52 protein-coding genes (2 of these 52 running past the window's edge) are annotated in these 57,671 nt (G+C 41.4%); 24 read left to right on the top strand and 28 right to left on the bottom strand.

Annotation, left to right across the window (positions count from 1 at the left end; genetic code table 11):
* On the bottom strand, positions 1-482 hold the 5' portion of the coding sequence (locus tag FD725_RS07710; RefSeq protein ID WP_179047579.1) for a DUF11 domain-containing protein. The gene continues 61 nt to the left of window position 1, outside the view; 482 of the gene's 543 nt are visible here — the first part of the coding sequence; it begins with the start codon at positions 480-482; its stop codon lies beyond the left edge, outside the window.
* 95 nt (positions 483-577) lie between these two features.
* Positions 578-3,184, bottom strand: coding sequence for a hypothetical protein (locus FD725_RS07705; protein ID WP_179047578.1), 2,607 nt, complete (start codon positions 3,182-3,184; stop codon positions 578-580).
* Positions 3,185-3,792: 608 nt separating this feature from the next.
* Between FD725_RS07705 and thrC the strand changes: the two genes are divergently transcribed.
* Entirely contained in the window at positions 3,793-5,097 is a 1,305-nt protein-coding gene (gene thrC / locus FD725_RS07700) for a threonine synthase (RefSeq protein WP_179047577.1), read from the top strand.
* A 79-nt stretch (positions 5,098-5,176) separates the two neighbouring features.
* The gene (locus FD725_RS07695) at positions 5,177-5,452 is read left to right on the top strand and encodes a MoaD/ThiS family protein (RefSeq protein ID WP_179047576.1); all 276 of its coding nucleotides are present in this window, start codon (positions 5,177-5,179) and stop codon (positions 5,450-5,452) included.
* A gap of 136 nt (positions 5,453-5,588) precedes the next feature.
* On the opposite strand, the gene FD725_RS07690 is transcribed toward FD725_RS07695, so the two are convergent.
* Positions 5,589-5,939, bottom strand: coding sequence for a hypothetical protein (locus FD725_RS07690; protein ID WP_179047575.1), 351 nt, complete (start codon positions 5,937-5,939; stop codon positions 5,589-5,591).
* 132 nt (positions 5,940-6,071) lie between these two features.
* Here FD725_RS07690 and FD725_RS07685 point away from each other — a divergent pair, with 132 nt between their 5' ends.
* On the top strand, positions 6,072-7,109 hold the full coding sequence (locus FD725_RS07685; protein ID WP_179047574.1) for a low specificity L-threonine aldolase: 1,038 nt from the start codon (positions 6,072-6,074) through the stop codon (positions 7,107-7,109).
* A gap of 292 nt (positions 7,110-7,401) precedes the next feature.
* Positions 7,402-7,902, top strand: coding sequence for a DUF2996 domain-containing protein (locus FD725_RS07680; protein ID WP_179047573.1), 501 nt, complete (start codon positions 7,402-7,404; stop codon positions 7,900-7,902).
* Position 7,903: 1 nt separating this feature from the next.
* Here the strand turns inward: FD725_RS07680 and FD725_RS07675 are convergent, their stop codons facing one another.
* On the bottom strand, positions 7,904-8,398 hold the full coding sequence (locus FD725_RS07675) for a TM2 domain-containing protein (RefSeq protein WP_179047572.1): 495 nt from the start codon (positions 8,396-8,398) through the stop codon (positions 7,904-7,906).
* Between the two features lie 278 nt (positions 8,399-8,676).
* Here FD725_RS07675 and acsF point away from each other — a divergent pair, with 278 nt between their 5' ends.
* Both acsF and FD725_RS07665 read left to right on the top strand, forming a co-directional pair.
* Complete coding sequence (acsF, locus tag FD725_RS07670; RefSeq protein WP_179047571.1) at positions 8,677-9,753, top strand: magnesium-protoporphyrin IX monomethyl ester (oxidative) cyclase; 1,077 nt, start codon at positions 8,677-8,679, stop codon at positions 9,751-9,753.
* A 131-nt stretch (positions 9,754-9,884) separates the two neighbouring features.
* Positions 9,885-11,267, top strand: a complete 1,383-nt coding sequence (locus tag FD725_RS07665; RefSeq protein ID WP_179047570.1) for a collagen-like protein — start codon at positions 9,885-9,887, stop codon at positions 11,265-11,267.
* A gap of 119 nt (positions 11,268-11,386) precedes the next feature.
* On the opposite strand, the gene FD725_RS07660 is transcribed toward FD725_RS07665, so the two are convergent.
* Together FD725_RS07660 and queA are read right to left on the bottom strand one after the other, a co-directional pair.
* Complete coding sequence (locus FD725_RS07660) at positions 11,387-12,538, bottom strand: lipopolysaccharide assembly protein LapB (protein ID WP_179047569.1); 1,152 nt, start codon at positions 12,536-12,538, stop codon at positions 11,387-11,389.
* Positions 12,539-12,876: 338 nt separating this feature from the next.
* Positions 12,877-14,085, bottom strand: coding sequence for a tRNA preQ1(34) S-adenosylmethionine ribosyltransferase-isomerase QueA (queA, locus tag FD725_RS07655; RefSeq protein WP_179047568.1), 1,209 nt, complete (start codon positions 14,083-14,085; stop codon positions 12,877-12,879).
* 222 nt (positions 14,086-14,307) lie between these two features.
* On the opposite strand from queA, the gene FD725_RS07650 reads away from it, so the two are divergent.
* A complete protein-coding gene (locus FD725_RS07650) occupies positions 14,308-14,697 on the top strand; it encodes a hypothetical protein (RefSeq protein ID WP_179051469.1) in 390 nt (129 codons plus the stop codon).
* Between the two features lie 82 nt (positions 14,698-14,779).
* On the opposite strand, the gene FD725_RS07645 is transcribed toward FD725_RS07650, so the two are convergent.
* On the bottom strand, positions 14,780-15,241 hold the full coding sequence (locus tag FD725_RS07645; protein WP_179047567.1) for a YraN family protein: 462 nt from the start codon (positions 15,239-15,241) through the stop codon (positions 14,780-14,782).
* Positions 15,242-15,255: 14 nt separating this feature from the next.
* Here FD725_RS07645 and FD725_RS07640 point away from each other — a divergent pair, with 14 nt between their 5' ends.
* Entirely contained in the window at positions 15,256-15,831 is a 576-nt protein-coding gene (locus tag FD725_RS07640) for a pentapeptide repeat-containing protein (protein WP_179047566.1), read from the top strand.
* A gap of 92 nt (positions 15,832-15,923) precedes the next feature.
* Here FD725_RS07640 and FD725_RS07635 read toward each other — a convergent pair whose 3' ends face one another.
* Together FD725_RS07635 and FD725_RS07630 are read right to left on the bottom strand one after the other, a co-directional pair.
* On the bottom strand, positions 15,924-18,092 hold the full coding sequence (locus tag FD725_RS07635; RefSeq protein WP_179047565.1) for a DEAD/DEAH box helicase: 2,169 nt from the start codon (positions 18,090-18,092) through the stop codon (positions 15,924-15,926).
* A 172-nt stretch (positions 18,093-18,264) separates the two neighbouring features.
* Positions 18,265-18,639: a hypothetical protein gene (locus FD725_RS07630; protein WP_179047564.1), complete on the bottom strand. Its 375-nt coding sequence runs from the start codon at positions 18,637-18,639 to the stop codon at positions 18,265-18,267.
* Between the two features lie 702 nt (positions 18,640-19,341).
* Between FD725_RS07630 and FD725_RS07625 the strand changes: the two genes are divergently transcribed.
* Positions 19,342-20,619, top strand: a complete 1,278-nt coding sequence (locus tag FD725_RS07625; protein WP_179047563.1) for a type IV pilus twitching motility protein PilT — start codon at positions 19,342-19,344, stop codon at positions 20,617-20,619.
* Between the two features lie 240 nt (positions 20,620-20,859).
* Here FD725_RS07625 and FD725_RS07620 read toward each other — a convergent pair whose 3' ends face one another.
* On the bottom strand, positions 20,860-21,900 hold the full coding sequence (locus tag FD725_RS07620) for an adenosine deaminase (RefSeq protein WP_179047562.1): 1,041 nt from the start codon (positions 21,898-21,900) through the stop codon (positions 20,860-20,862).
* A gap of 194 nt (positions 21,901-22,094) precedes the next feature.
* Entirely contained in the window at positions 22,095-24,560 is a 2,466-nt protein-coding gene (locus tag FD725_RS07615; RefSeq protein ID WP_179051468.1) for a PAS domain S-box protein, read from the bottom strand.
* Positions 24,561-25,096: 536 nt separating this feature from the next.
* On the opposite strand from FD725_RS07615, the gene FD725_RS07610 reads away from it, so the two are divergent.
* A complete protein-coding gene (locus FD725_RS07610; RefSeq protein WP_179047561.1) occupies positions 25,097-26,440 on the top strand; it encodes an adenylosuccinate synthase in 1,344 nt (447 codons plus the stop codon).
* 120 nt (positions 26,441-26,560) lie between these two features.
* On the top strand, positions 26,561-26,860 hold the full coding sequence (gene rplY, locus FD725_RS07605; protein ID WP_179047560.1) for a 50S ribosomal protein L25: 300 nt from the start codon (positions 26,561-26,563) through the stop codon (positions 26,858-26,860).
* Positions 26,861-26,973: 113 nt separating this feature from the next.
* On the opposite strand, the gene FD725_RS07600 is transcribed toward rplY, so the two are convergent.
* From FD725_RS07600 to FD725_RS07585, 4 genes are all read right to left on the bottom strand, one after another.
* Positions 26,974-28,545, bottom strand: coding sequence for a metallophosphoesterase (locus FD725_RS07600; RefSeq protein ID WP_179047559.1), 1,572 nt, complete (start codon positions 28,543-28,545; stop codon positions 26,974-26,976).
* A 93-nt stretch (positions 28,546-28,638) separates the two neighbouring features.
* On the bottom strand, positions 28,639-29,076 hold the full coding sequence (locus FD725_RS07595; RefSeq protein ID WP_179047558.1) for a response regulator: 438 nt from the start codon (positions 29,074-29,076) through the stop codon (positions 28,639-28,641).
* Positions 29,077-29,168: 92 nt separating this feature from the next.
* Positions 29,169-29,789, bottom strand: a complete 621-nt coding sequence (locus FD725_RS07590) for a Uma2 family endonuclease (RefSeq protein ID WP_179047557.1) — start codon at positions 29,787-29,789, stop codon at positions 29,169-29,171.
* A 166-nt stretch (positions 29,790-29,955) separates the two neighbouring features.
* Positions 29,956-31,266: a hypothetical protein gene (locus FD725_RS07585; protein ID WP_179047556.1), complete on the bottom strand. Its 1,311-nt coding sequence runs from the start codon at positions 31,264-31,266 to the stop codon at positions 29,956-29,958.
* A 207-nt stretch (positions 31,267-31,473) separates the two neighbouring features.
* Here FD725_RS07585 and FD725_RS07580 point away from each other — a divergent pair, with 207 nt between their 5' ends.
* From FD725_RS07580 to FD725_RS07570, 3 genes are all read left to right on the top strand, one after another.
* A complete protein-coding gene (locus FD725_RS07580; protein WP_179047555.1) occupies positions 31,474-32,772 on the top strand; it encodes an acetyl ornithine aminotransferase family protein in 1,299 nt (432 codons plus the stop codon).
* An 8-nt stretch (positions 32,773-32,780) separates the two neighbouring features.
* A complete protein-coding gene (locus tag FD725_RS07575) occupies positions 32,781-33,695 on the top strand; it encodes a DUF1338 domain-containing protein (protein ID WP_179047554.1) in 915 nt (304 codons plus the stop codon).
* Positions 33,696-34,062: 367 nt separating this feature from the next.
* The gene (locus FD725_RS07570; RefSeq protein WP_179047553.1) at positions 34,063-35,919 is read left to right on the top strand and encodes an aspartate kinase; all 1,857 of its coding nucleotides are present in this window, start codon (positions 34,063-34,065) and stop codon (positions 35,917-35,919) included.
* Positions 35,920-36,005: 86 nt separating this feature from the next.
* On the opposite strand, the gene FD725_RS07565 is transcribed toward FD725_RS07570, so the two are convergent.
* Positions 36,006-36,248 carry a hypothetical protein gene (locus FD725_RS07565; RefSeq protein ID WP_179047552.1) on the bottom strand — a complete coding sequence of 81 codons (243 nt, stop codon included), beginning with the start codon at positions 36,246-36,248 and terminating at the stop codon, positions 36,006-36,008.
* A 469-nt stretch (positions 36,249-36,717) separates the two neighbouring features.
* Here FD725_RS07565 and FD725_RS07560 point away from each other — a divergent pair, with 469 nt between their 5' ends.
* The 7 genes from FD725_RS07560 (at position 36,718) to FD725_RS07530 (ending at position 41,875) form a co-directional block, all read left to right on the top strand.
* Entirely contained in the window at positions 36,718-36,855 is a 138-nt protein-coding gene (locus tag FD725_RS07560) for an element excision factor XisH family protein (protein ID WP_256871869.1), read from the top strand.
* The gene (locus FD725_RS07555) at positions 36,843-37,187 is read left to right on the top strand and encodes a XisI protein (protein WP_179047551.1); all 345 of its coding nucleotides are present in this window, start codon (positions 36,843-36,845) and stop codon (positions 37,185-37,187) included. The genes FD725_RS07560 and FD725_RS07555 overlap by 13 nt, the downstream gene beginning before the upstream one ends.
* A 214-nt stretch (positions 37,188-37,401) precedes the next feature.
* Positions 37,402-38,001, top strand: a complete 600-nt coding sequence (locus tag FD725_RS07550; protein WP_179047550.1) for a TetR/AcrR family transcriptional regulator — start codon at positions 37,402-37,404, stop codon at positions 37,999-38,001.
* A gap of 81 nt (positions 38,002-38,082) precedes the next feature.
* On the top strand, positions 38,083-39,378 hold the full coding sequence (locus tag FD725_RS07545) for an ABC exporter membrane fusion protein (RefSeq protein WP_179047549.1): 1,296 nt from the start codon (positions 38,083-38,085) through the stop codon (positions 39,376-39,378).
* A gap of 7 nt (positions 39,379-39,385) precedes the next feature.
* Positions 39,386-39,721 (top strand): DUF2834 domain-containing protein, encoded by a 336-nt coding sequence (locus FD725_RS07540; protein ID WP_179047548.1) that lies wholly within the window; start codon positions 39,386-39,388, stop codon positions 39,719-39,721.
* A gap of 139 nt (positions 39,722-39,860) precedes the next feature.
* Positions 39,861-41,027, top strand: coding sequence for an ABC transporter permease DevC (devC, locus tag FD725_RS07535; protein WP_179047547.1), 1,167 nt, complete (start codon positions 39,861-39,863; stop codon positions 41,025-41,027).
* Between the two features lie 98 nt (positions 41,028-41,125).
* Positions 41,126-41,875, top strand: coding sequence for a DevA family ABC transporter ATP-binding protein (locus FD725_RS07530; RefSeq protein WP_179047546.1), 750 nt, complete (start codon positions 41,126-41,128; stop codon positions 41,873-41,875).
* A gap of 21 nt (positions 41,876-41,896) precedes the next feature.
* Here FD725_RS07530 and FD725_RS07525 read toward each other — a convergent pair whose 3' ends face one another.
* The 9 genes from FD725_RS07525 to FD725_RS07485 form a co-directional block, all read right to left on the bottom strand.
* Positions 41,897-42,463 (bottom strand): Uma2 family endonuclease, encoded by a 567-nt coding sequence (locus FD725_RS07525; protein ID WP_179047545.1) that lies wholly within the window; start codon positions 42,461-42,463, stop codon positions 41,897-41,899.
* 134 nt (positions 42,464-42,597) lie between these two features.
* Positions 42,598-44,097: an amidophosphoribosyltransferase gene (gene purF / locus FD725_RS07520; RefSeq protein WP_179047544.1), complete on the bottom strand. Its 1,500-nt coding sequence runs from the start codon at positions 44,095-44,097 to the stop codon at positions 42,598-42,600.
* Between the two features lie 361 nt (positions 44,098-44,458).
* Positions 44,459-46,807, bottom strand: a complete 2,349-nt coding sequence (gene purL, locus FD725_RS07515; RefSeq protein ID WP_179047543.1) for a phosphoribosylformylglycinamidine synthase subunit PurL — start codon at positions 46,805-46,807, stop codon at positions 44,459-44,461.
* 623 nt (positions 46,808-47,430) lie between these two features.
* On the bottom strand, positions 47,431-48,108 hold the full coding sequence (locus FD725_RS07510; RefSeq protein ID WP_179047542.1) for a hypothetical protein: 678 nt from the start codon (positions 48,106-48,108) through the stop codon (positions 47,431-47,433).
* Between the two features lie 184 nt (positions 48,109-48,292).
* Entirely contained in the window at positions 48,293-48,583 is a 291-nt protein-coding gene (locus FD725_RS07505) for a hypothetical protein (protein WP_179047541.1), read from the bottom strand.
* Between the two features lie 78 nt (positions 48,584-48,661).
* Positions 48,662-49,318: a hypothetical protein gene (locus FD725_RS07500; RefSeq protein ID WP_179047540.1), complete on the bottom strand. Its 657-nt coding sequence runs from the start codon at positions 49,316-49,318 to the stop codon at positions 48,662-48,664.
* 754 nt (positions 49,319-50,072) lie between these two features.
* On the bottom strand, positions 50,073-50,558 hold the full coding sequence (locus FD725_RS07495) for an allophycocyanin subunit alpha-B (protein WP_179047539.1): 486 nt from the start codon (positions 50,556-50,558) through the stop codon (positions 50,073-50,075).
* A gap of 98 nt (positions 50,559-50,656) precedes the next feature.
* Entirely contained in the window at positions 50,657-52,042 is a 1,386-nt protein-coding gene (locus FD725_RS07490) for an MlaD family protein (protein ID WP_179047538.1), read from the bottom strand.
* 211 nt (positions 52,043-52,253) lie between these two features.
* Positions 52,254-53,036, bottom strand: coding sequence for an ABC transporter ATP-binding protein (locus tag FD725_RS07485; RefSeq protein ID WP_179047537.1), 783 nt, complete (start codon positions 53,034-53,036; stop codon positions 52,254-52,256).
* A gap of 55 nt (positions 53,037-53,091) precedes the next feature.
* Here FD725_RS07485 and FD725_RS07480 point away from each other — a divergent pair, with 55 nt between their 5' ends.
* Positions 53,092-54,660 (top strand): NAD(P)/FAD-dependent oxidoreductase, encoded by a 1,569-nt coding sequence (locus FD725_RS07480; RefSeq protein ID WP_179047536.1) that lies wholly within the window; start codon positions 53,092-53,094, stop codon positions 54,658-54,660.
* Positions 54,661-54,664: 4 nt separating this feature from the next.
* On the opposite strand, the gene FD725_RS07475 is transcribed toward FD725_RS07480, so the two are convergent.
* The gene (locus FD725_RS07475) at positions 54,665-55,300 is read right to left on the bottom strand and encodes a restriction endonuclease subunit R (RefSeq protein WP_179047535.1); all 636 of its coding nucleotides are present in this window, start codon (positions 55,298-55,300) and stop codon (positions 54,665-54,667) included.
* 367 nt (positions 55,301-55,667) lie between these two features.
* Here FD725_RS07475 and FD725_RS07470 point away from each other — a divergent pair, with 367 nt between their 5' ends.
* A complete protein-coding gene (locus tag FD725_RS07470) occupies positions 55,668-55,940 on the top strand; it encodes a GlsB/YeaQ/YmgE family stress response membrane protein (RefSeq protein ID WP_179047534.1) in 273 nt (90 codons plus the stop codon).
* A 119-nt stretch (positions 55,941-56,059) separates the two neighbouring features.
* Here FD725_RS07470 and FD725_RS07465 read toward each other — a convergent pair whose 3' ends face one another.
* Positions 56,060-56,557 (bottom strand): gluconokinase, encoded by a 498-nt coding sequence (locus FD725_RS07465; protein WP_179047533.1) that lies wholly within the window; start codon positions 56,555-56,557, stop codon positions 56,060-56,062.
* A gap of 115 nt (positions 56,558-56,672) precedes the next feature.
* The gene (gene sfsA, locus FD725_RS07460) at positions 56,673-57,398 is read right to left on the bottom strand and encodes a DNA/RNA nuclease SfsA (RefSeq protein WP_179047532.1); all 726 of its coding nucleotides are present in this window, start codon (positions 57,396-57,398) and stop codon (positions 56,673-56,675) included.
* Positions 57,399-57,574: 176 nt separating this feature from the next.
* On the opposite strand from sfsA, the gene FD725_RS07455 reads away from it, so the two are divergent.
* Positions 57,575-57,671, top strand: partial view of a 2OG-Fe dioxygenase family protein gene (locus tag FD725_RS07455; protein ID WP_179047531.1) — the 5' portion only. 572 nt of this gene lie beyond the right edge of the window; 97 of the gene's 669 nt are visible here — the first part of the coding sequence; it begins with the start codon at positions 57,575-57,577; its stop codon lies off the right edge, out of view.

The following is a 57,671-nucleotide window of genomic DNA, read 5'->3' as shown; positions in this document are numbered from 1 at the left end:
TGTAAGCGAATGTGAGTATAAGCGTTAGCTGGTGCTGGTTTAATATCAACTGTGCCATTGGGGAGAGTAACTTTAACGGTGGGATTTTCTGCAAAACTACGTCCGCCGTCGATGCTATAAGTAATCTTACTGTTTTGGTTTGTAGTGTTGGCAGATTTCAATACATAAACCATTCCTTTGGGGATGGGTTGATTGAGTACGAGATTATTAATTGGGCGATCGCTCTTATTTTCTCCATTCAATGTATACCTTAATACATCACCTGGTTTGACTACTGCTTTACCTGTCAGTGCTTGCCATGAAACCTTTTGCTTACCCTGATTATCTTTTTGTAAGACTTGTTTTTCCGCTTCTAGACGCAATTGCAATTGTGGTTGACTACGATTATTCTGAGCAACAGCCCTGCCAGAAACAACCCCTGGTACATAACTAGTAGCAGCGATCGCCAAGACTCCTACGGTAACAATAACAACACTCTTCATTTCTTAATCACCTCAAATTTTGAATTGATATGACTTATCTTTCCCCGTTTAGAGAAACTAATACCCCCTCCAACAATGGAGAGGGTAAAAAAGTTTTAGTTAACTTTGCGCTTAAAGGTAAAGGTTCTCTGCACACCCGGCGCAACTTGACCAGTAACAGTGTCTATATATTTAGTGACATCAGTACTCACTGTAGTACCAGTCTGCTCACCACTAAGAAGAGTATTAGCCGGATTACCACTAAAGAATGTAATTGTTGAACTGCCAGAATCCACAGATGAACCGCTAACATGACTGGTATCAATCACATTATTACCATCATTATCTTTCGCCCAGTTGCTAGGACTAGCAGTCCCGTCTTCCGTAATCACCACATTAGCCGCGTTCAAAATTACGTTACCTGTACCCACAGATGGTTCAGAAATATTCTTGTAGCGGATTTGATAAACAATAATATTTCCCGGTGCAGGTTTTCTATCCACATCAGGAGTATTAGGATCAGGGTCAACACCACCTGGAGCAGCAGGTGTACTGGCAAAATTCTCTTGACCTGTACCAACGGCTGGCCCTGTTCCTTGTTCAATAGCTGAGAATTTGACTAATTTCAAGAACCCAGTATATACACGATCTATAGTTGTATTCCTCACAGTTTCTGTACCCAATCCAGGCGTAGCATCATCCACAAAAGCGGTAACTGGTACTGGGAAGCCTCTATTGATATCTGTAGATAAAGGTGTAGTGCCTGGTAAATTAACAGCTACGGTGTATGACACATCTGTACCTGCTGCAATATTGGGGATAGTAATGTATTTTGTTACCTGATCTATGGCGCTGAGAGCATTAGTACCAGGGTCTTTGTATTGGAAAACTGTCCCATTCCAAACGTAAGTTATGGACTGAGCATTATAAGTGATTGTCACCTCTGTACCATTGGGTAAATCACCAGTGGGAGCAGGTGGTGTGGGTACTAGAGAAATATTGCTCGCTTGAGTACTATCATTTCTAACGGTGTTGGTAAACGTGACTACTCCTGGGTCAAATGTGGAACCAGGAGTCGTGCCAGCCGGTACAGCAGTAGACTTATTAGTAAAGTCATCATTATTATTTGTCGGCCCCACGGCATTCGGTACACCATTTGGCCCGTTCAATACTGAGGCTGTATTGATTGTAAAGGTGTTAGCCTCACCACCTGTGCCTGCACCAGTGTTGTCACCATTAGTATCAACACCTGTTTCTGGTGTTCCTGGGTTGTTGATAAAACCATCATCCACAGTAGTAGGTAATTGATCAGGTACATTATCCCCATTGGTGTCTGTTGTTGGGGGAGGTGTCATATTTCCTGTATTCCCATCAAAGTTGCTGGGATTTTGATCACCTGATTCATCAATTACAGGAGCGTTTGTCGTTGGTGTTTTACCAAATACTTGAGCGATGTTGGCGATGGTGAGAGGCGCGGTTTGTCCTGTTTTAACTTTTAACTGGATAGCGAATTGGGTCGGTTGGACTGCACCAGTAGTTAAAGGTAGATAAGTACTAGTATCACCGTCAGTTGTGAGTTTAACAAAACCAATCCGCGTAACTGTAGTTAAGTCTCCTGGTTGGCTAGTTGTCCAAGTGGCAGCGTTAGCAGTTGTGGTGACAGCAGTTGTGGAGTAAACTACTGTCCAACCGCTAGGTGCAGTCGGTGCTGCTGCTAGTTGGGTTCCTGTAGGAATGGCATCAGATACTAAAATATACGAGCCAGTAAGCCCAGGTACGGTAGAGCCGGCTAGAGGTGCGGGAACGATACCTTTTCCTGTGACATCGGTGGGTTCAACTCGTAAACTCAAATTGTAGGATACAGTATCATCTGTAATATCCCCGGCTGTATTGTTATTGTTGTAAACACCACGAGTTTTCAGTAAGGTGGCTAGAGAATAGGACTTTGGATCAACGGTTTTTGTCGCTGTTGCACTACCTTCTACCACTAGGTTAGCAGGTGTACCATCAACTTCATTTGGTGAGCCATTAATGTTGTCAACAGTGTAGACATCAAGATTATCATTGCTTGATGCAGCATCGTTGCGGGGAGAGTTGCTGGCAGTGTTAGCCGGAGTTGTTTGACCCAAGGTAACTGAGATATTATCACCACTGGCAGCACCAGAATTAACAGTAACTCTGACTCGCACAGGTACAACACCATTGACAGGGACAGAGTTTGTCGTTACCCCGCCACTGGGAACTGGTAACCAAGTAGTAGTACCAGGTTGTTGATATTCTAAGCTGTTAGCAACTAAGGTTCCGTTACCTGTGATAGTGACTGCTTCCGGTATTTTGAAGCGTGTAGGATCGTTCCCTATGTTGGTGACAGTGAAGTTATATTCCAGTGCATCACCGACTTGGACTGTACCACCATTAACATCGTTCACTGTCCCAGCTTGTACCAAGATACCCGCTACTTCAGCGATTGTGACGGTAACTGTGTTGGAAGTAGTCGTGATTCTTTTAGGATCATTTGGATTATTTGGATCTGCGGGATTGTTTGGATCTTCGTAAGTGGCTGTTGCTTGGTTATTTATAGGTGTATTAGCAGCAGTTGGTGCAGTTTGAGCTAATACAGGAGTGATGAATGGGAAAAGACCGTTAGTTAAAAATGCTGTTGTGATTAAAGCACCATACAGTCTAGACTTACGAGTTTTGTTGGTTTTAATCTGAAAATTCATTCTAGAGATGTAGTTTTTTAGTAGGGTACTGCTGAGTATCTCCGGTAAAAATAAATGCACAATATATCTATAATTTTTTAAAAATATCGATTTATCTGGCAATTATTTTTCAGACAACAAAATTATTCCAAAACAATCTAAATCAGTTTGGAATAACGCTTGCGAACAATATAAAAACAGTATTTTGTGTAATCAGTTTTTGAGATATTCAGTTTTATTTACTGATGTCAAATTGATTACAAGAAATAATATGATGTCTCAACACTAGAACCTTAAATCAAAGACATGGCATCTCGAAACAGTTGAAATACGAGTATTAAGATTTTTAGCAAAAAATTATTTGCGTAATTTTATTTAAGTAAGTACGGACAATAAAAGTCTGTTATTACACAAGAGTATATTTTGTCTAGTTAATTTCCGAAAATTAATGCCGACTAATCCGTATATCTAGTTTTAATTACACAATTAATAGTATTTATATATACTCTAGCTGCAAGCAAATAACTTATGGATTTAAAGCCGACAATTTTAGTCGGGTATGTTTGACTAGTGTTTTTACCCGTGCTACTATCATTCGCAGTTGACGGACAAACAGGGAAAGCTAGTTTATGACTCAGGCCACATCCACACCAACCCAAGCAAACACCAACATTCTCAAATCTTTGCAGTGTAAAGAATGTGGTGCAGAATACGAACTCAAAGCCTCTCATGTGTGTGAGTTCTGTTTTGGCCCATTGGAAGTGAAGTATGACTATAGTGCCTTGCGTCTGTCTGTCACCCGTGAAAAAATTCAAGCTGGCCCTAATTCAATTTGGCGTTACCGTCCCTTTTTGCCCGTCGCAACTGACAATGTTATAGATGTGGGAACAGGTATGACTCCCCTGGTACGTTCCCATCGTCTTGCCCGTCGCCTGGGTCTAAACAAGCTTTATATTAAAAATGATGCCGTCAATATGCCCACCCTGAGTTTCAAGGATCGGGTGGTGTCCGTTGCTCTTTCTCGTGCGCGTGAGTTGGGTTTCACTACAGTATCTTGTGCTAGCACCGGTAACTTGGCAAACTCCACAGCAGCGATCGCAGCTAATGCCGGTCTAGACTGTTGTGTGTTCATCCCGGCTGACTTAGAAGCTGGAAAAATCCTGGGTAGCTTAATCTACAGTCCTACACTCATGGCGGTGAAAGGCAACTACGATCAAGTCAATCGCCTGTGTTCGGAAGTCGCCAATACATACGGCTGGGGTTTTGTCAATATCAACTTGCGGCCTTACTACTCGGAAGGTTCCAAGACTTTAGGGTTTGAAGTGGCAGAACAACTGGGATGGGAACTACCAGATCATATAGTTGCCCCCTTGGCTTCTGGCTCACTGTTTACCAAGATATATAAAGGTTTTAAAGAATTTACGGAAGTTGGCTTAGTAGAAGGTAAAAACGTCCGCTTTAGTGGCGCACAAGCTGAAGGCTGTTCCCCCATTGCCCAAGCCTTTAGAGAAGACCGCGACTTTATTAAACCAGTAAAACCGAATACAATTGCTAAATCAATTGCGATCGGCAATCCGGCAGATGGTGTCTACGCTGTCGAAATAGCGAAGAAAACAGGCGGTAATATTGAATCAGTCAATGATGCTGAAATTATTGAAGGCATCAAACTGTTGGCAGAAACCGAAGGCATCTTCACTGAAACAGCTGGTGGTACAACTGTCGCTGTCCTGAAGAAACTGGTAGAAGCTGGCAAAATTGACCCAGATGAAACTACTGTGGTTTACATCACGGGAAATGGTTTGAAAACCCAAGAAGCAGTACAAGGCTACATTGGTGAACCTTTGACCATTGATGCTAAACTTGATAGTTTTGAGCGTGCATTAGAGCGATCGCGTACTTTAGACCGCTTGGAATGGCAACAAGTCCTTGTTTAGTCAACAGTCAATAGTCAATGGTCATTAGCAACCGACCATTAACAACTGACAACTCACCACTGACCAATATTATTTAATTATGGCTGTAAAAGTTTTAGTCCCTACTGCTCTGCAAAATTTCACCAACAATCAAGCCGCACTCGATTCTAGTGGTACGACTATTGCAGAACTCTTAGATTCTCTAGAAAAAACCTTTCCTGGTATCAAGTCACGATTATGTGATGATAAAGGAGAACCAAGGCGCTTTCTGAATTTGTATGTCAATAGCGAAGACATCCGCTTTTTAGATGGTACAGCTACATCTCTAAAAGACGGTGATGAAGTGAGTATTGTCCCGGCTGTGGCTGGTGGTTAAAACTGGCAAATCTCAGTTAGATTAGTCTAAATCAAAAAATCTATCGGCACTTTTTCCCCTCATTACAGGGGAGAAAGTTATTAAACAGAATTCAGGAGTCAGGAGCCAGAATTCAGTATAAATTCTGTGCGACTAATTAATTAACTTGAGTCATCAGTTGTTCTTGCCAGTAAATATTATTATCAGTAGTCAAAATAATTCTTTTATAAACTTCATTTTCTAACTCAATAGTTAAATAATTATCATCCTGATTGACATACCAAAACTCTTTGCCTCTGTCAGTGTAGTAAGTTCCAGCTTTAATCACACCAGGAATAAAACTACCAGGAGAGCGTAATTCTTTCCAGTTGCTTTGAGGTTTGGTTGTAGTTGCTTGTTTAATATTTGCTAATGGTATTTGCCAAAGTTTTTGGAAGCAAACAGCCAGAAATTGTTCTTGCCATGTAAACTCTATTTGTAATTTGTTGTCAGTTATCGTCAACTGCATTACCAACCTCTCTATCAAGAGTATTTTATCTAGGTTTACCTAAAACACTTTTTGCGTTACGAGATTTTGCACTAGCTTTTAAACAGTTGAAAATATTACCCTATTGTAGCAAATTACATTCAAGTAGAAGTCATGATTAACAATTTAGAACAGTTTGCCAGTGATAACTATTCTGGTATTTGTCCCGAAGCAATGGATTACATGATTAAAGCTAATCAAGGTAGTGCGCCAGCTTACGGAAATGATGAATGGACACAAAAAGCAACAGATTATTTTCGAGAACTGTTTGAAATTGATTGCGAAGTTTTTTTTACTTTTAATGGTACAGCTGCTAATTCACTATCTTTAGCGGCTCTTTGTCAGTCATATCATAGCGTTATTTGTCATGAAACAGCACATATTGAAACAGATGAATGTGGCGCGCCAGAATTTGCTTCAAATGGTTCTAAGTTGTTATTAGCTCCAGGAAAAAATGGGAAGTTAACAGCACAAGTGATAGCAGAGATGGTCACAAAACGGGCTGATATTCATTATCCTAAACCTAAAGTTATTAGTATTACCCAAGCAACTGAATTAGGAACTTTATATTCCATAGCAGAACTATTAGATATTCAAGAAGTTGCTCAAAAATATAATCTCAAAATTCACATGGACGGCGCACGTTTTGCTAATGCAGTTGCAGCTATGAATAAAACCCCAGCAGAAATGACTTGGAAAAGCGGCGTAGATGTGTTGTGTTTTTGTGGGACAAAAAACGGTATGGCGTTAGGGGAAGCTATTATTTTCTTTAATAAATCATTGGCAGAAGATTTTGATTATCGCTGTAAACAAGCAGGACAGTTAGCATCAAAAATGCGCTTTATATCTGCACCTTGGTTAGGTTTATTAGAAACTGGTGCATGGTTAAAAAATGCTCGCCATGCTAACCAATATGCGGCTTATTTAGAAAATGAGTTACTCAATATAGAAAATGCAGAAATCATGTTTCCTCGTGAAGCTAATGCGGTGTTTGTCAAACTACCGGAGCAAGTTATTCAACATTTAAAATCTAGAGATTGGCAATTTTACACATTTATTGGTGTCGGGGGAGTCCGTTTTATGTGTTCTTGGAATACCACTAAACAGAGAATTGATGAATTACTTAGGGATATTAAAGGAGCGATCGCCTAGATTATCCTAGTATTAATCAAGCCTCTTAGCTCAATAAATAATACTCAGTGAACCAGAGATTAGATTTTTCACTATTGACCATTGATTTTTATCTATTTTACTAATGACTATTGACCAGCTCTCCTATGTCAAAATGAAGGTAACTTATTACTAAAAAGTGAGCGATCGCTCTACAAGCTAAAACCCTAAGAGCAAAAGCTGACAATGAGAGCAGCAAAACTCTCTTGCCTAGCCTTAAGCTTCCTAGTCTCTAGCCTCTATTTTCCAGATAGACAAAGGATTAACCTGAGCAATGGCAGACCAAACCAATCAAGATCAAGCTAGCGAACCAGTAGTGACAAGTACCCCTGCTACCAACGCTGCAACCCAAACAGAAAAACCAGCCGCAGCGCCAGCAGCCAAAAAAGAGAAAGCCCCCACGGTGGAAAGCAAGCCATTTGTCGAGTTCATGGAACAAGACTACTTGCCGGCTTTGCAAAAGGCAATTGCGGCGGAAGGTGTGCAAGATTTACAGCTGGCTTTCGCCAAACAGAAGTTTCCTATCTCCGGCTTGACATCTTCATCTGAGGAATGCTGGCAAGTAATTGGTAGTTGGCGCAACGGTCAGCGTCGATTTAACGTATATTTTCCCGATGAGGATATCCAGGGGAAAAAAGGTTTTTCCTGTAACGAAGGTGGAAAACCCAGCACTCTAGAATCGTTTTTGATCGATGAGCGCAAAATTACCCTAGAAATGTTGGTATCACGGCTAGTGTATCGCTTGAACGGTCAAAAATGGCTAGGCAGAAATTAATTTAGTCAAGTTCGTGAAAATGATAGGTGACGGCTCCTGTAACGGGGTCGTTGTCTATCTTGACATAACCTGACTTCAGCATTTCTTTGAGTGTGCTTTCCACTTGGGCAAAGTCTGCACCTGTAGCTTTAACACCTTGAGTTACCGTTAAGTAACCACCTTTACTTTCTGCGGCTTCCAGCAGTTTTATCATCAATTGATTACCTGTCGGGCGGTGAACTTGGGCATTTGTCACAGGTTGATTTAAAGGTACACCCAAAGGTGAGACACCAGCTTTAATTCTCAGTTGCTGTTCATATTCATCTACCATCCCCGGCATCAAGAACAAATCCACAAATTGTCCTACACCAAAAACACCTCCGGTGAATAGCCAGAGCAACCCAGTGCCAATTTTGCCGTTATATAGCCGATGCAGTCCTCCTAGACCTAAAAACCACGCCGCACTTAAAATGTAAGAGACAAGCAGACGGTCTTTTTGCTGATTATTAACAGTCATGTTGTGGTCTATCCCTTGGATTTACATAAGTGAGGAGTGCTGAGTTGTCATCTAGCCTCTAGCCTCTTCATGCTAGCTACAGATTCCCCAGTCTCAATTCTTTAAATGTTGCAGTATTGTTGCAACTCTTAACGTTTCACTTACCAGTTTACCTCTGCACCTTGGTAGACTGAATTTTATACAAATTAATTATTGTCGGTTGTTGCGCCTGATGAGAGGATAAACTTCCGTTCTCCAGGTGTACTCAAGATAGTAAAAACACTCATTGCAGTTAGGACATGGTAGATTCCCTAAAAAAGCCAGGCTTTGAAGAAATACGGCCAGGAATTAAAGTCCCGGCAAAAGAAACTCTGTTATCACCCCGGTTTTACACCACTGATTTCGATGAAATGGCACGGATGGACATCTCCGTCAATGAAGACGAGTTGAGAGCCATTCTAGAAGAATTTCGTGCTGACTATAACCGTCATCATTTTGTCCGGGATGCTGAGTTTGAACAATCCTGGGATCACATTGACGGGGAAACTCGCCGCTTGTTTGTAGAATTTCTCGAACGGTCTTGTACGGCTGAATTCTCCGGCTTTTTGCTTTACAAAGAACTTGGTCGCCGTTTGAAAGATAAAAGCCCAGTTTTGGCAGAGTGCTTTAACCTAATGTCACGGGATGAAGCGCGCCATGCAGGCTTCTTGAACAAAGCGATGTCAGACTTTAACCTGTCTCTGGACTTAGGATTTTTAACCAAGAGTCGTAATTACACCTTCTTTAAACCAAAATTCATTTTCTACGCTACATACCTTTCTGAAAAGATTGGCTACTGGCGCTACATCACTATTTATCGTCATTTAGCAGCACATCCCGAAGACCGGATTTACCCAATTTTCCGGTTCTTTGAAAACTGGTGTCAGGATGAAAACCGTCACGGTGATTTCTTTGATGCCATCATGAAATCTCAGCCACAAATGCTGAATGATTGGAAGGCAAAACTATGGAGTCGCTTCTTCTTGTTGTCGGTGTTTGTCACCATGTATCTCAACGACATCCAGCGTAAAGATTTCTACGCCTCCATTGGTCTAGATGCACGGGAATACGACATCTATGTGATTAAGGAGACCAATGCAACCGCAGGTAGAGTTTTCCCTGTAATTCTGGATGTAGATAACCCAGAATTTTATGAACGCTTGGATATATGTGTTCAGAATAACGAAAAACTGAGTGCGATCGCTAACTCCAACACTCCTAAATTCTTGCAAATCTTCCAAAAACTGCCTGTGTTAGTTTCTACTGGTTGGCAGTTAGTCAAACTATACTTAATGAAACCAATTGACGCTGCTACTGCTCAAGGCGCGGCTCGTTAATTAGTTTAAGTTTTGTAAAACTGGAGTGGTTCTGTATTCAACAGAACCACTTTTTTTTGTAAATTTACACTTAATTTAAAGTCTTGATCTTGTGGCTATTAATTACGAATTACTAATTACTAATTAAAAAAATGCACCAAAGCTTGAGGAGTAAATTACCACTACTGTTAACTTTTTGCCTATTCACTAGCCTTTTACCTGCTTCTGGTTCAGTTATATGTTCCGCAGTTGCTAGTGAGAGATATGGTACATCAGGTAGCAATGGTATTAGTGGAAGAAGTGGTAGAAACGGCCGTGACGGCGAAAACCAAACAATTGTTGTCAAAGATTCACCAGTCAATCTTGATTTATCGGGTGAAAATGGCGAAGATGGTGAAGATGGCGATCGCGGTGAAAGACCTTATTGTGGCAATCAACCTCGTAATCCAAACTACGACATTCACGCACCTAATGGTGGTGCAGGCGGAAATGGTGGTAGAGGTGGCAATGGTGGCAATGGTGGTTCCTTGACTGTTTACTATACAAATTTGGCTGACTTGCGGAAAATTTTTGTCCGTGCAACCCCAGGAGACTTTGGCCGAGGAGGAAGGGGTGGTAGTGGCGCAGTCGGTTGTAATTGTCGGCGGCGCAACTGGGAGATAGAAACTTGTAAGGGAACTCCCGGAAACTCTGATTATAAGTGTACAAAAAAACGCTACAGATGTTATGACGGCGAAGATGGGCGTGACGGGAGTGATGGCGGGAATGGTAAAGAAGGACGTTTAGGTGTTTTGAGTATTGTTAACGGGAAGGAACCTTTAGCACCAGAGACTCCAAATGTGACGATAAATTTGGCTGAAATTGCAGGTAAAAAGTTAAATCTCTCAAAAAACAAATGGCATATTCGTCAAGGTGCAGTTTCTTTAGTTGCTCCTGGTTCTATTGTTGCTGACGAGTATCGAGAATTTGCCGCACGACTAGAGAAAACTTGGCAAATAGTCTGGCAGGAAAAGCAACCTATTACCAGTTTTACTAATCAACCTGTCACAGTGAGTTTAAATGATAATCAGCAAGTAGATGTGACTTTTGCTGATGATTTATGGGTGGGTGGTAGTAGCAGTAGTGAAGGTAACTTGACAACTTTCACTGTGAATTACGCGATCGCTAAAAAAGATGTTACACGATTAGCAGTGTCAGAATTTGCTGATGCTGGAGAAAATCTGAACTTAAAAATAGTCGATTTAGCAGCGAAATCTGATGCTATTCAAACTCAATTTCGAGCTAAGTTGCGTGCAAGAGATAACTTTAGTGGTTTCTCTGATTATAAAACTGTATTTGAAGGAGATATCCCTGGCGAATTTATCACCCGTGACTATAACCGTTTTATCCTAGCATTAGGTAAGCTAAAAATTCCTTCAGAAGCTCTTAAACCCGGTGTCAATGTTGAGATAGAAATTGTAGCTACACGTTCTCTAGAAGGACGTTCTGCTCAACAAACTATTAGTTGGCAAGGGACAATTCGGAAACAGAAATGAATTCCTCTGTGTCTTCTCTGCGAGACGCTTTGCGAACGTGTCTCTGTGGTGAAAAATAATTTATTTAACCACAAAGCCACAGAGGCACAGAGAGAAAAGCCAAAAGGGCTAATCAATTTTTAGCTTTTTCCGTTACCTTCAACTTTATCTGGTGTTGAGCCAGGAAATACTGGTTGAAATAATGGTTTTTCGGCTGAGATAGGCACACCTTCTGTAGTAGTGCTGGCTTGTGGGTTATTCGTAGGGTTTGGTGTAGGCTTGGGAGTGGATGCTTGCCTTTGTTGAAGTTTTTGTTCAGCAATTTTTTGATCAGACTGCTGCATTAATTGCTCAATCTTGGCAATGGGTTCGAGATTTCCTTGTGCTTTGTATTCTTCATGGGCGCGTTTGAATGCTGCACTCGCTTTTTTCCAGTCACCTTGGTTATATAAGGTTACTCCTAAGTTATAGTAGGCTGTAGCATTTTTGGGATTTTGACGGACAGCTTGGATATAAACAGCAATAGCCTCAGAAGTTTGTCCTTGTATTGCCATGAGGCTACCCAAGTTACTGTAAGCTGTAGTATTTTTTGGGTCTAATTTTAATACTTGCTGATAAGCAGCGATCGCTTCTTCTAGTTTTCCTGATTCTTGCAGGGCGATCGCTAGATTATAATAGGCGTTGGTATTGCCAGAGTCATAATTGATTGCTTGTTGATAAGCAGCGATCGCTTCGGGAATCTGTCCTTGTTGGTATAATGCTAAACCTAAGTTATAGTTAGCAGCCACCCTTGTCGGATCTAAAACCAAGGCTTGACGATAAGCTGTGATTGCCGCTTCTGTTTGTTCTTGTTTGTGCAGTGCTAACCCTAAGTTGTAATAAGCATCACCAATATTAGGATTAAGTTTTATTGCTTGGTTGTATTCTTGCACTGCCAAATCTAAGCGGTTTTGCATCAAGAAGACATTACCCAGATAATTTCTCGCCATCGCCAATCTAGGTTCACGCTGTAGTGCTTGGCGAAAAGCATATTCTGCACCTTCCCAATCACCACGATTATAGCGTGTGACTCCCTGTTGATAAAAGCTAGCTGTTGTCAAATCCTGAGAAATGGGACTTTGCACTAGTACTTTTGCATCTGGTGAATGCACATTTGTCGGTGCAGCCAACACCAAAAACGCAGAGGCTGCACATACAAGCCGCAAATACGGCTTTTGCCAATCCAGAACTTGCCGGGATGTGATTGACGACAAACCGTAAAACCACTGTTTAATTTGATGTTGTTTATACATGGTGAAATATCTATATTAATTGTTAGACCCCTATAAGTCAGAGTACCCAATACAGAATTCAAAATTCACAATTAAAAAGTTTATACCGAGGACTTGTTGGTCAATGGTCAATGGTCAATGGTCAATAGTCAATAGTCAATAGTCAATAGTCATTGGTCATTAGCATTTCTTCTTCTCCCGTGCTTCCCCTACCAAATCAGTTACCAGTTAACAGTTATCAGTTACCAGTTAATAAACGTTCACTGTTCACACTTCTGCACCCCTGCACCTTTCACTCCCTCACTCCCTCACTCCCTCACTCAGCACTCAGCACTCAGCACTCCCTCACTCAGCACTCACTACTCCTTGGGCAAAATCAACATAGCATCACCAAAAGAATAGAAACGATATTGAGCAGCGATTGCTTCTTGGTATATATCTAACAGTTGTTTTCTACCAATCAATGCACTGACTAACATCAGTAAACTGGAACGTGGTAGGTGAAAATTGGTAATTAACCCCTCTACAACTCGCCATTGGTAGCCAGGATAGATAAATAGGTTAGTTTTCCCACAAAAAGCTTGTAATTCTCCCGATTGGGCTGCTCCTTCCAAGGCGCGGACTACTGTGGTTCCCACGGCGATAATTCTGCCCCCAGCTGCTTTGGTAGCGCGGATTTGTTCTACTGTGGCAGAGGGAACTTCAATCCATTCCTCGTGCATTTGGTGACTGGTGACATTTTCCACTTCCACCGGGCGAAAGGTTCCCACACCCACGTGAAGTGTAACATGAGCTTGATTAATGTCGCGATCGCGCAATTTATCTAGCAACTCTGGAGTAAAGTGTAACCCAGCCGTGGGTGCGGCGATCGCTCCTGGTTGTTCAGCGTACACAGTTTGATACTGTTCGTCCGCCGCTTGGGATGCAGTGATGTATGGTGGTAAGGGTATTTCCCCAAATTTATCTAAAAGTTGTACTAAAGACTGCCCCTCTGGTAAATCAAACTCCAGCAAACGCCCTCCTGTGGCTGCGTCTGTTTCTAAGACGGTGGCGGTTAGGTGGGTACTGGGTAATGGGTAATGGGTAATGGGTAATCGGTTATTTTCTTCCTCTTCAATCCCCAATCCCCAATTCCTAATTCCCAATTTCCCACCTGAAAAAATAATCTTTGTACCTTTTTTAAACCGTTTCCCCGGCTTTACTAAAGCTAACCAACAGTTAAACTTGCGCTCTTCTAATAATAAAATTTCGACTTCTGCACCAGATGATTTACGTCCATAAAGGCGTGCCGGGATGACTTTTGTATTATTCATAATTAACAAGTCCCCAGGACGGAGAATATCAGGTAAATCATGAAAAATGTGATGTAGGGGCGGTGTTTCATTCCCAGTATTTTGAGAATTAACTACCAACAAGCGAGAACTATCTCTGGGAACTACGGGATTTTGAGCAATCAGTTCTGGAGGTAATTGGTAATCATACCCAGCTAATGAACAATCTAAATTTGTATCGGTTGCTGCCTGACTAGAGGTTTGGTTGAGTTCTAATGATGATATCTGTTGCTCCATTGAAATTTCCAATGCTGAGAATAAGTTTGTTTGAGTTTTTTTGGCAAAAGCACCAAATTTTTCATCCAGATTATAAGATTGACACTATTAGGTAACACGTAAACAAATAGATAAAAAATGGGTAAACTTCCCCATCCAAAAACGGGGGCTTTTACCCTACCGGGATCACAATCTATTGAGGAAGATAGAAATGTAAGATTGGCTTTGATCCCTAGCACCATCATGGAATACTTGTACTACCTGGCAAATGCCAGTCTCACTTTGAGAGTTGTGCAATATTTGCACGCTAGTCCCCACATACCCGTTTCGTTTGTCACCGTGATTCATCAAATTGATGGTTGGGTGGTTAGGATCAAACTCAGAAGTCATGTCTCACCACAAACAGATGGTGACTTTCGAGCTTTTCTCAATGAATTAGGTATTAGCTATGAGCCACCGATGCGGGTGCAAATGGCATTGTGGAGTCTAGAAGCAGGACAATGTCCTGTGGATGTGATGCGTCGCTATCAAGTGGCGATCGTTTCACATGGTAGCCCAGAAAGGGAAGAAATAGAAGCTTTCCGTCAACAGTTTGTTCGAGGACTGGGTTACTGTCCCGAAACACTGGCGTAAAATCCATGATACTGAATACTGGAATTGGTAATTGGTAATTGAAGATAGGGACATCCCATTCATAGCCAGTTACCAATCAGCTTTACTCCATAGCCCAGTCAAAAGCTGCCGGGATATATTCTTGTAAATGTAATTGGTATCCGGCAACTGAGGAGCTAGCCATAGGCTTCTGGATAGCTGAAAGCTTTTGCGACTGTTGAGAAATTATCTGACAAGAGACAATAGCCACATCAAAACGGCAAGGGTACTCAGCTTTTTTTGGGTATTTAGCTAAAAATATTCCTGCTGTTTTGCCAATTTTGGCTTGTTTGATTTGAGTAATTGCGTTTCTCCCGCCGTCATCCCAACTACCAGGGCTACGGGTTTTTACCTCCACAAATGCCAGTATAGGTTCACTAGATTGGGCGATGATATCGATTTCTCCCCAACGGCAACCAAAACGACGGTGTAAAATTATCCAGCCTGTAGATTGTAACCATTGGGCTACGAGGTCTTCACCTAAATCACCAATATCGGGATAATGTGATGGAGGAGGGTTCGCCATTGGCTAAAAATAGCATGAATTCTAAATTAAGCGATCGCTTGTTCGGTTCTCTGCTCAAACCTATCAAAACTCTGTTTGGGTTAGAGCATCAAAAATCTCAGCGAATTTGGGTTAATTTACTCAGTCTATTGCTTTGGGTAGTATTGGGCATCACGACAATTGCCGGTTTTACTCCCCCAGCTTTAGCACTTGAGTACAACAAAGAAATTTTAGTAGAAGCTGATTTTTCAGGACGTGATTTAACAGACTCTAGCTTTACTAAAGCCAACCTCCGCCAGAGTAACTTTAGTAAATCTAATTTACAGGGTGTGAGTTTCTTTGCTGCCAACTTAGAATCAGCAAATCTAGAAGGTGCAAATTTGACAAACTCCACTTTAGACTCTGCTCGTCTCATCAAAAGCAATTTAACAAATGCCATCTTGGAAGGTGCTTTTGCAGCCAATGCTAAGTTTGATGGTGCAATTATTGACGGTGCAGATTTTACCGATGTCCTGTTACGTCCAGATGAGCAGAAAAAATTGTGTAAAGTTGCCCAAGGTACAAATCCGACTACAGGACGAGATACCCGTGACACTCTATTTTGTCCCTAATCTATTGACTTAAACTTTGTGTCTCTGTGCTTTTGTGGTTAAATAAATTTTCTCACCACAGAGACACAAAGACACAAAAGAATCTGTAATAACTACCACTGGCTGACTATCTGCCTCAGTTCATCCATATCCAAGTAATCATAAGCAAACGCCCTTCTTAAAAGCGAGTGGGGAATAAATTCGTCATACTTCTGCATTTGGGGTGCTTCCGCAGAACTGACTAAATCTTCCGGCATAATTCTCTGCTCACATAAAGAAACAATTTCTTTCTGAAGATAAGTAAATTTATCTTTACCTAACTTAATATGAAAATAATAAGGATTGACACCACCAATACTACTAATTGCCAACGATTCACGACAAAAGGTATTGAGTAACCTTTCTAGGGTACGATAGGCGATCGTCCCCATCCAAGGGAAAATACAACATCTACCCTGCTCTAATTGCACAATATTTTGCTCATGTAATCCTGCTTGCTGTGCAAGTTCACGAACAAGTTTTAAACGTCGTTGAGCATTTTTTTGCAAGTAACTATACTCCACGTCTTCCCATAAAACCCGGCGCATTCTTTGCAAAACTTTAGTGTGAATCTGACCACTACCACCACGCCAATAACTAGTGGCTTTACCTTCTACCTGTTTGACAAAAATAACTCTTTTTTTAAAGTCAACTTCCACCACTTCCCAAGTTATACCCGCCAAAGCAAATTGATTACCCACAGTAGGTAAGGTAATCACACTGCCAATTTCTTTTGTACCTTGCTTCACACTATATTCTTGATGATCAGCAAAGACAGCATAAAACTGAAACTTACCAACGATTCGTTCTCCCGCCAAACCTAAAATTAATTTATTTTGTTCAGTATGTTGAATATGACCAATATCAATTAAATAACGCAGTAATAACTTAAAATCTGCTTGAGTAATAGCCGCAAATGGAGGTAAACTTAAAACCTGTCTAGCTAGAGCAGCAGGAGAAATCTCTGCATTTGCTACTAAAATACTCATTGTCTGGTGATATAGCAAGCTAAACGGATATTTAATTGGCTGAATGGGTTCAATCCAACGTTCTTCTAAATAAAGTTGAATAATAGCTATACATTGTAGAAGCTGCCAAGGAATTTGTTCTGGTAACGATGCTTCAGTTGCAAGTTCATCTTCAGCACAAACAAAGCGCATATCCGCAGCTTCACCTCTTCTTCCTGCCCGTCCCAAACGTTGTAAAAAACTCGCTACAGATAAAGGTGATTCTAACTGAATGACTCGCTCTAAATGCCCAATATCAATACCTAATTCTAGTGTCAGTGTTGCCGCAGTCACTGCCGGAGTATTTGGTTCTCGCATAGCATTTTCAGCCGCTTGTCGCAAACTAGCTGATATACTGCCATGATGGACGTGATAGATATCTGGTAAGGCTTTTTGAGTGGCAATTTTTCGCAAAGAGGCAATTATTGATTCAGTTTGTGTGCGATTATTAGCAAAGATTAAACATTTACGAGATACGCTCAAATTAAAAATATATTGTTCGTAAGCTGTTATCTCTGACTCATCAACATCATCAGCAATATAAAAGTGTTCTACAGCTAATTTAATTTGGCGTTTTCCAGCTTCGACTTGAGGTGTCACTACTTGTTTATCTGTTCCTGAACGCAGCCAATCTTCCGCCATTGAGTAATCACCTAAAGTTGCTGATAAACCAATGCGGCGGGGTTGTGTTTGTGTCAAGTTTGCTAAACGCTGCAATTGACAAATAATTTGACAACCGCGTTCCGAACCCATAAAGGCGTGAATCTCATCAATGATGACAAATTTTAAATCTCCAAATAAACGCAATATTTCTTTATGTCTATTCACCAATAAACTTTCTAAGGATTCTGGTGTAATTTGCAGAATGCCTTGAGGATTTTGTAAAAGTTTCTTTTTCCGACTTTGAGCAACATCACCATGCCAATGGTAAACAGGAATATTGGCTGATTTGAGTATGTCGTTAAGGCGTGCAAATTGGTCATTAATTAAGGCTTTGATGGGGCTGATATATAACGCACCAATACTAGTAGTTGGGTTTTGGTGCAATAGTGTCAAAACAGGTAAAAATGCTGCTTCTGTTTTCCCCGCAGCCGTGGCGGCAGCAATTAATAAATGAGCATCGCTGTCAAATATCACTTGACAAGCTGCTGTTTGCACTGGTCTTAATTCAGTCCATTGATGATGATAAATATATTCTTGAATAAATGGTGCAAGTTTATTGAAGGTATTGGTCATTGGTCATTAGTCAATAGTCAATAGTCATTGGTCATTAGTCATTAGTCAATGGTCATTAGTCATTAGTCATTGGTAAAACTCTTACCCATTACCCATTACCCCTCTCATTTAGCCATGAAAAAACCCGGCTTGACCGGGCAGATGTACTGTTGTCGAATTTTGCGGTTAGTAACTATAGCTTGATGTCGCAAGTTAGAGGACAAGAGGCATAGACGGTTTTTTGCATTTGGTCTTCTTCACCGTGCAACCAGCTTAACCATTGCATATCTGTAGGGTGTACACCTTTAGCAGTTAACACACCAGCACCGATTAAAACGGCCATGACATTGAACATAATTAAGCCACCTGCTACTAGCAAAACTGCACTAACAGGCATGACAGATTGCAACACAATCGACAATAGACATCCAACCGTAGCCATCAATACAACTAGTGGAAAACCGACAACTAACAAGCACACTGCCAACGTAAAAGTCCATATTAAAAAGCTTTTGATAACCAACCAGGAGTAGGTCTTTCCGAGATTAGAGCTTTGAGCCGAAACCATGACTTTTCCTCCTAAAATACACAGCAATTTACTAATTCAGTAATGTTTCGCTTTTTGCTTACAAACTGAATACTTTAATGAAGTTTCAGTATATAAAACTCATCTGTGAAAATGAGCATTTATTTATTAAACTTTACAATTAATTTTTTTCAATGATGAATGTAAAGTTGAATTTACGTTTCCACCTGAATCTAGCTTTTGTTATCTGTCTAGAGGAGTAGAAGACAAAAGCCCTTCTACTAAAAGTTCATGGCAAGCCTTTTGTTTAGCCTCTGCTTAACATTTCTTATCTGAAATGCCTGAGTCTCTCATAATTCTCTAACTAAGCTCAACAAAATATCTAGAGATGATTTTGCTGTTAGTTGCTAGCCAGTTGAGGGTGAGTCAGTAGAAATCCTCTCATTTAAATGAATAGAAACTTCTTATAAAGAGTTTATTGCATAAAAAAATACTGTTAATTGACTATATATTTACTGATGTTAATTCTGAAGCGTTGAGTTAAACCAGTTTATATGAGGATGAGTTTTTTGGAATTTTTTAAGAGTAAAAAAAGATACGACAAACTCGGTCTAATTGTAACGAAATGTTACTTTGCCGTTTCATTTAGGTAAACACTTGTAATTCCGTCTCTTGGCGTTTTCTGAACCACTAAATCAGTTCTATTGTTTTTTCACTCTGATAACAGCTTAATCATAAAGATATATGACAGAATCCTCCCATCCATCTAGTTCTAATCCTGTTGTTGCTCGGAATGTACCACCAGTACCACCGCCACCCCCACCAACGTTAGTAACCCAACGCCAACAGACACAAACGTTGGATATGTCAGTCAATAGAAGTCCGAATCAACCAGTACCACCGCCTCCGCCAGCTCATCGTCCTGGAACTCCGCCACCAATAACGGCATCTACCAGCAGTCCCAATTTGACTTTGGCACAGATTATTAAAGAAGCTTTTGATAATGGATATTCGGATATTCACTTGGGTGTAGGTGAAATACCCCGCTTCCGTAACCGAGGTGAAATTAATCCCACCGACTATCCCGAAACGGACAAAGCAATTTTTATGAGTTGGATGCGGGAAATTATGACGGAGGCGGAAATCCAGCGCTTCCAGGAACACTTAGAATTCGATGGGGCGACTCAGTACGAATTTGCACGTGTCCGGATTAATATTTTTGACTCTCTCAAGGGTTATTCGATGGTGTTGCGGTTGATTCCTCTGAAAATATTGTCGATTGATCAGTTGCGATTACCACCAATATTTCGAGATATTTGTCACTACCATAAGGGTTTAATTTTGGTGACTGGCCCTACTGGTTCTGGTAAATCGACGACGATGGCGGCAATGATTGATTATATTAATCGAGAGATGCCTAAACACATCATCACTATTGAAGATCCAGTGGAATTTGTTCACCAAAGTCGCAAGTCTCTGATTAAGCAACGGGAAGTGGGAATGCACACCCGTAAATTTGATAATGCGCTGAAAGCGGCTTTGCGGGAAGATCCAGACTTGATTCTGGTGGGGGAAATGCGGGATAAGGAGACGGTAAACACTGCCCTGAAGGCGGCACAAACTGGTCACTTAGTTATGGGAACTCTGCATACTAATAGTGCGGTGAAGACTATTGAACGGATTCTCAATTTGTACTCAGGTGAGGAACAAGATGCGATGCGGGTAGCTTTGGCTGAGTCGTTAGTGGCAGTAATCGCTCAAGGCTTGTGCCGGACTACTGATGGTAAGCGGGCGGCTTTCCACGATATCCTGATTAATACGGAAGCAATCAAAGAGTGGATTAAAGACGGTAAGTACGATGAAATTACCGAATTGATGAAGCAAGCGAGCTTTGATGGCATGATTACGATGAATCAGTCGTTGCTCAATCTTTATCAAGAAGGTCGGATTACGGAAGAAACTGCGTTGGAAATGTCACCAACTCCTAATGAAATGGCTCAGTTTCTCCGAGGACGAGTTTAGCTTAAGCAGTAGAAGCCTATCGCTCACCCAGAGGGAGATGATGAGATGAATTGCGCCAAATGTGAAACCGCCCGTCTGTCAGTCTGACAGGGATTTACAATCCCTGTCTCATAGCTAAAGTCCTCTCAAGAGGACTGGATATTATAGTCCATTTTCATGGTGGGGGACAATACCCACGAGTAAGCTACACATATCAGGATTTTTGTGAATTGGTATGAGGTCTGTGGAATTCACGTTAATTTAGTTACTTGCTAAAGCCCTGGTAGTTTCTGGCTTTAGCAATCCGTTCAACAAAGATGCAGGACGTTGACCATAAGGCCAAGCAAAAGCATGGCGGAAGGCTGCATCCTGACAGGCTTGCAACTGTTCAAAGTTGATAATGTCGTAAGTCAGGAGATTTTCATACTCGAAAGGTAGACGGACATTATGCAACCCGGCGTTATCGGTACAAATGGCGATATCTACTCCAGCATCAAAACAACGGTCAAAAACTAACTTGAGTTGACGGATATCTTGTAAAGTGCCAGTTTTGATATAGGTTGTCGGACAGACTTCCAAACACTGACCACGTTTAGCTACATCTGCCAGTAATTCTGGATATAGTAGGGGAATTTGGATACCATGACCAATCCGCATCAGGTATGGGAGCATTTCTGGGTAACAGCCAGCTGTGGTTTCGTAAAAATGTCCGGTGGTGTTAATTCCCAGCGATCGCGCATATTCATATAAACTAATCCATTCTGGCAGGCGATCGGCATAATGACTATCACCCCCAGCTACATCTATTCCACAGACAAAATGTTTGTTTTGCGCGGCTAAATCAACGATCGCCTTATTTACCTCATAGGGTAGGCGTGTGTGCATACACAAGATTTGACTAGTCACAATGGGATATTCTCTGAGGCTGCTGGCTTGTCCTACCACCCCGACGATTTCTGCCATCTTGTCAATTCTCTCGGACTGACTCAGATGTGCTGGTGTACGTAAGTAAGGGGTGTAGCGCAGTTCCAGATAAGCCAAGTTTTCAAAAATATACGCACCCCTGACCAAACGATAAATAAAGTAAGGTAGGGTATCTACTGTCTGCACACTTTCCACTAAAGTGTGTAGTTCTAGGTACTCATCTAAGGTATTGCGGGGACGGGTGTAAAAATCTTCAAATTCTGCATACTCCGCAAACCGAGAAATTAACTCTGATGAATGACGCTCGAAATAGCGCCACAAGACACGGGGAACAACGGAACCACCCAAGTGTCTATGCAATTCTGCATATAAAGCCATAGTGCTACTTTTTTATAAAAATTTCATTAATATTAACAAAAACACCAAAGTAAAATCATGTATTTTCTAAGAATTCTTTGTTTATTTTGTTAATAGTGATTGATCTGTAGTTAGTAGTGAAAGTGTGTTTATTTTATTGGTAGTCAGTGGTCAATCTTTATTTATACAAACAAATGACAACACACAACTGCCCACTAGCCACTAACATTTACCGCATTAATTGTTTGAGCTAACTCTTTGGCAGTGCAGGGTTTAGACAAAAATGCTTTGACACCCATACTCAAAATTACCCCGGCATCAGGTTCGGATAACAATCCACTAATGGCAATAATTTTGACATCGGGATTGATATTTTTGAGTTGACGAATAGCGATCGCTCCATCCATTGTCGGCATCATCATATCTAACAAGACAACACTAATTTTTTGTTGATATTGTGTATAAATAGATATTGCTTCTTCACCATCGCTAGCTGTGAGTACTCGATAATTATATGCTTCTAGAGATGACTTAGTAATTTCCCGGATAATAGCTTCATCATCTACTACTAAAATTTCTTCACCGTTACCCGTAAGTAATTCTGTCTCCTCAGAATTAACTAACTGAGTGTTAGATAGCAAAGCAGGTAAATACACCTGAAATTGCGTACCTTGACTTTCCTCACTCTTGACGTTGATAAAACCACCGTGGTTATTAATAATACTTAAAGCCGTAGATAGTCCTAAACCTGTACCTTTGCCGATGTCTTTTGTCGAAAAAAATGGTTCAAAAATCTGTTGTTGAATTTTGGATGGAATGCCTAAACCAGTATCCTCTACATATATGACAATATAAGCACCACCTTCAGGAGCCAGCACCACATTTTCGGCGCTGATGTTCAATGTACCACCATGAGGCATGGCATCACGGGCGTTGAGTACAAGATTCATCAACACCTGATGTAGCTGAGTTGTATCTCCCGACACGTGCCAAAGATTTTCTGGGATATTGGTATGGCAGATAATTGACTTAGGAAATGTTTGCTGGACAATTTGCTCAACTTCTATCAGTAATTGTCTGATTTGGACAATTGTCTTTTTCCCTTCAATACCCCGTGCAAACGATAATACCTGCTTGAGTAAATTTGCCCCGCGTTTGACGTTATTCTCTAAAGTATTCAGTACCTTTTGCATTTGCGGGTCATGCAACTTCATCTGTAAGAGCTGCACCGACATTAAAATTGGCGCGAGGATATTGTTAAGATCGTGAGCAATGCCACTTGCCATTGTACCAATACTTTCTAGACGCTGCGATCGCAATAGTTGTGCTTCTAGCTGTTTTTTGGATGTGATTTCTGTATTCACGCTCAAAATTGATTTTGGCTGGCCATCTTTGTCTTTGACTAGCTTCCAGCGACTTTCTACAATAACTTTCTGCTCATCTTTAGTTAGTTGATGTAATTCACCTTGCCACTCACCTTTATCTATCACAGTTAGTAGTGCTTCTTGTTGCTGGGGGGAATTGATGTGATGCAGGAGTTCCCCGACATTTTTACCTAAAGCCTCTTCCATCTTCCAGCCATACAAACGTTCTGCACCTTTATTCCAGAACAAAATTTGATTGTGAATATTTCTGACTAAAATGGCATCAGTGGCGACATCTAATAGCACTCTCTGTTCACGGATTTTCTGTTCTGCTTGCTTGCGCTTAGTGATATCCCGCGCCACTGCTAAATGTAAAAATGTGCCATCAGACTCATCAACTATTGGCACAGCATGAGTTTCCCACCAGCGACGAGTACCTTTAAATCCTACAATCTCGTACTCTAAAGTTTCTTTATTACCTTGACAAACACTTTGATGTAAAGCTGCAAAAGCCTGCTGATACTCTGGGGCAATTACCCAATTAATAGACTTACCAATAACAGCCTCAGTACTTTCCACTTCCATCATAGCTAATCCAGAAGCATTAATTTCTAAGAGTGTTCCATCCCTAGCAATTAGTTGAATACACCCTAGTTCTGCATCAAAAATTGCTCGTAAACGATGCTCATTTTGGCGAAGAGTAGTTTCTGTCTGCTGAAGTTTGACAATATAACGCTGTAGTAATTTATAAAGAAAAAACAGCAACAGTACATTCACAAAAACAGCTAGAGAAAATGTAGTGAGTGTTTTCTGGTAACTTATTTGTGATTGTTGTATCAGTTCTTGCAAGGAATTTCGCTCATTAGTTAATCGTTCGCTAATTAGCTGTGGGATTTCTGGCCTCGGTTGTGCTGTGAAACTGGGATTTTGACTAAGAGAAAATTCTTGCGTTAATTGTGCAAATCTTGCTCTAATCTTTTGTTCTAGTAAGAAAATCCATTTGTGGGATAGATTTTGATTTATGGTAATTTGACGCAGCCGTTGAATATTATCTAAAGTGCTTTGGCTAGAAGTTTTATAGTCTTTTAGTGCATCTAAATTTTTGGTTAACAAATAATTTTGCTGATTGATTTCAGTATCTTGAAACGTTGTTAGTATAGTTTCAATTTGAGTAATCACTGTATGGGAAGATGTCATCCATTGCTGATTGTGAAATAACTTCATGGTATGGCTGTAGCAAACTCCAGCATTCGTCAATAAGACTGCTAGTGCCAGAATAAATAATATTCTCAGCTTGTGGATGACAGAAAATTTCATGGTGCGATCGCCCTTCATGTCGTAGGCTAATAACTCCAATTAAGTCAAACTCAAAATTCTATAACTTAAAATTAACCCAGAGGTTTCTGTAGTTTATTAATCACAGCGATTTTTCGTTATCTGTAATTATTTACTACGCCACAGACACAATAACAGCATTAAAGATACTTTTTAATACTTTTTATCTTAAAAAAGAGTTTAATAGCAAATTTCTCTAGTAAGCAACTGTTATTTAAACTACTTTTTTGCAAAAATTGCACTTGAGAAACTCCTCTGCAACTCTTAACTTTGTGTCTCTGTCTTGAAAAGTTCAGATGCCTGCGGCAAGCCGCAAAGCGTCTACGGAGGAAACCTCCGCTCCGACTTTTCGCTGTGCCTTTGTGGTAAAAAAGTACTTTATCTAACCACAGAGGCACAAAGACACAGAGGGATTGATCACTGGCAGGGCCAATGCTAAAAATTTATGTATTGACAAACAACACATATTATGTTGATAATGGTTCTTTGTGGAAACTTTACCTCAATAAAATAAACACTTGGCTAACGTCATTGTCATAGGCGCTCAATGGGGCGATGAAGGAAAAGGTAAAATAACTGACTTACTCAGCCGCTCCGCAGACGTAGTGGTACGTTATCAAGGGGGTGTCAATGCTGGACACACAATTGTAGTTAAGGATCAGACTTTTAAACTACATTTAATTCCCTCTGGTATTTTGTACCCAGAAACAGAATGTATGATCGGTTGTGGGACAGTCATTGACCCACAAGTTTTAATAAAAGAACTCGACCAATTAGAAAGTTTAAATATTTCTACTAAAAATCTGCTCATTTCTGAAACAGCCCATGTCACAATGCCATATCATCGGCTCATTGACAAGGCCTCAGAAGAGCGACGCGGCAGCCATAAAATTGGAACCACTGGTCGAGGGATTGGCCCTACTTACGCCGACAAATCTGAGCGTACAGGGATTAGGGTATTAGACTTGATGGATGCAACAGCGCTACGCGAGCAACTGGAATGGACGATTAACTATAAGAACGTTATTTTAGAGAAGCTGTATAATTTGCCTCCTCTAGATACTGAACAAGTCATCAGTGAGTATCTAGGGTATGCAGAACGCTTGCGGCCTCACGTAGTTGATACATCGTTAAAAATATATGATGCCATTCAACGGCGGCGCAATATTTTATTTGAAGGCGCACAAGGTACACTCCTGGATCTAGATCATGGAACCTATCCTTATGTCACCTCCTCGAATCCAGTAGCCGGGGGGGCTTGCGTAGGAACAGGTCTAGGCCCGACAATGATAGACCGGGTAATTGGTGTGTCCAAAGCTTACACAACGCGAGTGGGAGAAGGGCCATTTCCTACCGAACTGGATGGGGAGTTGGGCGAATTACTGTGCGATCGCGGGGCTGAATTTGGTACAACCACGGGACGTAAACGACGCTGTGGTTGGTTTGATGCTGTTATCGGTCGTTATGCCGTGAGAATCAACGGTATGGATTGTATGGCTATCACCAAATTAGATGTCCTTGACGAGTTGGCAGAAATTCAAGTCTGTGTCGCCTACGAAATAGATGGCGAACGCTGTGATCATTTTCCCACCAGCGCCCGTCAATTTGCCCGGTGTCGTCCCATTTATAAAACCTTACCAGGATGGCAAGTGCCAACAACCGAATGCCGCAACCTGGAAGACTTGCCCCAGCAAGCACTGGACTACCTAAAATTTCTGGCGGAATTAATGGAAGTCCCGATTGCGATCGTCTCTTTAGGCGCTAGCCGCGATCAAACCATAATTGTTGAAGACCCCATTCACGGGCCAAAACGCGCTTTGTTACACCCTAATGGTACTCCTGCTTCTTTGCTGAGTGCTTAATCAAGAGTCAAAAATCAAGAGTCAAGAGTCAAGAGTTTATAGCAACTACCATTGACCATTGACCATTGACCATTGACCATTGACCATTGAACATTGACAACTAACAACTAACAAAAACATATGTCTCTGACAGTCGAATCTAAAACTCGACCAGAAGGCAGCAAACCCAATGCGCTGCGCCGTTCTGGACTTATCCCTGCTAACTTGTACGGACACAAAGGTAGAGAATCAATTTCTTTGGTAGTTGATGCCAAAGTTGTGGAACGTCTACTCAAAGCTGCTGCTGTTAACAAAACAGAAATTGAACTCAACATTCCTGAACTAGAATGGACTGGAAAAACTGTACTCAAAGAAGTGCAGACACATCCAGCTAAAGGTACAGTGTACCATATCAGTTTTTGTGCCACTGCTAAAGACTAAAGCTGGTAAAAAGTTTGTGATAATTGCTGATAACACCAGGGGTTAAACCCTGGTTTTTTGTTGTTTGGCTTTTTTGGCAGCTATGGGATTGTTTCTGACTTCTGAATTCTTCTTCAAATTACCAATGGTGCTAACTCGTGCTTGTGCCATTGTTCTTCTACTCGTTCTGCAACCAAAGGTCTGACAATAAACTGGGGTGGATTTCCGGCTTGTACATCAATCCGTACAGCAGAATAGGGTAATCGCTTGGGTGAATTTTGGTCACTACGTCCCACATACAGCAGTGAATCGGCAACTTTTCGCACAGAACGTCCAGAATGATCATGAAAAATCTCCATTAATTCTGTTCCTTCTGGTCGTTGACGACGAGGACGACGACCACTACCACCAGAAATAATGCAGTTGAGATGTGAGTCAGCATAACCTGTATCAACTGTACGGAGATATTCTAGACAGTGGGCATGACCGTTGAAAATTAAATCAACTATGGGACGTTCTTTAACCAGAGAACCGAGGGTTTCGGCAACTTGGTTAAATACCCAGCGCAAACGATGACGAACTGCTAAAGTTTGTGCTTGATTCCATTTTGTCGCCTCAGTCACGTAGGGGGGATGGTGGAAAAAAATAATTCTGCCGCGTACTTCTGTAGTGTTCCACGATGCAATCAGCCGACTTCGCAGCCAGTCTAGTTGTTCAAAATCTATATTTGGTGTGTTGTGGGATGCTAATTGCTTTTCGATATCGATTTTGACTTCATTGATTTGGTCTAATTTGGCGCTGAGGTCATCAAGTTGTTCGGCATCATCTGGATGATCTGGGTTGAGGGTGTCGCATTCTCCTAAGATTTGTCTTTCTTCTTGATCTATTTCTTGGCGACGCTGTTGTAATTCCCGGCGGTAAATGTCTCCGGCTGGGGTTGTGGGTAAAGGTGAGGGTGTATTCCAAGTGTTAGAATCAAGGGCAAAAAAATCAATACCACCGTAACGGAAAGTATAATAACGGTTGGGGACGCGGGTGAATTCTCCAGGTAAGTAACGTAGACAGCGACCTGTATCTGTTTTAGCTGTGTAGTGCTGGTCTAAATGACGATGTAATGCTTCTGGGGTGTTAAAGGCTGCGAGATAATCAATAAATGCTTTGGCGTAAGCATCACCTTGATTAGAACCGTGCCAACCGATCTCAAAATCTTTGTAGCGTAGCATTCGTCGTAAGCGTAACGTACTTCCGGTCAGCAAGCGATACATTAAAGGGACATCATAGTAATCATGGTTGCCTAATACTGGTAAAAAGGGTAGATTAAACGTCATGCGATCGCTAGCAATTTTGTGCGGGTTCTCGCCACCCACTAAAAACTCCCGGTAAGGTTCGATAAAGTTAGCTGGGTAATACTCATGGGAACCTACCACATAAATGACATCTCCAGTGTGTAACACAAAGCGGCACTGATCTTTATGTGCCAGCATTAGTTCTGCCACCTGCCTTTGGGGATGAGAACCGTAGTGTGACTTTGTACCACTATCACCAATGACCATAAACGAAAATTCTGGATTTTCGTCTCGGCCATCATCAATTACTAGACTGGTTTGGTCGATGCCGCGCTGGACGATGCTAGGATGCTGCCATCGCACTCTCTCCTTCATCTTGTGAATTTTTACAGGAATTGATGGTTCGGAAATTAATTTCATGAGTGATGGGTATTGGGTATTGGGTATTGGGTATTGGGTATTAGGTAAGAATTTTCTCTCAATTACCAATTAGCCATTACCCAGCTAATCACTTTAATTTTTGCTAGAGTTGAGCAAACTACTAATTGCCTCAATTAAAGCATCAGGATCTACGGGTTTGGATATGTGCAGTTGAAAGCCAGCGTTGATTGCCTGTTGCTGATTGATTTCTCCAGCATAAGCGGTGAGGGCGATCGCTGGTAGATTTCCTCCCTGTTGTGGTGGTTGCTGTCTGAGTTGGCGCATCAGCATATAACCATCTACCTCTGGCATCCCAATATCGCTGATGAGAATATCTGGGAGTGATAGAGATAAGGTTTCTAATGCTTCTTGTGCTGATGATACTGCCGTGACTGCCACATCATAATCTTCTAGGATAAAGGTGATTAAGTCTCGGATATCTGGTTCATCGTCTACTATTAAAACCCGCACACCCGCAAGTGTGGGGGAGTAAGAGTTAGTAGGTATAGAATTTTTCTCCTCACGGCTCATCGGTTCTGGTTTAATCAGGGTAATTGTAAAATTTAGGCGATCGCCAAACTAATACTTAAAACTCAGGATAGTAATTTAAAGTCACTTTTTGACTACGCTAAACCTGCGGCAAAAATTTGACTAGCTGTAAGATTTAATTCGGGAAGCGTTTGGGAGATAATGCGATCGCTATCTCGAAATTTGCTGACTTGATATTCTCCATCAACTAAGTTACACACAGAAACGGTCGGTTGTTTGGGGTTGCCGATAAAATTACGTCCACCTAAAGCGGCATAATCTATAATCCAGTATTCAGGGATACCCATCTCCTCGTAATCAGCATATTTCACGTAGTAATCATCTCGCCAGTTGGTTGAGACAATCTCAATCACCAAAGGGATGGATGCTCCTAAACTGAGGGTAGATGCTTTTTTCCATAATGTTTCATTGACCAGATTTGCCCGATTTAATACCAATACATCAGGAAAGTAACCAGAATCCTTTTCTGGAGGTCTAACTATCACTTGGTTGGGGATACCATATGGTAATCCTAAACGTTTGATTTCTACGGGAATTTCGATACAGAGAAAGCTCTTAACTTCTTCATGGTCGCCTACTGGTTGTGCCATTTCCACAATGTCTCCGTTATGTAGTTCGTAGCGTACTCCGGGGTTTTCGGGTAGCCAATCGACAAATTCCTGGAAAGTTACTAGCTTGGGTATGGCTTGAGTCATGGCTTTGGCGGATAGCTGCTTCAGTAATATTATCTACAATTTAAGCGCGTCAGAACAGAGTCCTATGACAATCCTAGATCATCTGTTTTCGAGTCGGCTGCACCAATTTAAAGGGAATAGGCAATAGGCAATAGGCAATAGGCAATAGGCAATAGGCAATAGATTTTCACTTCTTCACTAAAAAATAGGCTGTAGCATACTCAGGTAGCTGACTAATATATTGCCCAAAAGCTTTTTGACTGGGAAAAATTCCAGCTAAGAAATCAAGTTGATGTAAATTGGGTAAAAATGCTCCGCCTGTATCGGCAATGACTCCCATTTGCAATTGCCTACGTCCACCTTGATTATGCTCAATCACAACTACTCGACCTAAGCCAATATTTAACACATCTCCAGCAAAAGTAACGCCTGGTTTAATCGAAATTTTGCTATCTATTTTGTAGCCATAGCCTTTAATCGCATCAACCTGTCTAAAATACCAATAACGCCTTTGTGCTGTTGCCTTTAAACCCCGGACATAAGACATGCCATTATTTTTATCTACATTAAAAAATGCTTGAGAACCATCTGTAAAATTTACCAAGACCGTTCCCTGCATTAATGCTTCTTCTAAACCAGTGCGTGTTAAATAAGCTAGAGGTTCAACTTTGCCGTATTCTCTACCTCCTGGTTCGTAAATACCAGCTAATACATCCTGTTTTGTATATCTGGTGTAAAATTTATCCGCTACTAAGTTATCTTTGAGGCTATAAATTGGTGTGTTGTAGGTTGAAGTGCGTTTACGAGAACCAGGATGTGTAAAAACGGCATATTTTGTAATTCTCAGTTGCTTTTGTTCGTTGTTTTCTGGGTTGTATGCTGTCCATCGGATCACCCGAAAATTTCTGTTGATAAAGTTGGGATTTTGTAAGCGAGTGATGCGATTATTGGCAATATCCTCTCTGAGGACATCAATCATAAAATCTAGAGTTCTGAAAATATCTGCGGTGGTGACTTTTTGTGTACTTAACAAACCAGTACGTAAGATATCTGGGTCTTCGGTAGCGTGTTCTTGAAAGTATTTTCTAGTGTTGATCAGTACGGTTAATAAGTCAGACTGATTAAAATTAATTTTATTGGTTGGTAGTTGTGATGTTGCTAAAATTTGATTACCACTAACACTAAATTTATACTTTTTCCACTCATCAATGATGGGAAAACTGATGGGTTTGGGAGGTAAATTTTGAGCTAAATTAGCTTTAGCAGAGATTACTGCTGGTGTAATAGTGGTTTTTTGCCAGAAATTAGCGTTTAGTGGGGTAGTGAGACTAGCTGCTTGGGCAATCTGGAATTGATTTTGAGGAGAATTGATTTGCTGTTGGACTAGCTGTTTATTTGGGGAATGATTATTATATAGATGGCTACTACCTATACCTACAAGCAACAATGCAGCAGCACCTAATGTGAGTCTGATTTTTTGGCTGAATAGGATACTCATAAATTGGCAACAAACTTTGCAATACTAATTTGATTATGCGCTTTTGGCGCACTGAACAGGGCATCAAACCTCTGCCAGTTATGGCAAGAAACTCAGCCTAACTTGGCATTATAACCTGCACACTCATGACTAAACTGGTGACAAAAGTTGAGTTGGGATGTTCCCGGCTTTTGCAGTAGCGTCCGTATTTAGAAAAACTCAAACAAAATGTTAACTATCCCGATTAATCAAGATTTACCTCATATACCTCGTTTAGTGACATCAATACCAGGCCCTCGTGCCAAGGCTATTGTACAACGCGATCGCACCGTCACATCTCCTTCTTATACCCGTGATTATCCCTTGGTTGTCGCCCGTGGTGAGGGTTGTATGGTGGAAGATGTAGATGGTAACGTGTTTTTAGATATGACCGCAGGTATTGCTGTGACTGCTACTGGACACGCCCACCCAGAAGTAGTTAAGGCAATTCAAGTCCAATCAGCGCGGCTATTACATATGTCGGGGACGGATTTTTATTATGAACCACTGGTGGAATTAGCAGAACAGTTAGCTAACCGCGCCCCTTTGATTGATGGTGCTAAGGTATTTTTCACTAACTCCGGGGCTGAATCAAACGAAGGAGCGATCAAACTAGCTCGATATTACACCAAGCGATCGCTGCTCATCGCTTTTTTAGGCGCATTCCACGGGCGGACTTATGGCGCTATGTCTTTGACTGGTTCTAAAACTGTACAACGAGCTAATTTTGGGCCATTACTACCAGGCGTAACTCATATCCCTTACGGTACAAACGCTAGCCTAGATTATTTAGAAAATCATCTGTTTAACACAATCATTCCTCCCCATGAAGTAGCAGCAATTATCGTCGAACCGATTCAAGGTGAAGGTGGTTATATTGTACCGGAAGATGGTTTCTTACAGAGAATTCGCAATATCTGCGATCGCTACGGCATCTTAATGATAGTGGATGAAGTGCAATCTGGCATGGGACGTACAGGTCGTCTATTTGCCATTGAACATTGGAGTGTTATGCCCGATATCATTACCACTGCTAAAGGTCTGGCTAGTGGTCTGCCTTTGGGGGCTATTTTAGCCCGACCTGAGTTAATGACTTGGCCGCCTGGTTCCCACGCTACCACATTCGGCGGTAATCCTGTGGCTTGTGCTGCTAGTCTTGCTACTTTGCAACTATTAGACAGTGGCTTAATGACAAATGCTACAGCAATGGGAGAAGTTTTACAAGCTGGGTTGACTAAATTACATGAAAAATATCCCAGAATGTCTCTACCTAGAGGTAAAGGGTTGATGGTAGCTGTGGACTTGTTGGATGAAGACGGTCATCTGGATTCTACATTACGCGATCGCCTGATTCAAGCAGCTTTTTTACGAGGTCTGTTACTACTAGGTTGTGGTAAAGCCGCAATTCGTTTCTGTCCACCCTTAGTTATTAACAATGAACAAATACAAATCGCGCTCCAGATTATTGCAGCTATTTTAGACAACTAGTACAACAGATGACTAACATCGCACAAAATCTTTTTTCCCTACTTTGGCAAGAATACAGTGCCAGAGTGACTTATGCCCGCACCTATCAACAGATGATTACGGCGGGGGGAGGGACTGTTGCTAACGATCATATCGCCTTTCGGTCATTGCGTTTGTCAGTTGATAGTCCACATGGTCAAGTAAATCTAGGAATTGACTACATAGGACAAATAGCTGAAGCTTTGGGTTATGTCGTTGCTGGAGAATATACTTTTCCGCAAACCCATCTTTATGCTTGTCATTATCATCATCCACAACAAGCAGAATTTGATTTACCCAAGTTGTTTATTAGTGAGTTGATTGTCGATGAATTACCTGAGCAAATTGCTCAACTAATTTATCAAACAGTATCTTCAATTCAAGATCAATTACCAGTTTCTTCCACCTCACTAGTACAAGCCACAAAAAGCGATGATGTCATAGTTCAACAACTACAAAAAGTTTTTACTCGCCCTTGGTTACCACCTCGACGTTCTGTTGTAGAAACAGTAAATCAAGTGACTCAATATGGTGCATGGGTATTGTTGCACGGTTATGCTGTAAACCATTTCACCGGTTATGTGAATCGCCACAACACTCCCCAATATCCAGACATCGATACAACTGCGCTTGGTTTAGCTAATTTGGGTGTACCGATGAAAGCAGAAATTGAAGGTGATTTTTACTGTGGATTACGTCAAACAGCTACTCAGGCAATTAAAGAGTTAGTCACAGTCATTGATGACATTAGTGGTGCAGAAATTCAGATTCCTTGGACTTATGCTTATTACGAAATTGCCCAGCGTTATTTTATTGAATTAGAACCAGGCAAATCAGTCCTGTTTGATTCCTTTCTCGGCAATAATGCCCAACAATTATTTGAAATGACCCGAATCAATCAATAAGATATGTTGTGAAAGCGTCTACTTTTGAGTGTGGATGGCGGATCAAATTAACCAAAAAGATAAATGGGTTTAGGACTCAGATGGTGCAATTAATTTCTATGGATACAATGACCCTAACGGTGAAGAAACTTCTTTTCACCCCTGCACCCTCTACTCCCCCTGCCTACCTTAACAGATAAATTTCCTTAACTGAACCGTATTGCTCTTTAACCAAACTGTATTGGGATGCTTGGATCATAAATTTTGAACTAGACATAATCAAGCATCCTCCTCAATGTTTAGTACACTAGATTACTGATAAGCCTTCAAAACTTCTTAACCCGGCGGAAGCTTTGGAAGAATTAGGCACATTGATTGCATAAAAGTTATGGCGCTCATAGTTCAAAAATTCGGTGGTTCATCTGTTGGTTCAGTCGAACGTATTCAAGCTGTTGCACAGCGTATCTCTAAAACGGTACAAGCAGGAAATTCACTAGTCGTAGTAGTTTCCGCAATGGGTAAAACCACCGATGGACTTGTCAAACTGGCTAATGAAATTTCCACCAATCCCTGCCGCCGGGAGATGGATATGCTACTATCCACAGGTGAGCAAGTGACGATCGCTCTCCTCAGTATGGCATTGCAGGAACTCGGACAACCAGCAATTTCCATGACAGGCGCGCAAGTAGGCATTGTCACTGAAGCTGAACATACCCGCGCGCGAATTTTACACATCGAAACTGAACGGTTGATGCGCCATATCAACGAAGGGAAAGTTGTAGTAGTCGCTGGATTTCAAGGTATATCCAGCAATGGAGACTTAGAAATTACCACTCTAGGACGTGGTGGTTCTGATACATCAGCTGTAGCTTTGGCAGCAGCTTTACAAGCAAATTTTTGTGAAATTTATACAGACGTACCAGGGATTTTAACTACAGATCCTCGCCTCGTTCCCGAAGCACAGTTGATGAGTGAAATCACTTGTAATGAAATGCTGGAGTTAGCAAGTCTAGGGGCAAAGGTGTTACATCCTCGTGCAGTGGAAATTGCCCGTAACTATGGGATGCCGTTAGTAGTCAAGTCTAGCTGGACAGATGATCCTGGTACTTGGGTAACAACACCCAAACCCCAAGGGCGATCGCTTGTCAATCTTGAACTAGCCCGGTCAGTTGATGAGGTAGAATTTGACACCAACCAAGCCAAGGTTGCTCTGTTGCGCGTACCCGACAAACCAGGGGTGGCAGCCAAGTTATTTGGCGAAATTGCTCGGCAAAATGTAGACGTAGATTTAATTATCCAATCAATTCACGAAGGTAACAGTAATGACATTGCCTTTACTGTCACCACACCCATATTAAAACGCGCAGAAGCCGTAGCCACAGCGATCGCTCCCTCCCTACGCAACCCATCTAACCCCAAATCTGACGAAGCAGAAGTGATGGTAGAACAAGACATCGCCAAAGTCAGTATTGCTGGCGCAGGGATGATCGGTCGTCCAGGGGTAGCAGCTAAAATGTTTGCCACCCTAGCGGAAGCAGGCGTAAACATCCAAATGATTTCCACCAGCGAAGTCAAAGTGAGTTGCGTAGTCGATGCCACAGATGGCGATCGCGCCGTCACAGCCCTACGTCAAGCCTTTGAAATTGAAGCAGGGGAGCAGGGGAGCAGGGGAGCAGAGGAGCAAAGAGCTTTAAATTCCCCTCTACCCCTCCGCCCCTCCGTCCCTCTGCCTAGTCTCCCCCCCGTTCGCGGTGTCGCCTTGGATCTCAACCAAGCCCGTCTAGCAATTCGCCAAGTCCCAGATCGTCCAGGTATGGCGGCAAAGTTGTTTGGTATATTGGCACAACACAATATCAGTGTAGACATGATTATTCAGTCTCAACGCTGTCGTGTGATTGATGGTGTTCCCCGGCGAGATATTGCTTTTACGGTTCCTCGGATGGATGGGGAAACTGCTCAGAAATTACTTACCCAAGTAGCCCCAGAGTTAGGTTGGGGTGATGTTGTCTTGGATAGTGCGATCGCTAAGGTAAGTATCGTTGGTGCGGGGATGGTAGGACAACCCGGTGTAGCTGCTAAAATGTTTGCCGCCTTAGCCCAAAATCAAATCAACATTCAAATGATTGCTACTTCGGAAATTAAAATTAGTTGTGTTGTCTCTCAAGAGCAAGGTGTGCAAGCTTTACAAGTCATTCACTCGGCTTTTGAGTTAGCTGGGAGTGAAAAGTTTGTCGTTCCTGCCTAGTTGGAAAGTGGGGTAGGCAGTTATGGCAGAATAAAGGCGTTGTGCTGCAAACACAACGCTTTGAAATTAGATTAGTTTTTGGTTGTTTACTCAACCACAGTCTTGACGGTAAAACCTTTACTGCACCATTGAATTAGGAGCCATTTGTCGGAATCCTTGTCTAATGCAGGTTTAAGGCGAAAGTTAAAAAATTCTTCCCATACCTCTACGCCATACTGTCTAACAAAATCAGACTCTAAATTTTTGAACTGTTCCCAGTCACGGCTACCGATAGCGGTAAGCATAGGAATAATAGTGGTTACGGGAATATCTGTGGCTAGAGCAATCATTCTGGATAATCCTCAAAAATACAAATAATTGGCAAGTCTCCGTTTTCAGTGTCGATAATTTCAATGTTAACAGACCCTATTGGCGTGGCAAGGCTAAAATGTTGCAATAAATTGGGAAAAAATTGAACGCAGATAAACGCGGATAAACGCAGATGAATAAGAGGATGTTTGAAAAGTCTAAATTAACACCAGATCCGGCGATTAGAAATCGCGGCTATACAGGCAAAACCCACCTCCGTGGGTTTGAAATCCTTGATTTTGCGTTAGTCCACGCAGGCGGACTTTGTTTGTGTAGTAGCGAATTACATTCGCCCAAAACTTTTAAAACATCCTCTAAGATAAGATGTTAGATTTTTAAATAATGCCTCATTTTAACCTAGACACGCCACTACAAAAATAAAAATCTATCGCCACATTTAAAGCTTGCCACGCCACTACATATACTTAGATTTTTTGTGTAGACCGTAAGTTGTATATCGCTATCAGTAAAGTAGTCTACAAAAGTTTCTTTACTCAGGATGTAACTCAACTCATTCTCAATAAACATCAACTTCCAATCATTGTTGTAGATTTAGAGTCCGAGGAGATTACGCAATGGATAAATTAACGGATTATCCTCAATTAATTAAGCGCATTTTGTCTGAGTATGTAGAACTGAGTAATCGCCATGCAAATTCAGATATTGAGACATTTTTGCTTGTTGATGAATCAAAAGCTCATTATATTTGGATGAATCTTGGTTGGCAAAATGGCGATCGCATTAGTGATATGACTGTCTATGTCCGCATTCGTGATGGCAAGTTCTGGATTGAAGAGGATTGGACTGAAGATGGTATCGCCACTGATCTGGTTCGTGCAGGTGTCCCCAAGGAAGACATAGTGCTGGCATTCCATGAGCCGGAGATGAGACAGTATACAGATTTTGCTGTAGCTTCCTAAGTCTTGACAGTATTCAAAACCTAGAATAAATTAAGAAATGTATATCAGCGTAATATTTTTTTAAGAATTTTCCGTCCCCAGTTAAATAGGGTTTTTTCCTAGCTAATTATTTTTTCTGAAAAGTTTAATACGAGTTTCCAGTTATTACTTGACTAACGAAGGAAACGAGTATATTTTAAAAATAACGAGCGTTCGATATAAATAATCGGTAATTATGCCTAAGATTGTTGACCATGACCAATATCGGAAGGATCTGCTCAGTAAATGCTTTGATTTATTCGCGCAAAAAGGTTATGGCTCTATCACCATGAGGCAGATTGCTCAAGGCTTACAAGTTTCTACAGGGACGCTATATCATTACTTTCCTAGTAAAGAGGCTTTATTTGAGCAATTAGTGGAGGAAATTAGTCAACAAGATATCAGTGCAGCTTTAGCCGAAATGGATGGAGCGAAAACATTAGCAGAGGCAATGACAGCCTTGGGTAGATATTTAGTTAGACACGAAGATTACTGTATTAAATGGACATATATCTGGGTTGATTATTGTCAATACCAAGATGTCAATGATGTCAGAAATAACAGTGTATTTAAACGTGTTAATAGACGTTATCAGCAGGCGGTGTGCGACTTTTTAGGAATTCAAGATACAGTGATAGCGACCTTTGTGTTGAGCTTAATCAATGGTTTGATCTTAGAAAAGTTGTGGTGTAATGAAACAATTGACTTTCCTGAACAATGTGATTTACTCGGAAAAATGCTAGCAGCTTATTTGCAGCAAAATAGACCAAATATATTAGCCACAAAACATTCATGAAAACCCGTGATAGAGAATTGAGTATTGCCAGATTGAAATCAACCTAATTTATTTTTAAATCATGAATTTGTGAGGGGAATTATGAGCCAAAACTTATTATTGAAGCCTGCGAATAAAGGATTAATTGCTTTAGTAATTGCCGCAACTACCATGACTGCGGGAATTGCGTTTTACGCAGTTTCTCAGTTTGGACAAGCTAGTAAAACGGCTGCATCTGATACTACACCCACTGTAGCAACAGCCCAAAAAGTATCAGCTTTAGGCAGACTAGAACCGGAAACAGAAGTGATGAGTTTGTCTGCACCCTTGGCCTTAGATGGCGATCGCGTAGCGCAAATCTTAGTTAAAGAAGGTGATATCGTCAAGGCTGGAGAAGTAGTAGCAATTTTAGACTCCCGCGCCCGCTTGCAAACTGCCGTATTTCAAGCTCAAAAAGAAGTTCAAGTCGCGCAAGCCAAACTCAATCAAGTCAAAGCTGGAGCCAAAGTTGGAGAAATTCGCGCCCAACAAGCGAGTGTCGAACGTTTGCAAGCCCAATCCCAGGGAGACAAAACCGCCCAACAGCAAACTGTTGCCCGGATAGCAGCCCAATGGGAAGGAGATAGAATTGCTCAAGAAGCGACAATTAAGAAACTAGAAGCAGAACTGAATAACGCTCAAGCAGAATACCAACGTTACCAACAACTTTACACAGAAGGAGCCATTTCTAGTTCAGCGATTGACGGTAAACGCCTCAGTTTAGAAACTGCCAAACAGCAACTAGACGAAGCTAAAGCCATCTTGAACAGAATTAACTCCACAGCCAGCAAGGAACTAGCCGAAGCCAAAGTAGCACTCAACCGAATTAACACTACAGGTAGTAAACAAATCAGCGAAGCCCAAGCCACCCTTACCAGTATTGCCGAAGTTCGTCCCGTAGATGTGCAAGCTGCCCAAACAGAAGTAGAAAATGCGATCGCCTCACTGCAACGCACCAAAACAGACTTGGAAGCAGCGTACATCAAAGCGCCATTAGCAGGGCAGATTCTCAAAATTCATACACGAGTAGGCGAAAAAATTAGCGATGACGGCATCGTTGACTTAGCCCAAACTGCCCAAATGCTAGCAGTAGCAGAAGTCTATCAAACCGAGATTGGCAAAGTCAAACTAGGACAATCAGCAGTAATTACCGGACAAGCTTTTACAGGCGAATTGCGAGGTAAGGTTTCCCATATCGGCTTGCAAGTGAACAGACAAAATGTTTTTAGCAACCAACCAGGCGAAAACCTCGATAGCCGAATCGTTGAAGTCAAAATTCGTCTCAACCCCGAAGACAGCAAACGAGTCACAGGTTTGACTAACTTGCAAGTGCAAACAGAAATTGCATTATCAAAGTGAGTTAATCATGTTGAAAATCATCTATCTTTTGCTTTGCATTTTAGGAACAGTTTTACCTTATTCACAGTTCACACCGTTTTTATTAGAGCATGGTCTGAATATTCCACTTTTTATTGAGCAGCTATTTGCTAATAGAATATCTAGTTTCTTTGGCATGGATGTAATTGTTTCATCTATTGTTCTCTGGATATTTGTCTTTTGGGAAGGTACACGTCTGAAAATGTCAAACCTTTGGGTTTATGTTGCTTCTAATTTATTAGTCGGCGTGTCTCTAGGACTGCCTTTATTTCTACTAATGCGCCAGTACCAATTAGAACAGCAGACTGAGACACTAAACTATTAACCTCATCACTAATATAGGACTAGTATTTGATTATTGAAAAAAATCAGTACTAGTGGAAGAACTTCTTACCTATTGCCTATTGCCTATTGCCTATTGCCTACCTACGCAAATTATTTCAGTAATCAAATCGGATTCTTATATGTTGTCTAAAATATTTCGCAAAACGCCGCTAGCGTGGCGGCAATTAATGAAGGAAAAGACTCGCCTCGCCGTGGCGGTGGCTGGTATTGCCTTCGCAGATATGCTGATGTTTATTCAAATGGGGTTTGAAGGTGCGCTGTTTGATGCCGCAATTCAACCCCATAGGAACTTGCAAGCAGATTTAGTGTTGATTAATCCGCAATTCCAAACGCTGTTTTCAGTGAAAAGCTTTTCTAGAGAAAGACTATATCAGACTTTAGCTTATGACGGTGTGGAATCAGTCAGTCCACTTTACATCAGTACTGGACAATGGCGCAACCCGGAAACTCGACAAGATCGCGCCATTTTAGTTTGGGGTGTAGATCCGGCAAAATCTGCATTCAAATTTCCGGAAGTGCAAAAAAATCAATATCAAATTCAACAGCTATATCAAGTTTTATTTGATCAAGCCGGTCGTCCAGAATACGGTGCTGTTGGGGACATATTTAAAAAAACAGGCAAATTCCAAACAGAACTAAATAGTATCGGCATCAATGTTAAAGGGGTGTTTAGTAATGGAGCCTCTTTTGCTGCTGATGGTAATGTTATTACCAGTGATTCGACTTTTTTAAGAATATTTCCTGAACGCAAAGCAGATCGTATAGAAGTCGGGTTGATTACCCTCAAGCCGGGTGTAGATGCAGAAAAAGTGCGATCGCAACTAACTGCCAACCTACCCAATGATGTCATAGTCTTGACACCAGAAGGGTTTGCTCAGACGGAAAAAGCATATTGGGCAAATGGTACTGGTATTGGGTTTATTTTTAATTTAGGTGTGGGTGTCGGTTTTATTGTCGGCATTGTGATTGTTTATCAGATTCTCTACTCGGATGTTTCTGAGCATTTACCAGAATACGCCACTCTCAAAGCAATGGGTTATACCGATAGCTATCTATTAATAGCCCTACTGCAAGAAGCATTATTACTCGCCATTTTGGGTTATCTCCCAGCTTACATCTTATCTTTTGGGCTATATCAAGTCACCTACGCTGCAACCATGCTACCCATAGTCATGAAGCTAGAACGGGCAATCAGTGTCTTTATTCTCACAATTATCATGTGTAGCGTTTCCGGTGCGATCGCTATGCGAAAACTACGCTCTGCTGATCCTGCTGATGTATTTTAATTGGTCAATAGTCATTAGTCATTAGTCATTGGTCATTATTTCTTCATTTTGAATTTTGAATTTTGAATTGATTCGTCTCCCCCACTCCCTAATCACCTATGCTACAAGAATTTACACCATTAACTAGCGATTCTATATCAACTCTAGAACCTGTGATTTCTGTCAGCAACCTTAATCATTATTTTGGTGTTGGTGGGCTGCGTAAACAGGTGTTATTTGATATTAATTTAAATATTCATGCTGGTGAAATTGTGATTATGACTGGCCCTTCTGGTTCAGGAAAAACTACTTTATTAACCCTGATGGGTGGCTTGCGTTCTGCACAGGAAGGTAGTTTGAAAATTTTAGGGCAAGAAATTTGTGGAGCTAAAAAGCAGCAGTTAACTAAATTGCGTCGCCAAATTGGTTATATATTTCAGGCGCATAACTTGATGACTTTTTTAACAGCTAGAGAAAATGTGCGAATGTCGCTAGAGTTGCATGACAAGTTTTTAAATCAAGATGTCAACGCCAAAGCGATCGCTATGTTAGAAACTGTTGGTTTAGAGGATAGGGTAAATTATTATCCCGAAAATCTGTCGGGAGGACAAAAACAACGAGTGGCGATCGCTCGCGCCCTGGTAAGTCATCCTAAAATAGTTTTAGCCGATGAACCAACAGCCGCCCTCGACAAAAAATCAGGCCGCGATGTTGTGGAACTGATGCAGAATTTAGCTAAAGAACAAGGCTGTACAATTTTGCTAGTCACTCACGACAACCGGATTCTGGATATTGCCGATCGCATTATTTACATGGAAGATGGGCAGTTAAAGAGTGATGATACGGATATAGCAGCTAAGATGCAATAGAGGCGATCGCTTGCTGATAGCTCAGATGAATAAGGAAGCGATTGCACAATTAAAATCAGGTAATAAAGGTGAGTTCAATTGATCACCATTAAACAGCGTGACAACTAACCTTAAAATTCCTCGTTCACGCCGATATACTTCCACCTGCTGCTGTCGCCAATTTACAATCCAATATTCTCTCACTCCCTGCGATGAGTAGAGCTTAAGTTTCAATTCTCTATCTCGCTTCTCATTTTCATGACCAAAAGATAACACCTCTACCACTAGTTCTGGCGCAGCAGTCAAATGACCAGCCTCATCTAATGACTGAGATATTCTCTCATTACTAGCCCAAGCAACATCGGGAATTACATTATCATTATCACCAAAAACTATACCTGGAGCAGTTACAGTTTCCCCCAAACCAGTCATCTGTGACCAATTATCCAAAGTGTTACTAATTCTGACACAAACTCTTTGGTGTTTCCAATGAGGCGCTCTCGTCACAAACAATTCCCCATCAATAATTTCATAGCGCTTCCCGTCATCGGGAAACAACTCTAAGTCGGCAGTATTCCAGCGTAATTTTTCCGTCGTCGGCTGGTTCATAAACCATCAATAGTGGTGAGGTATTCAACTATTTTAGCCTTGGTGCGGGGTGGGGAGTAGTGAGTGATGAGTGCTGAGTTGTGATTTTTCTTCTCTCCCCATCTCCCCAGTCCCCAGTCCCCAGTCCTCAGTCCCTAAACCACCGCCTTCTCTAAAATCAACTTAGAACGCTTAACTTGTTCAGGAATCGTCACGGGGTAATCACCTGTAAAGCAGGCCGAACAGAAACTATTTTTATCTTCTCCCGTTGCTGCTAGCATTCCTTCCCAACTCAGATAAGCGAGGCTGTCTAACTCTAGCTGCTTGGCAATTTCTGCGACTGATTTAGTTGCAGCAATCAGTTGCTCTTGACTATCAGTATCGATACCATAGAAGCAAGGATGAGTCACTGGTGGGGAAGAGATTCTCATGTGAACTTCTGTTGCACCCGCATCACGCAAGGCTTTGACTAGTTTGCGGCTAGTATTACCCCGCACAATCGAGTCATCGACGATAATTACTCTTTTACCCGCTAGTACATCTTTGAGGGGGTTGAGTTTCATCTTGATTCCCGACTCTCGCATGGTTTGGGTTGGCTGAATAAAGGTGCGTCCGACGTAGCGATTTTTGATCAACCCTTCACCGTAAGCAACACCAGAGGCTTGAGAAAATCCAATGGCGGCGGGAATCCCAGAATCAGGAACACCAAATACAATATCAGCATCTACATAGGATTCTGCTGCTAGTTGTCGTCCTAAACGCATCCGGTAGCTGTATAAACTTTCGTTGTTCATTTGGCTATCGGGACGAGCAAAGTAAATCATTTCAAATATACATAGCTTGCGCTGGGGTTTTTGACTCCAATGATAAGAAGCTAAACCTTGTTCAGTAATCCAAACTACTTCCCCTGGTTCTACATCCCTGAGATATTCCGCACCGATAATATCTAAGCCGCAAGTTTCCGAAGCTAAAACATAACGGATTGGGTTACTAGGTAAAGTCCCAATTACCAAGGGACGAATACCGTTAGGATCGCGTACACCCATCACACCGATAGGAGTACCAATAACTAAACTAAATGCTCCTTGACAGCGATGAAATGCTTGTATGGAGCCTTCTAGCCAATCTGCACTAGCGTTAACTGCTTCAGCGATCGCAAATGCAATCATTTCTGAATCTGTAGTCGTCACTAGTTTACAATTGCTGTTAATTAATTCTTCCCGCAATTGCACTGTATTGACTAAATTTCCATTATGTGCTAAAGCTAACTTACCTAGACGAGTTTCCAGTACAGCTGGTTGAGCATTCACCTTGCGGCTAGAACCAGTAGTAGAATAACGAGTGTGACCAACGCCAATGTCACCAGGTAATTCTTCTAAAATAGACTCATTAAAGACTTGAGACACCAAGCCCATATCTTTGTGCAAGTGGACTTGTGAACCTTCAAAAGTGGCAATACCAGCCGATTCTTGTCCCCGATGTTGCAGGGCGTACAATCCAAAGTAGGTTAATTTGGCAACATTTTCTCCTGGGGCGTAGATACCGAAAACTCCACAAGCTTCTTCAGGCTTGTCTGGACGATCTTCCTGACTATTGACTGAACTATTAGTCTGATTGGGGTATTCATCCAAAGTGACGGAATCAATGGGAATCATGCTAGCTTTGCTCCTGGTTTGGGTATCAAGTCAAAATAATTCGTAATTCGTAATTCGTAATTATTGTTCTACGTATTTATGCGTGAGATGGAAACAATAAATTTCTTTTTTTCTATTACATAAATTTAAGATAGGCTTATACCCTCAATTACGAATTACGCATGAGCAATTATTTAGTCACTGGGATTGTGTCTAGGCATGGTTAGGAAATGCTTAACAAATCTTTAACCATCTATTAAAACAGTACCTTAAATGTGTTCAAAGTTGCTACTGAATTAGTCATTAGTCATTAGTCAATGGTCAATAGTCATTAGTCAACAGATTCTCTTTTTGTCCCTCACTCCCTCACTCCCTCACTCACTCACTCAGCACTCCCTAGCCTTGAGCCTCCTAATCTGCTAGCGATCGCATTTTGATAGAGATCATTGATCTCTTCGATACTAGCTTGAATTAAAGTTTGGTTATCAGTGGTTAAAACCCCCAAATCTGTATCGGTATTTCCAACTACGCCTAATTTTTGCCAATCTTCATCCAACTGTTCATGTAAATATGATTCCCAGGTTGCTTGTTGGGTTGAGGCGACGGACACTAAAATCCTGGCTCCACCCTCACCAAACAGTACTTCATCCAAGCGCTGTAACTGAGTTGGCGAAACTTCTAGATGAATTTGCGCGCCTAATTTGCCAGCAATACAACATTCGGCTAAGGCAATAACTAAACCACCCTCAGCACAATCATGGGCTGAATGCACCCAACCAGCACGAATCCCTTCACGACAAACTTTTTGGACACGACGTTCTAAGGCAAAATCTACCTGTGGGGGTTTACCAGCCACAATATTGTGAATGGTAGCTAAATATTCAGATGCGCCCAAAGTGGTTGTAGATGCGCCCAGCAGGTAAATTACATCTCCTGGGGCTTGCCAACCTTGACCACAAATTTTGCTTAAATCAGGAATTAACCCTACCATCCCCACAACTGGAGTCGGGTAAATGGGCTGGGGGTTGCCTTGGGAATCAAGAGTTTCATTATATAAAGAGACATTACCACCAGTTACCGGGGTTGCTAATTCTTGACAACCTGTCGCCAAACCTCGACAAGCTTCTGCCAATTGCCAATAACCAATGGGTTTTTCGGGACTACCAAAATTCAGGTTATCTGTTACCGCCAGAGGTTCTGCACCCACACAACTGAGATTGCGTGCTGCTTCTGCTACCACAGCCTTCGCTCCCTCATAAGGATCAAGGTAAACATAACGAGGATTGCAATCTACTGTAGCGGCGACAGCACTTTGAGCATGAGTAATTTTTCCCTGCCCTTCTAGTGGACGTAACCTAACTACCGCCGCATCTGCACCGCCGGGTAAGAGAACAGTATTATTCTGCACTTGATGATCATACTGACGGTATACCCAATTTTTCGAGGCGATCGTTGGTGTATTGAGCAAAGTTAACAAAATCTCATGCCAACTTTGCTGACTACCTTGAACATCTATCCCCCCAATTGTACAACTGGGTAAAGCATCAGCCGACCATTGCCAAGCTTGACGGGCATATTCTGGAGGTTCTGCCAACAACTCTCGATGATACAGTGGTGTGTTCTCAGCCAACGCATCAGCCGGAATCTCTGCTGCTACCTTACCTTCAAAAAAGATTCTCACAATTGGTTCGGCAATCACAGTCCCAGCCACAACAGCCTGTAGTCCCCAACGGTGGAAAATATCGATTAATTCTTGCTCACGCCCCTTATGAGCCACAAATAACATTCTTTCTTGCGATTCCGACAACAAATATTCGTAGGGAATCATCCCCAATTCCCGCACTGGAATCTGATCTAAATCTAGTTCAATGCCTACACCACCTTTAGCCGCCATCTCCGAAGTCGAACAAGTGATCCCAGCTGCACCCATATCTTGAGCTGCCACAACCGCACCTGTTTTAAACGCTTCTAAACAAGCTTCAATTAACGACTTTTCTAAAAAAGGATCACCCACTTGCACCGCCGGTCGATCATCTAGAGATTCATCGCTTAATTCTGCACTAGCAAAACTAGCGCCGCCCATACCATCGCGCCCAGTAGTGGAACCCACATACAACACAGGATTACCCACACCAGCAGCCCCAGATTTGACAATTTCTGGTGTCTCCATCAATCCCAGCGCCATCACATTTACCAAGGGATTACCAGAGTAAGCCGGGTCAAAATACACTTCACCGCCAACAGTGGGAACACCAACGCAATTACCATAGTGGCTAATTCCCGCGACTACCCCAGTAAACAAGCGTTGAGTTTTAGGATCTTCCAGAGAACCAAAGCGCAGAGAATTTAACAAAGCAATGGGACGCGCCCCCATTGTAAAAATATCTCTGAGGATACCACCAACTCCCGTGGCTGCTCCTTGAAATGGTTCAACGGCGGAGGGATGATTGTGAGATTCGATTTTAAATGCTAGTTGCAATCCCTCACCCAAGTCTACAACCCCAGCATTTTCTCCTGGCCCGACGAGAATGCGATCGCCTGTCGTGGGAAACTGTTTAAGTAAGGGTCGAGAATTTTTATAGCAGCAATGTTCTGACCACATCACCCCAAACATTCCTAGTTCGGCTTTGTTGGGGTGTCGTCCTAACCGACGCACAATTTCTGCATATTCTTCTGGTTTGATACCTTCAGCAGCGATTTCTTGGGGAGAAAAGGGAGATGTGGCAGTCATGGAAATAATGCACCAACAGGACAGAAAATTATTGTATCGATTTACTGACCTTTGCGTGTGGTTGTTTTTGTCAACGAATCTTGTCCCCAGGGGATACTCTGTGTGATAGCTTTTGGCGGTACTACACCTCACCAAAGGCTATCGGAGTTGGCTTTTGTGGATTTTAATCACTTGAGTGATAGCAATAACTCAAGTGATTAAAATCCAAATCGGAAATAATTAATTCCCAAAAAATGCTTGAAAGTATTGCTATTTTGATTAATTCTTTATTTCTAGAATCGATTACGCGAACGGTGAGCTAGTCTATTTTTAAAATAATAAATCACTTTTGAAGAGGGCTTATTCTGTTTTGTAACTCAATTAAATCTGAGTACTGGGTAACATCAAGTTGATTAAGTGCTAAATCGAAAATATGATTAGCGCATTTATCAACACCAGAATGATTTAACCAAATTAATTAGAGGGTGTTTGAAAAGTGATTGACTGTGATTTTAAGTACTAGCTTATCCCCCCTAACCGCCCTTAAAAAGCGGGGACAATGAATTAAAGTTCCCGTTTTTAAGGTGGATTTAGGGGGATCTAAAACATTTTGTTACTGACGAGAAGACTTTTCAAACATCCTCTTAAACCAAAACATCATGAATCCAATCAAAATAACCTTGAGCGTTTGAAAATTGTTGCGACCTAACTTCTGACTTAATTGTAGTTTTACTTTTACTATGCAAAAAGGAATCTTGTTTCTCAGCAGTAATATCTAAAAACAAATACGCAACCTCAATAGTTTTTAAGTTTTCATCTTTTGGAATTTTCACTAGAATATTTTCAAGGGTATTATGACTATCTATATAACTCAAAAACCAATCGTCTTTGGTATAAACAGAATTTGTAAACATTTTTGTAACCTTGTCTACAATTACATCTGTGGGACTTGCAATCAAACCTCCTAATATCAAATGTTCTATTAAAGGTACTAAAAGTGTAATTCCTGACTCGATCCTCCAAAATGTTTTAGAATTATTAAAACTAGATTGTTTTTCAAGCTTTACATCAAGATTTTTAAACTTGCTTCTAGTAAGTTGATCTAGATTATCTTTAAAGTCAGGATATTTTTTTATCAAATCATCCAATGTACATATACGATATTCATCATTATTCCTTATGATACGTTGAAATAAATTTTGAACATAGTCTTTTTTAAATCTTGAGATTAACAGATTGTAAAGCCAATCTAATCCATCTTTTGATAGATTAGATGTAGAAGTTACAATAGGAAATTGAGAACTCTGATATGTTGTATCCATTAGATATCCTTACTTTGTTTAAAAATGCAGTATTAAGTGTAACATTTTAGATAATTAGTACTAGTTATTATTTTTAGTGTCAATGAGTTATGTGCCAGTTTTAATACTGTCTACTGAGCAGTTTTAACCATTTTGATTAATTCTTTGTTTCTAAAATCGATTAAGCGAACGGTGAGCAATGAATTTAGGAGTCTGCAAGACGACGGTAAACCTCTTCCCATTTTTGTTCAGTTTTTAAATAAGCTTCCCAGACTTCTGCATCGTCAGCAATGAGATGAGAAGTATTATTCTCGATTTCACCAACACAGAGAGTAAAGTCAGGAATACTTGATAATTCTTCTATTGCCTGGGTTTTCTCTCTTTCTTGCAAGTAAGCTAGAAACGCCACCACCAATTCCAACTTGTCGGGGGAAAGCTGACCTAATTGACTTTGAGCGATCGCCAATAAGTTGCTATGCTTTTGTTCTACTGTCACCGTCACCTCATGTTGTCAATAAGTTGTGCTGCTGAATCTAGCTTATCCTGCTAGCTAGTCTGCTCCCCAGATCATTTTTTAACTACCTATTTGCAGATTCTTTAAAATTACATCAGATCTCGGTGCAAATCCGTCACCGTACTCTAGCGGATAATGAGTAATTACATAGAACACTTTGCCGTTTTGTTGACCAAGGTATAAATTACCTGTAATGTCTCGTCCTTGACGAAACGAAATCCTTTCTTTTGCCCAAGGATAAGCCGCATTGCGAGTCCGATTGACAACCCGCCATTTATTAGTGGCGATGAGTCCAGATTTGCCATTGACAAAGCGTCTGAGTTGTCCCAAGTTTTGTAAACTATTGAGAAAAGAAATGCTGACGTAAGCATTGTTGTTTTTAGTACCACCAAAATTAGTAATAAAACGTACTCCTGTCCCTTCACCAGAACTAACGCCTTCAGGGAGAAAATCTTTGTCAGGAAAGTAGGTGGTGAATAAATTCCTGTATTCTGCATAGAGTTTGAGGGTGATGGTTGTTTTTTCCCCTTCAATAGAAATTATCGCTTTTTTGGTGGTAGGTCTATTAGATTTAGAGCTATAACTGATCTCATTCGTGTTCAGCGCAGATGCAACCGTGTTACTCTGAACAACCTCAAACTGTTTTGGCAGAACACAACCAAAGGATGATCCCAAGAACATTAACCCGGCTATAGGATGGATAAAATATCGATACATTTTGTTTTAGATGACGGAAATTTACAATCAAAACAGACTTTGTAGCTAAAGCTACAGTTCCCTGTTTGATTATATGTATTTATCTTTATAGAAGAAAAATTTTTTACACCAGATACAGCATAGCAGTTAAAAAAAAGTGATAACAATCACACAGGCTCATGATTAAGATCGCTTACACCCAATCAGCAAAGTATCAAAATTAGTTTATTACTGAACTCTAGCCGAGTCATTAATAGGGAACACACTAATTGCCGACAACCTTGTAAAAGTCTGTCGGCTTTTTGTATTTGCATGGGAAGTGAGGGAGTAGTGAGTAGTGAGTGCTGAGTGCTGAGTGCTGTTCGCCCTTGGCGTTCCCGTTGGCGTAGCCTCTCGTAGAGAAGGGTGTGCTGAGTGCTGAGTACTGAGTGGGGGAGTGAGGGAGTGAGGGAGGGAGTGCTGAGTGCTGAGTGGAAGTCGGAAGTCGGAAGTCGGAAGTCGGAAGTTGGAGAGTACTGACCAATGACTAATGACTAATGACCATTGACTAATGACCATTGACTAATGACCATTGACTAATGACTATTGACCAACGACCATTGACTAAATAAAATTTCCCCACCGTTGGTTAGTAACTTGACACGGAGAGCTTGCCAGAGCCACTACCAATTGTGGGGAGGTTATGATCAAATGAGAATCTTATGGATATGAGTTAGGAGTCAACACTCAATTTAGTAGACAAAAGCACATCCTTTGAGCTAGCACATATTTTGTACTAGGACATCGCTTGCACAATGTAATCAAAGTAAGGTGCTGCTTCGGTTGCGTCTTCTGTACTTAGTAAGTCAAGAGAGGCTTTTTTGAGAGCGTTGATAGCTTCTACCATTCCAGGAACAGGAACACCCAAAGAATTGTACATTTCCCTCACACCGATGATGCCAATTTTTTCAATTGGTTCTACGTCACCAGCTAGTACACCATAGGTAATCAGGCGTAAGTACCAGCCATAGTCACGGACGCACAAAGCACGTTGACGTTCACCATAGGCATTACCACCAGGGGCAATAAAATCAGGGCGCTTTTGCCAAAGTTGCTTGGTTGCTTCCTGGACTATTTTCTTTTCGTTTTCTGCTAAGGTAGCAGCAATCCGTGTTCTTTGTTCACCGGTTTGTAAAAATTCTCTGATGCTCTTGAGTTCGCCACTGCTGGGATAACGCAGTTCGTCGTCAGCTTTGAGAATAACTTGGCTAATTACAGTCATGATTATTTAAATCACGTGAAATATTATCTGCTAGTTTAACGAGTCGGAGGTACAGAAGTGAAGGGGGATGAGGAGATAACGGAGTAATGAGAACTTCCTCACTCCCTCACTTCCTTCTTTTCATACTCTCGTAGCTGTTGTAATAATTTTTCCTGAGCTGATGGGATGTTGGGTTGAGGTTTGTTATCAGCGATGATGGCTGGTGTGGGTGAGGGGTTAGCGGCGAGAGAGGGTATTGTGAGGTTGGGTTTATTGGCGGCGGCTTTCATTGACTCTAGAGTTGCTGCTACCTTCACTTGTTGCTCCATTTGATCTGTGGAGGATACTAAGCTACTCAAGCCATTGACTAGTTGTCGGAGATTTTGCCGGAAAGTAGGATCACCAGTCAACTCATCTAAATCAGATGTAATTTTTTGGGTATTTTCAAAAGTTACTCTGGCTGAATCTAGGGTTTGTTGCAGCAGCAGAGCGTTTTTCGGATCATTGAGAGTTTTAGTTGCGTCTCGCAAATTGGCTGAGGCTTGAGCTGCATTGGCTGAGAGACTTTCTAAATTTTTAATTAATTCTCCTTGAGTTAATCGATTCAAACTAGGTGATAGGCTACTCACAGTTACACGCAGTTGACTGCTAATTTCTGTGATATTGTTTAAAGCGCCTACCAACGTTGAACGATTTGTTGTCACTAAACTATCTAAATCACTCAACAGCTTATTTGCTTGAGTTGCTGTACTCCCAAATTGAACGGCAGTGACACCCAACTGATTGACTGTTTTCGTGGTGGAAGCGGTGAGTTCATTCGTTGCCCGTTGCACAGAATTAGCAGTGGCAGAAAATGTCCCTATCTGTCCTTGAAAGCTTTTGCTTAAAGTGCGAATATCTTTAGTGAGTGCAGCAACACCAGTGGCAGCTTCTGAAGAAGTTTCTAGCAGTTTATTGACTCTTTGATAAAATTCAGGGTTATTGTACACAGTCGCTAACTCTGTACTGCTGCGAATCAGTTCATCAACGCTGATACCTATTTGCCCTTTTAACCGCGAATTATTACAAACAATTAGGCTGGAGTCACAATTTTTATCTAAAGGTTGGGCGATAGTTATTCCGGTGGGTAGTGTTGATTTTGGGGTGATCTCTATAATACTTTCGCTAATTAATCCTGTTTGATTAGCTTCTACCACTACATCACGAGGGATGATCAGGTTTGGTTGAACTATTTCGATTTCTACTTCAATAGCATTTGCCTTTGGTTGAATCCGAGAAATGCTACCTACTTTCACACCACGATAGCGGACTGTAGCGCCTCTTTGCATACCACCTGCATTAGCAAATTCTACGATCGCTTTATAAGAATTACCCGCAGCCGTATATCTATTTAACCACAATAGGATGACTCCAAATGCCCCTATTCCCAACAGCACCAACAATCCTACTGATCCTTCTCTTAATGTTCGTCGAGATGCAAAACGATTAGTGATAAACTCTCGCATATTTTCCTCCACCCAACAATTACAGCAGAAATCGGGAGATAGGGAGATGGGGGAAATCAATTCAAAATTCAAAATTCAAAATTCAAAATTAAGAATTAAGAATCATCACTCCTGACTCCCCCTCATCACTCAGCACTCATTACTCCCTCACTCCCTCACTCCCTCACTCCCTCACTCCCTCACTCCCTCACTCCCTCACTCAGCACTCCTCTTAACCAACTACCTGAATAGGCCCTTGCACACTCCCACTCATAAATTGATTGATTAATGGATGGTCGGTGCTGTCTACGTCGCTAACTGTCCCTTGCCACTGCACTTTACCGTGATAAAGAAACACTAGTCTATCAGCTGTTCGGCGAATTGTGCTGTCTTGGTGGGTAACAATGGCATAGGTACTACAAACGCCTTGTGTGCATTGCAAGCCACGGATTAAATCTTCTATGACTGTAGAGGCGATAGGATCAAGTCCAGCTGTGGGTTCATCGTAAAGTAAAACTTCTGGCCCATCTGCGGGATTATCCGGGTTAGACATAATTGCCCGGGCAAAACTTACCCGTTTCCGCATCCCACCAGAAAGTTCCGATGGATAGAGATGACCGGTTCCTGGTAAACCCACCATTTCTAATTTTTCCTTGACTAATTCTTGAATCCGCGATCGCTCTAACTGGGAATTTTGATAAAGTAAAAACCCAACATTCTCTTCTACAGTCAAAGAATCAAACAAGGCGGCTTGCTGAAACACCATACCAATACCTACCGGATCATGTCCATCCTCAATTAACCCCTCTCGTTTGACACCTTGCACATAAACTTCCCCAGCATCAGGCGTAATTAAACCAGCAATTACTCGTAAAATTGTCGATTTACCAGTGCCGGAAGGGCCGATAATTCCTACAGCCTCTCCTCGATAAATCGTCAAATCTACATTGTCTAAAACCTGATTGCTACCAAAGGACTTAGAAACACCTTTGAGTTCAATTAATGGTTCTGTCATTTGTCAATAGTCAATAGTCAATAGTCAATAGTCAATAGTCAATAGTCAAAAAAACATGAACTTCTCACTCAGTGCACCCTTCGGGAACGCCAAGGGCGAACAGCATTCTTCACTCAGCACTCCTCACTCCCCACTTGATACCATTGTTATCGGTAGCGGTATCGGTGGATTATGTGCTGCGGGGTTGCTAGCACGTTATGGCAAGCGGGTAATGGTGTGTGAAAGTCATACAATTCCTGGTGGTGCAGCCCATAGCTTTAGACGGCGAGGATTTGAATTTGATTCTGGCCCCTCCTTTTATTGTGGTCTGACAGATGCACAGAGCTTGAATCCTGTCAAGCAGATTCTCGATGCTTTAGGTGAATCTTTACAAGTTATACCTTATGATCCTCTAGGAAAATACCATTTTCCTGAAGGAACTGTTGCAGTTTATAGCAACATGGAAAAATACCTCCAGGAAATTGAGAAAATTTTGCCTCAAGGTGCAAAAGAACTCCGGCAATTTACACAACGCTTGCTAGGTCTTTATGAGGCGATGAAAGGCATTCCCACTCTAGCACTGAGGGCAGACTGGCAAGTAATTTTAGTTTTATGGCAACGTTACTTACCCTCTTTGGGGAAAATGTTACCTTATTTGCCTTTGGTGCAGTCTTCTGTGGGTGATGTCATGGATACTATAGTTCAAGACTCTTGGGTACGACGACTAATTGATTTAGAATGCTTCTTACTCTCCGGCTTAAAAGCACATGGCACAATTACCCCAGAGATGGCTTTCATGTTGGGTGAACGTTCCCGCGTGGGGGTGGAGTATCCTGTGGGAGGTAGTGCAGCTATTGTTAAGGCTTTAGTGCGGGGGTTAGAACGCTGGGGTGGTGAGTTACGCTTGGGATGTCATGTCGAGCAAATCTTGGTGGAATCTGGTAAGGCTGTGGGTGTGAGGTTAAAAAGTGGGGAAGTTCTCCATGCACCTATAGTCATTTCTAACGCGACAATTTGGGATACTTATAATTACTTATTACGTCCTGAAGATTTGCCTGCTAGTTATCGTCGTGATGCTTTAGCAACACCAGATGTAGACAGTTTCATGCACTTACATTTAGGTATTAAAGCAGATGGGTTAGAAAATTTGACGGGACATCATGTGGTAGTGCATGACTCCCAGCAAGATATCACGACACCAGGTAATACTTGCATGATCTCAATTCCCAGTGTGTGGGATCAAAGTCTTGCCCTAGAGGGACATCATGTGGTTCATGCTTATACTTTGGAAGCTTACGCTGGCTGGGAACGGAATGATGGGTATGAAGTGAAGAAAAAAGCGCAAGCAGAATCTTTATATCAAGCTTTAGCGAAAGTCATCCCTGATGTCAGAGAACGTGTAGTGTTGGAACTCATTGGTACACCGTTGACGCACGCTCATTATCTGAGAAGATATCAAGGAACCTATGGCCCAGCAATTGCTGCTGGTAAGGGTTTGTTTCCTAGTACACATACGCCTATCCAGGGTTTGTATCGTGTCGGTGATAGCACTATGCCGGGAATTGGTGTGCCGGCTGTGGCTGCTTCTGGTATTTTATGTGCGAATAGTTTAGTGGAGCGATCGCAAACAGCAAAATTATTATGATTTGTTACATCTGACAAATTGCTTTTAAAACTTGTAGCAACTCAACTGCACGGGGAGGTTCCATAAAGTTTAGCAATGGCATGAGATGATAAATAGGAGAATTACCTTGTTCGATATAAACAAACTGATAACTTCTGCCATTGGTCGCTAAACCCCAAACTGACTGTTGATTATCTATACCTTTATAAGCATAAGTAAGTAATTGAGGAAATCCTGTGGATATATCAATTTGGCTATTTTTCGATTCAATTAATAATACCCAAAAATAAGCGTTAGCTATTGTATGTTTAGCTTTACTACAAGCTAAAATATCCATCCTACCTTTAATAATGACATCTTCATCTTCTACTTCAATTTCAGCTATATTTTCTTCCAAACGAATCTCAATAGGATAACGATAGAATCCCGCTAACCTAAGTAAGGGAGCAAGTACAAGAAACTTTACTTGTCCCTCAGATACTTTGCCTGTTGTCAGATAGCGTCGAAAGTCATCTCTAATTTGCAAAAGTTCGTACTGTTCAGATTCTAAAAGAGGCTCTAGAGATAATAGAGGGGAAAATGAGTCTTTGTACTGTTCCTGAAAACCAAACAACCGTTGAACTTCTTCTAAAGATAAATTACGGGCGTTGAGAATTGTCATATCGTTTATTCTTAAACAAGTCATTAGCTAAGTGTAATTATATAATTTAAATAAAAATTTAGTACATTTCTACCCCCTTCTTTTCTATTTTTAAATAAAATCTAGATATGACAATCTTATCTGTCCATCTCCTCGACTTCTCTGGTTAACGCAGCCTGACGGGCTGATAATCGAGGATTGCTATATATTAGAATTACCAAGCAATAAATTTATTAGCATCTAATTGCCAGACAATTAGGTGCTTTTTTCTCACTATCTAAATATGTCTTCTGGCTAGGAAAACTAATCCTGTTGGCAGATTAATCATGAGTATTGAGGTTGCTATTGTGTATTTGTCAATCAAAAAAGATTTACAACTTTTAAGAAAATGAACATTATTGCTTGGGTTGTTTTAGGTTTAATTGCTGGTGCGATCGCTAAAGCTATCTATCCTGGTCATCAGGGCGGTGGTATCTTGGGTACAATCATCCTGGGAATTATTGGTGCTTTCGTTGGTGGTACTTTGGGCGTGTTTTTCAGTACGGGTAAATTGGCTTTAGCTGCTCCTGCTTTGAGTATTCCAGGTATTTTCGTCGCTGTTATCGGCGCACTAGTTGCCGTCTTTCTGTGGAATTTGATCACTCGTCGCAGTACGGTATAACAAGTAAAATGCGGTTCAATTAATAATAAAAATCAGGGAATTCATTACACTATTTTTATCCCTGAATTAAATTAAAGCGATAGCGTCTGCCTAGAGTTAGGTTGGCGCTATTATTATTTTTATTCGATTTTTGCAGTTGCAAAATATGTTTTGAGAAAAGTGATAATTTGCTCTGGTGGTTGGGAAATATCGACCAAGATAGCATTATCTGGTTCTTCCAAGGTATCAAATTGACTTTTGAGAAGTTTTTCACTCATAAAGTGATTTTGGCGTTCTTGTAGGCGTTGTTGAATGAGTGTAAATGAGCCTTGGAGATAAACTAGTTTGACGTTATTGCTATCTAATAATAAGAACTGGCGATAGCTGGCTTTGAGTGCAGAACAAGCTAGAACTACGTTCTGATTTTCTTGCAACCAATTTTTGATGGCTGTGTGCAAGGTTTGCAACCAAGGTATTCTGTCTTCATCGCTGAGAGGAATACCATGTCGCATTTTTTCAATGTTTTCTGGTGAATGGAAACTGTCTGCGTCTCTAAATTCCCAGTGGAGGGAATTGGCTAGTTGTTGTCCAATGGTGGTTTTTCCAGAACCGGATACACCCATGATGAGGATAATCATTTTTTTTAACGCAGCGAAAAGTTCTGTAGGAGGGTTTCCCTCCGTAGGAAACTTTTCAAGACAGAGGTACGCGGAGGGTTTTTGAGGTTGGTGTTTTTGTTTAGATATGTCGGTATTAGATTTTGAGCTTGGCTAAACCTAAGTAACGGATGCCTTCTGGGGAAACGTCGAAACGGCAAGGTAAAACTTCTAAACCCAGGGCTATGGCTTCTCGCAGAAGTTTACCATAGATCGGATCTGTTTTATCGCCAGGGGCAAATTCTGTACAGTCACCACGATTGATAAAGTAGAGCATGACTGCACGCATTTGGGGAAGCAGTGCGGTGAGTTCTCGGAGGTGTTTTTGTCCTCTGGTTGTTTCGGTGTCGGGGAAGAGTGCTAGGGTTCCTTGACACCAAGTTGTGTTTTTCACTTCTATATATATGGGACGTTCTGTATCGGTTCCTGTGAGGAAGAAATCAACTCGACTTTTTTTATCTAGTCCGTAAACTACTTCGCTTTTGATGTGGGTGTAGTTACCCAATTGGGGAAACAGGTATTTTGCTAAGGCTAGTTTGACTATTTGATTGGGTAAGGCTGTATTTATTCCTACCCAAGTCGGCTCGTTATCATGTACCTGAATTAGTTCTAGGGTGTAGGCTAATTTGCGGTTGGGGTTGGTGCTTTGGGATAGTTGTACGGCGCTACCAATGGTGGAAACTCCTGTCATCGGCCCTGTGTTGGGACAGTGTGCTGTAACTATTTCACCTGATGTTAGTTGCACATCGGCAAAAAAGCGTTTGTAGCGTTTGAGTAAAATACCAGCGTGCAAGGTTGGGTAACGGTAGAGCCAATCAATCATACTTATACATCTGTTGTGATATTTTTCTAATTTTGAAAGGTTATCCTTGTATCACAATCTGTCAATTTTTGTAGTCAAATTAACGACAGTTTAATAAAAAGTAGCATATACTCAGTATTATAAGCCTCCCAAAGAAAAGAATCGGGAGAATTGCCATCTGCAAGGAGAGAAATCCTATGCAAAAAGTCGGGGGAATGACGGAATTAGAATATGCTTTTCTATTTACCTTAAGAAAAGTAAATTCGATTAATCCAGCAGATTTTCAGCCGTTTT

It is taken from the genome of Nostoc sp. TCL26-01, from assembly GCF_013393945.1.
Lineage (GTDB): Bacteria > Cyanobacteriota > Cyanobacteriia > Cyanobacteriales > Nostocaceae > Trichormus.
This window is presented reverse-complemented; position numbering and strand designations above follow the sequence as displayed.

Bases quoted from the DNA above. Each gene is read 5' to 3' on its own strand.
- FD725_RS07705 (WP_179047578.1), bottom strand. From the start codon at position 3,184: ATGAATTTTCAGATTAAAACCAACAAAACTCGTAAGTCTAGACTGTAT.
- thrC (WP_179047577.1), top strand. From the start codon at position 3,793: ATGACTCAGGCCACATCCACACCAACCCAAGCAAACACCAACATTCTC.
- FD725_RS07695 (WP_179047576.1), top strand. From the start codon at position 5,177: ATGGCTGTAAAAGTTTTAGTCCCTACTGCTCTGCAAAATTTCACCAAC.
- FD725_RS07690 (WP_179047575.1), bottom strand. From the start codon at position 5,939: ATGCAGTTGACGATAACTGACAACAAATTACAAATAGAGTTTACATGG.
- FD725_RS07685 (WP_179047574.1), top strand. From the start codon at position 6,072: ATGATTAACAATTTAGAACAGTTTGCCAGTGATAACTATTCTGGTATT.
- FD725_RS07680 (WP_179047573.1), top strand. From the start codon at position 7,402: ATGGCAGACCAAACCAATCAAGATCAAGCTAGCGAACCAGTAGTGACA.
- FD725_RS07675 (WP_179047572.1), bottom strand. From the start codon at position 8,398: ATGACTGTTAATAATCAGCAAAAAGACCGTCTGCTTGTCTCTTACATT.
- acsF (WP_179047571.1), top strand. From the start codon at position 8,677: ATGGTAGATTCCCTAAAAAAGCCAGGCTTTGAAGAAATACGGCCAGGA.
- FD725_RS07665 (WP_179047570.1), top strand. From the start codon at position 9,885: ATGCACCAAAGCTTGAGGAGTAAATTACCACTACTGTTAACTTTTTGC.
- FD725_RS07660 (WP_179047569.1), bottom strand. From the start codon at position 12,538: ATGTATAAACAACATCAAATTAAACAGTGGTTTTACGGTTTGTCGTCA.
- queA (WP_179047568.1), bottom strand. From the start codon at position 14,085: ATGGAGCAACAGATATCATCATTAGAACTCAACCAAACCTCTAGTCAG.
- FD725_RS07650 (WP_179051469.1), top strand. From the start codon at position 14,308: ATGGAATACTTGTACTACCTGGCAAATGCCAGTCTCACTTTGAGAGTT.
- FD725_RS07645 (WP_179047567.1), bottom strand. From the start codon at position 15,241: ATGGCGAACCCTCCTCCATCACATTATCCCGATATTGGTGATTTAGGT.
- FD725_RS07640 (WP_179047566.1), top strand. From the start codon at position 15,256: ATGAATTCTAAATTAAGCGATCGCTTGTTCGGTTCTCTGCTCAAACCT.
- FD725_RS07635 (WP_179047565.1), bottom strand. From the start codon at position 18,092: ATGACCAATACCTTCAATAAACTTGCACCATTTATTCAAGAATATATT.
- FD725_RS07630 (WP_179047564.1), bottom strand. From the start codon at position 18,639: ATGGTTTCGGCTCAAAGCTCTAATCTCGGAAAGACCTACTCCTGGTTG.
- FD725_RS07625 (WP_179047563.1), top strand. From the start codon at position 19,342: ATGACAGAATCCTCCCATCCATCTAGTTCTAATCCTGTTGTTGCTCGG.
- FD725_RS07620 (WP_179047562.1), bottom strand. From the start codon at position 21,900: ATGGCTTTATATGCAGAATTGCATAGACACTTGGGTGGTTCCGTTGTT.
- FD725_RS07615 (WP_179051468.1), bottom strand. From the start codon at position 24,560: ATGAAATTTTCTGTCATCCACAAGCTGAGAATATTATTTATTCTGGCA.
- rplY (WP_179047560.1), top strand. From the start codon at position 26,561: ATGTCTCTGACAGTCGAATCTAAAACTCGACCAGAAGGCAGCAAACCC.
- FD725_RS07600 (WP_179047559.1), bottom strand. From the start codon at position 28,545: ATGAAATTAATTTCCGAACCATCAATTCCTGTAAAAATTCACAAGATG.
- FD725_RS07595 (WP_179047558.1), bottom strand. From the start codon at position 29,076: ATGAGCCGTGAGGAGAAAAATTCTATACCTACTAACTCTTACTCCCCC.
- FD725_RS07590 (WP_179047557.1), bottom strand. From the start codon at position 29,789: ATGACTCAAGCCATACCCAAGCTAGTAACTTTCCAGGAATTTGTCGAT.
- FD725_RS07585 (WP_179047556.1), bottom strand. From the start codon at position 31,266: ATGAGTATCCTATTCAGCCAAAAAATCAGACTCACATTAGGTGCTGCT.
- FD725_RS07580 (WP_179047555.1), top strand. From the start codon at position 31,474: ATGTTAACTATCCCGATTAATCAAGATTTACCTCATATACCTCGTTTA.
- FD725_RS07575 (WP_179047554.1), top strand. From the start codon at position 32,781: ATGACTAACATCGCACAAAATCTTTTTTCCCTACTTTGGCAAGAATAC.
- FD725_RS07570 (WP_179047553.1), top strand. From the start codon at position 34,063: ATGGCGCTCATAGTTCAAAAATTCGGTGGTTCATCTGTTGGTTCAGTC.
- FD725_RS07565 (WP_179047552.1), bottom strand. From the start codon at position 36,248: ATGATTGCTCTAGCCACAGATATTCCCGTAACCACTATTATTCCTATG.
- FD725_RS07555 (WP_179047551.1), top strand. From the start codon at position 36,843: ATGGATAAATTAACGGATTATCCTCAATTAATTAAGCGCATTTTGTCT.
- FD725_RS07550 (WP_179047550.1), top strand. From the start codon at position 37,402: ATGCCTAAGATTGTTGACCATGACCAATATCGGAAGGATCTGCTCAGT.
- FD725_RS07545 (WP_179047549.1), top strand. From the start codon at position 38,083: ATGAGCCAAAACTTATTATTGAAGCCTGCGAATAAAGGATTAATTGCT.
- FD725_RS07540 (WP_179047548.1), top strand. From the start codon at position 39,386: ATGTTGAAAATCATCTATCTTTTGCTTTGCATTTTAGGAACAGTTTTA.
- devC (WP_179047547.1), top strand. From the start codon at position 39,861: ATGTTGTCTAAAATATTTCGCAAAACGCCGCTAGCGTGGCGGCAATTA.
- FD725_RS07530 (WP_179047546.1), top strand. From the start codon at position 41,126: ATGCTACAAGAATTTACACCATTAACTAGCGATTCTATATCAACTCTA.
- FD725_RS07525 (WP_179047545.1), bottom strand. From the start codon at position 42,463: ATGAACCAGCCGACGACGGAAAAATTACGCTGGAATACTGCCGACTTA.
- purF (WP_179047544.1), bottom strand. From the start codon at position 44,097: ATGATTCCCATTGATTCCGTCACTTTGGATGAATACCCCAATCAGACT.
- purL (WP_179047543.1), bottom strand. From the start codon at position 46,807: ATGACTGCCACATCTCCCTTTTCTCCCCAAGAAATCGCTGCTGAAGGT.
- FD725_RS07510 (WP_179047542.1), bottom strand. From the start codon at position 48,108: ATGGATACAACATATCAGAGTTCTCAATTTCCTATTGTAACTTCTACA.
- FD725_RS07500 (WP_179047540.1), bottom strand. From the start codon at position 49,318: ATGTATCGATATTTTATCCATCCTATAGCCGGGTTAATGTTCTTGGGA.
- FD725_RS07495 (WP_179047539.1), bottom strand. From the start codon at position 50,558: ATGACTGTAATTAGCCAAGTTATTCTCAAAGCTGACGACGAACTGCGT.
- FD725_RS07490 (WP_179047538.1), bottom strand. From the start codon at position 52,042: ATGCGAGAGTTTATCACTAATCGTTTTGCATCTCGACGAACATTAAGA.
- FD725_RS07485 (WP_179047537.1), bottom strand. From the start codon at position 53,036: ATGACAGAACCATTAATTGAACTCAAAGGTGTTTCTAAGTCCTTTGGT.
- FD725_RS07480 (WP_179047536.1), top strand. From the start codon at position 53,092: ATGAACTTCTCACTCAGTGCACCCTTCGGGAACGCCAAGGGCGAACAG.
- FD725_RS07475 (WP_179047535.1), bottom strand. From the start codon at position 55,300: ATGACAATTCTCAACGCCCGTAATTTATCTTTAGAAGAAGTTCAACGG.
- FD725_RS07470 (WP_179047534.1), top strand. From the start codon at position 55,668: ATGAACATTATTGCTTGGGTTGTTTTAGGTTTAATTGCTGGTGCGATC.
- FD725_RS07465 (WP_179047533.1), bottom strand. From the start codon at position 56,557: ATGATTATCCTCATCATGGGTGTATCCGGTTCTGGAAAAACCACCATT.
- sfsA (WP_179047532.1), bottom strand. From the start codon at position 57,398: ATGATTGATTGGCTCTACCGTTACCCAACCTTGCACGCTGGTATTTTA.